This window comes from Pseudomonas duriflava (assembly GCF_007830155.1).
Taxonomy (GTDB): domain Bacteria; phylum Pseudomonadota; class Gammaproteobacteria; order Pseudomonadales; family Pseudomonadaceae; genus Chryseomonas; species Chryseomonas duriflava.
In genome coordinates this window covers 1-57,671 of the sequence record NZ_VLKY01000008.1, presented here as the reverse complement: position 1 = coordinate 57,671, position 57,671 = coordinate 1, and the positions used below count along the sequence as shown (strand labels likewise).

Here is a 57,671-nt window from a genome sequence, read left to right as displayed (position 1 = left end):
CAGCAACACCCTGCGTCAGCGTGTCCGCAATACTCCTGGGATCAAGAGGGCCATGGAGTTTTACGCTCGAGGCGAATTCGTTAACGCCCGACGCGAGTGGTTTCATGCCAGCCGCTTTTTCGACCGTGACGAGTTAGTAGCCCAGGCACGCATGGCGTATGACATGCAGTGGTATTTTCCAGCCATTCGAGCCATCAGCCTGGCTAAATACTGGGATGATTTGGATGTTCGCTTTCCCATGGCTTATCGCGACAGTTTTATTCGCGAGGCCCGTCAGCGCGGTCTGCATAGCAGCTGGGTATTTGCGATTACACGTCAAGAAAGCGGTTTTATGGCTGATGCACGCTCCGGCGTAGGTGCCATGGGTCTGATGCAACTTATGCCTGCGACAGCCAAGCACACAGCTAGCAAGTTCAATATTCCTCTGTCCTCTCTACAGCTGGCTTATCAGCCTGAAATGAACATCCAGTTGGGTACTGCATACCTGAGCATGGTTCACACACAGTTTAATGGTAATCGAGTTCTGGCTTCGGCAGCTTACAACGCAGGCCCTGGTCGTGTACGTAAATGGCTCAAGGATGCTAGACATCTGGCTTTTGATGTTTGGGTCGAAACCATTCCGTTTGACGAAACCCGTCAATATGTGCAGAACGTATTGGCCTATGCTGTTATTTACGGACAAAAGCTCAACACGCCCCAACCCCTCGTTGAATGGCACGAGCGCTTCTTTGACGAAACCTGATGCTGATGGCCTGTTGATTTAAAACAGCCTGTTACTAGACAGGCAAGCGCCAAAAGTATCTTGTCATGGTCATTTCCAGCCCTGTTTTCACTACAGTATGAAAACAGGGCTGTGCAGCGTGGTCTGTCGCCGTATACTTCCCCGCTCTATTTTTCCGCTATTGAACCGGAGAAACCCATGCTGAAGCGCTCCCTGGCCCTCGTGGCCGGTCTTACCTTGTGCCTGACAAACCTGGCGACCCATGCAGCCGACGCCGTCCTTCGCGTCTCGGCCATTCCCGACGAAGCTCCTACCGAGCTACTCCGCAAATTCAAACCACTGGGTGAATACCTAGAGCAGCGGATAGGCATCCCCGTCACGTTCGTTCCCGTATCCGATTATGCAGGAGTCGTCGAGGCGTTGGCTTCGGACCGACTGGACATGGCCTGGCTGGGCGGCTTTACGTTTGTGCAGGCGCAGCGAAAGGCACCGATGACGCCCCTTGTTCAGCGCGAGGAGGATCAAAAATTCACGAGCAAATTCATCACAGCCAATGCCAATGTGAATTCGCTTCAAGACCTCAAAGGCAAGACATTTACCTTCGGTTCAGTATCTTCAACCTCTGGCAGCTTGATGCCCCGCTACTTCATGCAGCAGGAAGGCATCGTGCCCGAACAGTTTTTTTCGCGAGTCGCTTACTCTGGTGCTCATGACGCCACAGCAGCCTGGGTACAAGCTGGCAAAGTTGAAGCTGGCGTGCTCAATGCCTCGGTTTGGCAGAAACTGGTCGATGCCGGCAAAATCGATACCAGCAAAATAAAGGTCTTCGCTACAACTCCACCCTATTATGACTATAACTGGACAGTCCGCGGTAACCTGGACCCTGAGCTCAAAGGTGCGTTAAAGGCGGCCTTTCTAGAACTGGATCCAGCTAACCCTGAACACAAGGCCATCCTGGATTTGCAGGCAGCCAGTCGGTTCGTTGAGACCTCTCCAGAAAACTATACAGGTATCGAAGCGTCTGCACGTTCGGCAGGCCTATTGAAGTGAATGTCCGTCTGACAGGTGTGGAGCTGCTCCACACCAATGGACAACGCGCGCTGATCATTCCCGAGATGCATGTTAATCGCGGCGAGCAGGTAGCCCTGATTGGCTCTTCCGGCGCAGGAAAAACCACACTGCTTCGCCTTCTGGCTTCCAGCCTGAGACCAAGCCAGGGCGTTGTCACACTATTTGATCAAGACCCCTGGATGCTGAGCGGCTCGATTCGGCAGCGTCTGCGCGCTCGAATTGGTCTCATTCATCAGGCGCCACCCTTGCCAGCACGGCAACGCGTCGTAACAGCCGTTCTCGCAGGGCGCCTGGGACAGTGGCCACTCTGGCGAAGTCTGATTAGCCTTGTCTATCCTCTGGACCGTGCCGGTGCCGCGCAGGCGTTGGCCCGACTCGATCTGGAAGACAAGCTGTTCGAGCGCTGCGATCAACTTTCAGGGGGGCAGCTTCAGCGGGTCGGGATTGCTCGAGTGTTATACCAGGCGCCTGAGTTAGTATTGGCCGATGAGCCGGTATCGGCCATGGACCCTTTACTGGCCAGTCATACGCTAAAGGTTCTGGTAAAGGACGCCCAGGCTCGTCAGGCTACCTTAATTACCAGTCTTCATTCGGTTGAGCTGGCTTTGAATCATTTTCCCCGGGTAATTGGCCTACGCCAGGGTGCGGTTATGTTCGACAAAGCCGCCAAAGACGTTCACCCCGACGACCTCGCCTTACTTTATGCCAATGAGCAATTGAGCCAGGCAGAGGTACACCCCCAACGGGCACAGGCCACTGTTTCACGATGCTAAACGCCCCTGCTCCACGCGATCCTGCTGCATGGCCACGGCTCTTGATAACAGGCGCAGCCCTTCTACTGCTCTGGCCGGGAGTCGCCCTATCGGAGTTCGACATTTTCGTACTCTTTAATGGTGCCAATGCATCCCTTATGGCCGACTTCCTGGCAGGTTTCTGGCCTCTCGCCCATGATCTGGCGTTTCTGGCGATTCTGGGCAAAGCCACGCTGGAAACACTGGCCATTGCCACTGCAGGCATAACCCTCGCCTGGTTAATTGCCTTCCCGGCCTCTCTTCTGGCTACGCGGGCACTTTCGATCTCTGCTCTCCACTGCCACGGATCGCCATCCTGGCAAGGTCGCCTACTACGTACAGTGGTCAGAGCGATTTTGGTAGTCCTGCGTAGCATTCCTGAAATCGTCTGGGCACTGCTCTTCGTACGCGCTGTAGGTCTTGGTCCGACCGCTGGCGTGCTGGCCATTGCCATTACCTACGGCGGCATGCTGGGCAAGGTATATGCAGAAATCTTTGAGTCTGTTCCCAATCAGCCGACCCGAGCTCTACTCCTTGCCGGCAGCTCGCGCCTGCAAGCCTTCGCCTACGGTCTCTTGCCCACTGCCAGTGATGAGATGATTTCCTATACGGTCTACCGCTGGGAATGTGCTATTCGGGCATCGGTCGTGATGGGGTTCGTGGGAGCCGGCGGGTTAGGCCAGCAGGTAGATCTCTCCCTACGCATGTTTGCGGGGGGTGAAGTGTCTAGCCTTTTATTGACATTCCTGGCACTCGTCATCGGTGCAGATCTAATCAGTCGATTATTACGGGAGACCCGTTTATGAACCTGAAAGGGTTGGTCGCTCTGATCGTACTGCTGGCATCAATAGCGTGTTCCTTTGCCTACTTGGGGACAAATTTTAAGGAACTGCTCTCATCAAAGGCGTTACATCAGATGAGCGTTTTTCTCGCCGATTTTCTGCATCCGGATTTTTCAGTCTCCTATTTAAGGAGCATTGCACAGGGAGCTTTGGAAACACTCGCAATGTCGGCTATCGGTACCCTGTTAGCCGCTGCTCTGGGAATCATACTGGCACTCCCAGCTGCTGGCCGCCTGGGCTTACCAGCCAAGTCGCTCGCCCGCTTCGCTCTCAATGCGCTTCGCGCCGTTCCCGAGCTAGTATGGGCTGCACTGATGGTATTAGCCGCGGGTCTTGGTCCCAATGCCGGTGCACTAGCGCTGGCCCTGCACACCGCAGGCGTATTGGGCCGCCTGTTTGCCGAAGCATTGGAAAATGCACCAGCAGCACCAAGCGAAGCCATACGCCTAGCCGGTGGTAATCGCTTTTCAGCGTTTACCTATGGAACGCTGCCCATCGTTTGGCCTCAGCTCTTGGCTTATATACTCTATCGTTGGGAAAACAATATCCGTATGGCAAGCATTCTGGGATTTGTAGGCGCAGGAGGCTTGGGCCAAATGCTCTATATCAAGTTGAGTTTGTTCCAACAGGCTCAGGCGGCTACTGTAATCCTTGCCATGTTATGCCTAGTCCTTGCTGTCGATGCCTTGAGTGCCTGGGCACGTCAGCGCTGGGTTAGTACCTGAGGCGATGTTTGCCTCAAAGAACAAAAGCCTACATAGGCCTATCGTTTAAAGACCTACACAGTTACCTGACCGTAAAAGCCTGCTGCCGCAACTACCTACCCCGCATAAACATATCGAAAAAATTTGATTGTAAAGGCATGGAAACGCTAGCTAGTCGCTAGGTAAGCCAAGAAAATCAACTTTTTGTAACGGCACGCTCACGCACCTGAATCAACACCCAAGGGGCTACCACTACCGCCCAAAAGACAGTGTTGGCTTCGAGAAATTGTTGAGCATCGTCTTCACTAACCTTGCCCAGCCGAGCGGATGAAAGCCACGCAGAAACCTTTGCGGCATCGTCTTCGACGATGGCTACCGCCGCCTCAATCAAGTCCAACTCCGTATCTACCTTAAGCAAGGTGCCCTTGGCGAAATGGGGCTGCAACTCTTGCCAAGAGATCTCAGCCGTCTGGCCAAGCAGTGTGGCATAGAGGGTACTAGGTTCCGACATCATTGATGATTCCACTAAAGACTGGACGACATAATACCGCGATTACCCATCCAGACAGAATTATCCACTCTGATCAGCGAGGCGACAACATCGATACATGATACGACAAATTGCAATGATCCCCTGCATATGCCGCTTTTCAATCCATTGAGCGGCGCTCTACACTCCGCACGATGCGACATCACGTCGTGGTCATAATAAAAAACCGCACCAACTGTTTGTGATCTGCCAAAACCAATAAGCATTCTGAGTGGAGCACTATGAATAAGGCATCCCAGCGTCTCTCCCGACTGTTCGCCGCCATGGCTGTAGCAGGCTTTGCCAGCTACAGCGTTGCTGCCGATAACATCAAAATTGCCTTGGCTGGCCCAGTTACCGGCCCTGTCGCGCAATATGGAGAAATGGAGTTCATTGGCGCCAAGATGGCCATTGAGCAGATCAACAAGGCCGGCGGTGTCGACGGCCAACAGTTGCAAGGGGTAGTTTACGACGATGCCTGCGACCCTAAACAGGCCGTCGCGGTTGCTAACAGGATAGTCAACGATAACGTGAAATTTGTTATCGGCCATCTGTGCTCCAGTTCGACTCAACCCGCCTCGGACATCTACGAGGACGAAGGCATTCTAATGATTACGCCAGCGTCCACCAGCCCTGATCTGACAGCACGTGGTTACAAGCTTATATTCCGAACCATTGGCATGGACAACATGCAGGGTCCGACTGCAGGCAAGTTCATTGCAGAAAAAGTAAAGCCTAAAAGTGTCGCGGTTATTCATGACAAGCAACAGTACGGTGAAGGCATTGCCACTGCTGTAAAGCAAACGCTTGAAGACGCCAACATTAAGGTGGGTGTCTTTGAAGGTATCAATGCTGGAGACAAAGACTTCTCCTCACTCATCGCCAAGCTCAAACAGGCCGGTGTCGATTTTGTCTACTACGGCGGCTACCATCCAGAGCTGGGCCTGCTGATGCGTCAGGCTCAGGAAAAAGGTCTTAAAGTTCGCTTCATGGGCCCCGAAGGAGTTGGTAACTCCGAAATTTCCGCCATTGCTGGAAAGGCTTCCGAGGGCATGTACGTGACCCTGCCGCGCTCCTTTGACCAAGACCCTAAGAACCAAGCCCTGGTAGAAGCCTTTAAGGCCAAGAAGCAGGATCCGAGCGGTCCATTTGTATTCCCTGCCTATGCCGCCGTTCAAGTTATCGCCGATAGCATTAAGAAAGCAGGCAGTACCGATACCGAAGCTGTAGCCGAAGCCCTGCGTAGCAACACCTTCAGCACGCCGACCGGCGAATTGGCTTTTGATGAAAAAGGCGACCTCAAGAACTTCGAGTTTGTTGTTTACGAGTGGCACGCCGACGGCACCAAGACCGAAGCCAAGTAATCGTCCAAACGGAACGGTATCGACAACCCGGTTCGATACCGTTCCAAAAGCCCACGGTCTTCAGCGTGGGCTTTGTTCATTTCCAGATGAATAGGCGGCCGTATCGCCAGAAGCACCGTGGCCGCTATTCAGGAGAAGGTAATGCCTGAGTTCTACCATTATTTACAGCAGCTGGTGAACGGTCTGACCGTCGGCAGCACCTATGCCTTAATCGCCATTGGTTACACAATGGTGTATGGCATTATTGGGATGATCAACTTCGCCCACGGCGAGGTTTACATGATCGGCTCGTATGTGGCCTTCATAGCCATTGCTGGTTTGGCCTTGCTAGGAATTCATAGCCTGCCGATCATCATGATCGCAGCGTTTGCGGCCAGTATTATCGTTGCCAGTGCCTATGGTTACAGCATCGAACGTATCGCCTATCGACCCCTGCGTGGAAGTAATCGTCTGATTCCGCTGATTTCAGCGATCGGCATGTCGATTTTTCTACAAAACGAAGTTCTGTTAGCCCAGGACTCTAAAGATAAGGCAATTCCCAACCTGCTTCCCGGTAACTTCGTGTTCGGTGCGGATACCATGAGCGGCGTGGTTATCTCATACATGCAAGTGCTGATCTTTATCGTCACGTTGCTGACCATGATCGGGCTGACTTGGTTCATCTCACGCTCTCGCCTGGGTCGTGCCTGTCGCGCCTGCGCAGAAGACATCAAGATGGCTAACCTGTTGGGTATCAACACCAATAGCATCATTGCCCTGACCTTTGTCATTGGCGCAGCTCTCGCTGCAGTCGCCGCCGTTCTGCTGGGCCTGCAGTACGGTGTGATCAATCCGAGCCTGGGCTTCCTTGCTGGTATCAAAGCCTTTACCGCAGCAGTTCTTGGCGGAATCGGCAGCATTCCTGGTGCAATGCTGGGCGGACTGGTATTGGGAGTCGCCGAAGCCTTTGGCGCCGATATCTTTGGTGATCAGTACAAGGACGTTGTGGCCTTCAGCTTACTTGTCCTCGTGTTGTTGTTCCGGCCGACCGGCATTCTGGGCCGTCCGGAGGTAGAGAAAGTATGAGCAGTACTCCTTTCAGCAAGCAGCTCAAGACAGCTGTATTCAGCGCCCTGCTGGTCGTGGCCGTGGCATATCCGGTCCTGGGACTCAAGCTTACAACCGTAGGCATTAACCTCGAAGTACATGGCGCCAGTGCCACAACGCTGTGGATCATTGCCGCCGCCGCCCTACTGATGTTCATTTGGCAACTGGTACGGGAGCGTATACCACTGCCCCGGCGCACGCGCTCTACCGGCGCTTTGCCTATCACTCGTGTAGGTGCCCGGCTGACCGAGCCGGCTACGCAACGGTGGCTTATTCTCGGCCTTGTCTGCGTCGCCCTGATTTGGCCGTTTTTCGGCTCTCGTGGAGCCGTGGACATCGCGACGCTGATTCTGATCTATGTAATGTTGGGCTTGGGCCTCAATATCGTGGTAGGTCTTGCAGGTCTGCTGGATCTGGGCTACGTCGGGTTCTACGCCGTCGGTGCCTATAGCTATGCCCTGCTCTCTCACTACTACGGCTTAGGGTTTTGGATATGCTTACCCATCGCCGGCATGATGGCTGCTTTGTTCGGCTTTCTACTCGGCTTCCCAGTGCTACGGCTGCGCGGTGACTATCTAGCCATCGTAACGTTAGGATTTGGAGAGATCATCCGTATCCTGTTGCGCAACCTGACCAGCATTACCGGTGGCCCTAATGGAATTAGCGGCATCGATAAGCCCACGTTGTTCGGCCTTTCCCTTGACCGCCGTGCCCCTGAAGGCATGCAGACCTTTCATGAGTTTTTCGGGATAGCCTACAACTCAAACCATAAGGTGATTTTCCTTTACCTGATCGCCCTCTTACTGGTTCTTCTTACACTCTTTGTGATTAACCGGTTGCTACGCATGCCGATTGGACGCGCCTGGGAAGCACTCCGTGAAGACGAAATCGCCTGCCGGGCACTCGGCCTTAACCCAACGTTAATCAAGTTGTCAGCCTTTACCTTGGGCGCCTGCTTTGCCGGTTTTGCTGGCAGCTTCTTCGCAGCCCGTCAAGGGTTGGTATCTCCAGAATCGTTCACCTTCATCGAGTCAGCCATTATTCTGGCTATTGTCGTGCTGGGCGGTATGGGGTCTCAGCTGGGCGTGATCCTCGCGGCTATCGTAATGATTCTGCTGCCTGAGCTAATGCGTGAATTTAGCGAATACCGCATGCTGATGTTTGGCGCCCTGATGGTCCTAATGATGATTTGGCGTCCGCAAGGCCTGCTTCCAATGCAGCGCCCTCACCTGGAGCTGCGTAAATGAGCCAACCCATTCTTCAAGCCAAGGGGCTGACCATGCGCTTTGGCGGGCTTTTGGCTGTCAACGGTGTAAATATCACCGTCAGTGAAAAGCAGGTGGTATCCCTGATCGGACCGAACGGTGCCGGCAAGACAACTGTTTTTAACTGCCTAACCGGATTCTACCAACCCAGCGGCGGTGAAATCCTGTTGCGCGGTGAGCCCATTCACGGGCTTCCAGGCCACAGAATCGCCCGCAAGGGTGTGGTACGTACCTTTCAGAATGTGCGCCTGTTTAAGGAAATGACTGCAGTCGAGAATCTGTTAGTAGCCCAACATCGGCATCTTAATACCAGTTTTCTGGCGGGCCTGCTAAAAACGCCCGCTTTTCGCCGGCGTGAAGCCGAAGCAATGGAGTTCGCCCTTCACTGGCTCGAACAGGTCAATCTGACAGAGTTTGCCAACCGATCTGCTGGAAACCTCGCCTATGGTCAGCAACGCCGTTTGGAAATTGCCCGCTGCATGATGACGCGTCCCCAGTTGCTTATGCTTGACGAGCCCGCCGCCGGTCTCAACCCACGAGAAACGGAAGATCTGAAGACTCTGATCGGGCTTTTGCGGGACAAACACGACGTTACGGTCTTACTGATTGAGCATGACATGCATCTGGTCATGAGCATTTCTGACCACATTGTAGTAATCAACCAGGGGACACCTTTGGCAGACGGAACGCCAGAGCAAATCCGCAACAATCCTGACGTAATCAAAGCCTATCTAGGAGAAGCGTGATGCTGCAGTTCGATAACGTTTCTACCTTTTATGGCAAGATTCAGGCTCTTCACGACGTTAGCGTTACCGTTAACAAGGGCGAAATCGTAACCTTGATCGGAGCTAATGGTGCCGGCAAGTCCACGCTACTTATGACTCTCTGCGGATCACCGCGTGCCGCCAGTGGCAGCATTCGCTATGAAGGCGAAGAACTAGTAGGCCAAGCGTCATCTGACATCATGCGTAAGGGGATTGCAGTAGTGCCTGAAGGACGGCGCGTCTTTGCGCGTCTAACTGTTGAAGAAAATCTGGCCATGGGGGGCTTCTTTACTGACAAGCTAGTCTATGAGCAGCAACTGGAAAAGGTTCTCACCCTCTTCCCTCGGCTTAAAGAACGCTATAACCAGCGAGGCGGTACTATGTCCGGCGGTGAGCAGCAAATGTTAGCCATTGGACGTGCCATGATGAGCCATCCACGGCTGTTACTGCTGGACGAACCATCCTTGGGATTAGCTCCTCTTATTATTAAGCAGATCTTTGAGATTATTGAGCAGTTACGTGAGGATGGCGTAACGGTATTTTTGGTCGAACAGAACGCCAACCAAGCCTTGAAACTGGCCGACCGTGGTTATGTGTTGGAAAATGGTCGCATCGTCATGCAAGACACTGGAGCAGCCTTGCTGGCCAATCCGGACGTGCGTAAAGCCTACCTCGGCGGTTGACACTGCACTTGTGCGCCTTTCACAAAAAGGCGCACAAACTCCTTAAGGTCTTGTCCTCCGGACCTTGTCTCAGTAACGTTGCTCTCTTGCCCTGATGGAGACCTCTTAATGTTAGTGTCCCGCTTGCTGCTGCCCCTTACCGCACTGGCTTTTTTATTGGCTGGCTGCCAGAGCACGTCGAGCAATGACTCCTCTTCCCGTTCCGATGAAGGTATACGCTTACAGGGCGACCTCCGTCAGTCTGGTGAGCAATTGCTGTTCAAACCCTGTCGGGAACAACGTTATTTCCAGGTCAGCGACGCTGATCATACCTTTGTAATCAGCGATGCCCATGAGTTAGCCGCCGATAGCGGTGCTAATAGCCTATTTGCCGATTTGCGTGGACAGTTCAAATCGGGCGGGCCGACCGGAAGTGATGGTGTTTTTGCCGTGTCGAAAGTCTATCGTATGCAATACACCGGTCCTGGCTGCTCAGACCCGCATTTCAAGCGGATTACATTACGCGCAGGAGGACATGAGCCCGAGTGGAATGTCTTGGTCAACAGCCAAGGCATGGTTCTGGCTACAGCCGATCAGGCTCAGCAGGCCTTTCCATATTTGCAGGAGCAGTTGCCGGACGGCAGTCGTAGTCTATCGAGCGAAGCCAATGGCAAGCGCATCGAACTTTGGGTAAGTCCCCAACGTTGCATCGATCGTAATACCGGTACGGTACAGTCACTCCAGGCCGAGCTACGTATCAATGGCAAGGCGATGCCAGGATGTGCTTATTATGGCGGAGCCGTTGACGCCCGTTAAATGTGGGCAAACTTTCTCATTTTAATGTTCATTCTTCGATAAATCGTTTGAAGGCCTATAAGGAGATGCGCCTCGACAACAGGCTTTTCCTTCCACTCTTTCGCTTTGTATTTTAATCCCGCTAGAGCCTATCTCCCAGCCCGCCAACGGCCTACCCTATTTCTCAGCGTTACAATCTCATTGAGATAACAGTGTCTTGAAATACGTATCGCCCCCTGTCGGATCAACAGGCTTTGTGATGGATGTACTGGCATCTTTGTCCACACTCTATAGGATGAAGCCCTTGTAAATAGCTTCTTGCTATCAAGATATTTATAGGCTCGACACAACTTTGCATCACTCTCTCAGCACTACATTTACACGTCGCACATTTCCAGCGATCACCCTGCTTCTGTTCATGATGTTTACCTTGGCTTGCGGAATACTGGTTTACGATGCACGTAAACAGGATAAGCAAGCCTCAGCTGATGCGCGTTATGCTGCTGAGAGACTTTTGGAAAATCTTAGGGCACGTATCGTTGCAGATATCTCTGACTATGCTAAATGGGGTGACGCTTATACTCACCTCCATGTCACTGTCGATCCTGTCTGGGCCTACACACAGGAGAATCTAGGCTCCTCAATTTATGAACTATATGGTTACCAAGGCATATTGGTCGTTAACCCAGCCGGCCAAACGCCTTATGCACTTTATGAGGGTGAGCTAGCCCCGCTCAATGCTCATGAATGGATTCAAGGCGATCTGCCAGGCCTGCTGGCCGAAGCGCAAAAGCTTGAAAATAAAGAGCACGTTATAAACCGGATGCTGGCCGTCAACGGCTATCCTGCTCTTGTTTCGGCAGCAGCCATTACCATAGGAAAAGACCCTACCACCAAAGAACTCCCAGGCCCTCCATCGGTGCTGTTGTTCGTTACCATCCTGACAGAAGCAAAACTCAAGGCGTTGAGCCTGCAATATGCCTTGAGTAATCTCAGGGTGAGTTATGAGCGTGGGTTAGATAGTTCTTCAACACTGGACTTAGGTGATGGCTCCAATGCTTTCCTGGTTTGGGAGCCGCCTCGTCATGGCCAGCATTTACTGAAGGCGACCCTCCCCTTCCTAGGCCTCGCTGCTGTGGTTCTCGTAACATTTACCTGGCTCGTCCTACGTCATGCCTTTTCAATGACTCGCGCCATGGAGCGGCAATATGCCGATCTTTTACAAAGTCGCGAAGCGCTGGCTCGCAGCGAGAAGCGCTTTCGGGACGTAGCTGAAGCATCATCGGATTGGATCTGGGAAACAGACGCAGGCGGCAGGCTTACCTATCTTTCAGGCCGGTTCGAGGAAATCACCGGGAAGTCTCCCCTTACCTGGCTTGGCAAGCCCCTCGACACCTTACTACAGGGCGCTAGAGAGCCTTTAAAGGTCTGGCTGGATAAATACAACCGACCTGACTTAATAGATCCACTGATTTGTCATTATCAAGACCAGAACGGCAGACAGCGGACCTGTCGTGTGTCCGCACGAGCAATCGGCCAGGGCGCGCATGGATTTCGAGGGACAGCTAGCGATATTACTGATGAAGTCGAAGCCCTGGCCCAAGTGAAGCACCTGTCGCTGCATGATCCACTGACCGGGCTGCCTAACCGTACGCACCTGCGGGAGTTTCTGGCCAAACACCTAAGCACATCCACTGTAAAGAGCGCTCCGGTCGCACTGCTCAGTATCGATCTGGATCGTTTCAAGCCTATCAATGACGCGCTGGGACATGCGGCAGGTGACCGCGTTCTCCGTGAAGTTGCCAGGCGCATGCGGCATTGTGTTCGTGAGTCCGATTTGATAGCCCGCTTGGGTGGTGATGAATTTGTTGTAGTCATGACACATATCCAAGGTCATGAGGATGTTTCCATACTCAGCTCGCGCCTTATCGAGCAATTGCATCAGCCCATTCGGATTGACGATCAGACGGTCTTTATTGGTGGAAGCATCGGTGTTGCGCTGGCCCCTAACGATGCAGTTCAGGCGGAAGAATTACTACGATTAGCCGATATTGCGCTTTATAAATCCAAAGCAGCCGGCCGTAATACGTGGCACTTTTATGCGCATGAAATGAATGAAGCGATCACAACGCGGCGACAACTAGAAGGTGATTTGCGCCAAGCGATTCAGCAGAATGAGCTGCGCCTTTATTTTCAACCACGCTATTCTATCGAGACTGATCAACTTACCGGCTTCGAAGCATTGGTACGCTGGGAGCATCCTACACAGGGATTATTGATGCCAGATCATTTTATTCCTCTGGCAGAAGACACAGGACTGATCGTTCCGTTAGGCAATTGGGTACTAGCCGAGGCATGCCGCATTGCCGCAACATGGCCAAAACCAGTCGGGGTATCGGTTAACCTGTCTCCTCGCCAATTCGGTCATCGTGAACTGATCAGCCAAGTCACCTCTATTCTGGAAAATACAAGCCTGTCTCCTGAACGGCTCGAATTAGAAATAACAGAGCGCGTCATGCTCGACGATGCAGGCGGTGCACTAAAAATCCTGAAAGCACTCAAGACGTTGGGGTTACGCATCAATATAGATGATTTTGGAATCGGCTTTTCATCCTTAAGCTATTTGCGTAGCTATCCCTTTGATGGCATCAAGATCGACCGCAGCTTTATTGCCGACCTGGGTTCAAGCAAGGACGACCGAGCCATTGTTCAGGCAATCATCACACTGGGGCAATCGCTGGGAATGGTCGTCACGGCAGAAGGAGTAGAAACCCAGGAGCAACTTGATTACTTGCGAAGCGATGACTGCGACGAGGCCCAAGGCTTTCATTTCAGTCGGGCCCGGCCCCCTCATGAACTTTCGACGTTCTTTTAAACCTGCTTAATTTAGCGCTCGGTAATAACGGCGACATCAGGCCCTGCTCCACGCCGTTGATTGCGATCATCCCGTGGCGTAACACCAAAGAAATTGCGATAGGCACTAGAGAAATGCGGCCCTGAAGAGAATCCGCACGACAAGCCTATCTGAATAATCGACTTACTGGTCTGCAATAGCATTTTTCGTGCGCGGTTCAGTCGCAGCTCCAGATAATACTGGCTAGGTACTCGAGACAAGTATTGCTTGAAGATACGTTCAAGCTGTCGACGCGACACACATACATGTTGTGCAATCTCATCTGTTGTCAACGGCTCTTCAATATTGGCCTCCATGAGCATGACCGCTTGCGTCAGCTTGGGATGGCTTGATCCCAGGCGATTCTTGAGAGGAATCCGCTGCCGCTCATTTCCCTCTCGAATACGCTCAACAACCAGCTCCTCGGAGACCAGTCCCGCCAGATCAGCCCCATGATCATGGCTGAGCATGGCAAGCATTAGGTCAAGAATAGCCAAGCCTCCACAGGCTGAGAGGCGGTCCCTATCCCATTCGAATAAATGGTTGGTAGCAATGACCCGAGGAAACTGCTCAGAAAACTCCTCTAGCCAGCGCCAATGCACCGAGACTCGGTATCCCTCAAGCAGTCCTGACTGAGCCAGAGGAAAAACACCTGCAGAAAGCGCCCCGATCCATATCCCTGCACGTGCACACTGCTTAAGTGCAGAGTTGAGCGAGGAGGATAGGCTGGAGGGTAGCTCATCGGCCAATAGGAACAAGCGCTGATAGCTCTGCAAATGCACTGCCCAAGATACATCTGACAGGCGCAGCTCGACTTGATCTACCCGAATCAGGCTTAACTCATAACCCGAGCCGCCTTGTTCACGCTGAGCCACCCGTAACGCTTCTTCGGCTAATGCCAAGGTTAGCGGCCGGGTTCCCGGCCAGATCAAAAAGCCGATACGTGTGGCCATAGCTCTACTTCAGACTGCCTGAGAGGAATTGCTTAAGACGCTCACTGCGGGGATTGGCCAGCACCTCACGAGGATTACCAACTTCTTCAATACGACCTTGATGAAGGAAGATCACCTGATTGGATACTTCCCGGGCAAATCCCATTTCATGCGTTACCACCACCATCGTTCGCCCCTCTTGAGCGAGGTCCTGCATAACCTTCAAGACTTCGCCTACAAGCTCAGGGTCCAAGGCAGAGGTTGGCTCATCAAACAACATTACCTCAGGCTCCATAGCCAAGGCACGGGCAATTGCTACGCGCTGCTGCTCGCCACCGGACATGTGCGCCGGATAAGCATGCTTGCGGTGGGAAACACCTACCTTATCGAGATAACGCTCGGCCCGAGCAATCGCTTCGTCCTTTGACACCCCTAGCACATGGACAGGCGCTTCAATGATGTTCTGCATCACTGTCATGTGTGACCAGAGATTAAAGTGCTGAAACACCATGGCCAGACGCGAGCGCATACGCTGTAATTGTCTGGCGTCGGCAGCTTTGAGAGCTCCGCCTTTAGTTGGTGACAACTTAAGCTCTTCACCGTTGAGCACTATCTTGCCGGCATGAGGCTGCTCAAGCAGATTAATGCAGCGCAGCAACGTAGACTTTCCCGAGCCGCTAGAGCCGATGATGCTGATAACATCGCCAGCCTTGGCTGCCAACGACACGCCTTTGATCACTTCGTGATCACCGTACCGCTTATGCAAATCCTGTACTTCAAGTTTGAACATGGTTTCAAAACCTTGTTTAAGACTAGGCCGAGGCGAGGCGCGCCGGCGGAGTATCTACCGATCCGTTAACCGTTACGAGGAGCCAGGTAAGCCAGCCAACGCCGCTCGGCCCTCTTGAACAGGCGCACCAGAATAAAGGTGAGCGCCAGATAGAACACACCCGCCGTAATATAGGCCTCGAACGGCAGATAAAACTGTGAGTTGACTGTTCGTGCAGCGCCCGTGATATCGACTAAGGTCACAATGGAAGCAAGGCTTGTGGTCTGCAACATCATGATGACTTCATTGCTGTATTGAGGCAGCGCACGCCGTACAGCCGAAGGCAGGACAATGCGTCGATACATAAGAAAGCGCGACATCCCCATGGCCTTGGCGGCCTCAATCTCGCCATGCGGAGTCGATCTGAGGCTACCGGCCAGGATCTCGGCTGTATACGCGCTGGTATTAACAGCAAAGGCCAAACATGCACAAAACGTAGCACTCGACAACCAAGGCCATAACCAACTGTCTCGTACAGCGTCGAATTGAGCCAGGCCGTAGTAGATCAGAAATAACTGCACGAGGCCTGGAGTGCCTCGTATGACGTAGGTATAGAGCCAGGCTGGCAGGTTTACGGCGGCCCGCTTTGAAACACGCATAAAAGCCAACGGAACAGCTATGATCAGCCCCAGTACCAAAGAGATGGCTAGTAGCTTCAGGGTAATCAGCAGCCCGCTCATATAGAGCGGAAGACTGTCCCAGACGACGGTATAGTCAAAAATCATAGTTCAGCCACCTTAACGCCAACCGAGTAGCGCCGCTCGGCCAGACGCAGTACCAGTAATGAGACACTGGTCAAAATCAAATACAAAGCCGCCACAGCCAGATAGAACGTAAATGGCTCCCGTGTGGCATCAGCGGCCTGCTTGGCCTTGAACATCATATCCTGCAGACCTACAACCGAAATCAGTGCGGTAGCCTTGGTCAATACCAACCAGTTATTGGTAAACCCTGGAATGGCCAGACGAATCATTTGCGGGACGAGAATACGAAAAAATACCTGGCGACTACTCATGCCATAGGCCATACCCGCCTCGGCTTGTCCTTTAGGAATACCGATGAAGGCACCACGGAAGGTTTCGGAAAGATAAGCGCCAAAAATAAAACCTAACGTGAAAATACCTGCAGCAAAGGGATTAACGTCGATGTAATCCTCATAGCCCACCATAGGGGCCAGACGGTTAAGCAGGTCCTGTCCACCGTAGAAAATCAGCAGAATCAGGACCAAGTCCGGGATACCGCGAATGACCGTAGAGTACAGATCTCCCAGCCATGCCAACCAGCGTACCGGCGACAGGCGAAAAGCGGCACCCGCTAGCCCCAACACACAGGCCAGAGCCATCGAAATCAAGGCAAGTTGCAAGGTGAGCCAGGCACCGTCGACGATATTCGCCCCGTAGCCATTCAACATCGTGGATACTCCTGAACGCACTCAAGCGCGCTTAGAAATGGAAACAGGCGTGTGGGCTGCGCCCGCCAACACGCCTAGAGAGACGGCCTCAGTTGCCGTAGATATCGAAGTTGAAATACTTGTCCTGAATCTGCTTGTAAGTACCGTTGGCTCGAATGGCATCGATGGCTGCATTTAGTTTGTCACGCAGCTCCGTGTCGTTCTTGCGTACCGCAATACCAATGCCTTCGCCAAAATATTTAGGATCGGTAAAGTCCGGACCGGCAAACGCAAAACCTTTGCCAGCATCTGTCTTCAGGAAGCCATCCTCAAGCAACGTGGCATCGGCCAGGGTAGCATCCAGGCGACCTGCTGAAAGATCCAAGTAAATTTCGTTTTGCGAAGCATAGCGGCTGACCTTGACGCCAGCCGGCTCGAGAACTTCGGTAGCGAAACGATCATGGATACTGCCGCGCTGAACGCCCAGGTTTTTACCCTTCAGCTCGGTCTTTACATCTTTCACATCAGTACCAGCCTTCATAACTAGCTTGGCTGGAGAGTTGTAGTACTTATGGGTGAACTCGACGGAGCGCTTGCGCTCTTCGGTAATAGACATGGAGGACAAGATCGCATCGATCTTGCGTACCTTCAGGGCAGGAATCAGCCCGTCAAACTCCTGTTCCACCCACTGACACTTAACCTTCATCTCGGCGCATAACGCATTGCCGATGTCATAGTCGAAACCGACAATACTGCCGTCAGGAGCCTTGGAGGCAAAAGGCGGATAAGCCGCCTCGATACCAATACGAACCGGTTTGCCTTCGGCGCCTACCACGGCGTGGGACAGAATGGATAGCGCCATAGCGCCAAGCAATGCCAGCTTTTTCATGCAAGCTCCTTCGATGAATGGGCTTCAGACAGTTTCAAACAGGCCAGGCCACCGGGACACATGATCACTCATGCGCACGTGCAATCCGCCAGCAATGCCTCTGCGTAGGGTAGCGGCATTCTAGCGGTAGCCTGATATGGGTTATTTCGTCTATGCGACAAGTAATTACAGAAGGGTTTTAAAACGACTCAATTGGTCTTGACAGAACGCAAATTACCATGCCTACAAAAAAAATTAAAATAAAATAATTAAGCAATTTGTAGGCCCACAAACACAAATTCCTTATAAGCCAACGAGTTATCGCTATTTTGCTCACAAGACACAAAACGAAACGCCCCAAATAAGGGCTACTCTGTTACGAGCGACCTCATTTGGGGCGTTTCCGTTACCGCAGCGAAGATACGTTAGGCTACAGCCTGATTCATACTTTGATGAGTCTCGACCAGTTGTTGAACCACACCGGGATCAGCCAGGGTGGAAATATCACCCAAGGTATCGTATTCCGCCACGGCAATCTTTCGCAAAATACGTCGCATGATTTTACCTGAGCGGGTCTTTGGCAACCCTGGGGCCCACTGAATGACATCCGGCGTAGCAATAGGGCCAATGTCTTTTCGAACCCACTGCTTGAGCTCCTGCCGTAAGGCCTCAGAAGGCTCTTCACCGGAATTCAGGGTGACATAGACATAAATGCCCTGCCCCTTCATATCATGAGGCATGCCCACTACAGCAGCTTCGGCAACTTTCGGGTGCGCTACCATCGAGCTTTCGATTTCAGCCGTTCCCATGCGATGGCCAGACACGTTAAGAACGTCATCCACCCGACCGGTAATCCAGTAGTAACCGTCCTCGTCACGACGGGCGCCGTCACCCGTAAAATACATACCCTTAAAAGTTTTGAAATAGGTATCGACAAAACGGTCATGATCACCATAAATGGTCCGCGCCTGGCCAGGCCAGGAATCCATAATGACCAGATTGCCTTCCGTCGCCCCCTCTAGAATGTTGCCCTCATTATCTACCAGTGCCGGCTGTACACCAAAGAACGGACGAGTTGCCGACCCCGGTTTAAGACCAGTAGCCCCTGGCAGCGGACTAATGAGGATGCCGCCTGTTTCGGTTTGCCACCACGTATCGACAATAGGGCAACGCTCTTGGCCAACCGTCTTATAGTACCAATGCCAAGCCTCAGGGTTGATGGGCTCACCTACTGATCCTAACAGGCGCAAGCTACCGCCATCGGCGCCTCGCATAGCGGCGTCACCCTGAGCCATCATGGCGCGGATAGCTGTAGGGGCCGTATATAGAATACTAACCTTATGCTTGTCGATTACCTGGGCGACACGGGTTACGTCTGGATAATTCGGAACGCCCTCAAACAAGACGGTAGTGGCACCATTAGCCAGAGGGCCATAAACGATATAACTATGTCCGGTAATCCAGCCTACATCCGCCGTACACCAGTACACTTCGCCCGGTCGATAGTCGAATACGCGCTCATGGGTCAGGGAGGCGTATACCATATAACCACCCGTGGTATGCATGACCCCTTTCGGTTTGCCTGTAGAACCTGAGGTATAAAGGATGAACAAAGGCGCTTCAGCCTCCATTTCCCTGGGATCACAATGAGATGAGGCCACTTGCATGGCTTCGTGGTACCACACGTCCCGATGACTGTGCCAAGCCACATTGGAGCCTGTGCGCTTGCATACGATGACCTTACGGACGCAGCAGGTATCGGGATTGGTCAGCGCCTCATCTACGTTAGCCTTGAGCGGTGTCTTTTTGCCGCCGCGAACCCCCTCGTCAGCTGTAATGATGACCTTCGAGCGGCAATCGCTGATACGCCCCGCCAGTGACTCGGGAGAGAATCCGCCAAAAACCACCGAGTGGACTGCACCTATACGAGCACAGGCCAGCATGGCTACAACAGCCTCAGGAATCATGGGCATATAGATCGTGACGACATCACCCCGGTGTACGTCCTGGCCACGTAAGGCATTGGCGAATCGGCATACGTCAGCATGCAGTTCGCGATAGGTAATGTGACGATGCTCGGAAGGATCGTCCCCTTCCCAGATAATAGCTACCTGGTCGCCACGCTCCTGGAGGTGACGATCCAGACAATTATAAGAAGCATTGAGCGTTCCATCAGCGAACCATTTGATATCGACGTGATGGTCATCAAAAGTGGTCTGCTTGACCCGGGTGAAAGGCTTAATCCAGCTGATACGCTGGGCTTGCTCACGCCAGAAACCATCCGGGTTGACCACGGACTTCTGATACAGCGCCTTGTAACTAGCCTCATTGGTCAAGGTTTGGGCGGCTACTTCAGGTCGTACGGGATAGAGGGATGCGGCACTCATGGCGGTTCCTCGGTGGAGATTGTTGTTTTTGTAGAATCCCGTTTTACTGGCCCACGCTTGTGCTAACCATTCGACAAAGGTAGTAAGACAGCCCCATATCAAAGGCATAGGCCTTACACCGGGCCTATCTTTCAACAAAGAAAGAGAACCGAACGGTGGGCATGCGGTTATTTACCTGCGAACCCAACCATTGATCGATACCTTAAACGGCCTAGATACCTGAAACGATCCCAGGATATCAAAAAGCAGATAGAGGCCCGGGCAAGACAATAGATCACCTGTCCAGGCCTGAACTTTACCTTATTGGGCAATATTGGCTTTCTGAGCGGCTTCGATGAGGTCTGCCCCGATCGCACCTTCGAACTTCTTCCACACAGGCTTCATGGCTTCACGCCATTCACTACGTTGCTTGGGCGTAAGCGTAATGATCTCTGTGGTTTTGGCCTTGATAATGTTTTGCTTGTCACGCTGATTAAGCTGTTCAGCCTGATTATTCACCTCAACCGTTACCTCATCCATGATGCTTTGCAACTGAGTCCGCACGTCGTTTGGCAGACCATCCCAGAATTCAGCATTAGTGATCACCATGTAATCGATAACACCGTGATCCGTCTCAGTGATGTACGTTTGAACCTCGTGCATCTTTTGGGAGTAAATGTTTGACCATGGATTTTCCTGGCCATTGACCACTCCAGTCTGCAAGCTCTGGTAGACCTCAGCGAAACTTAACTTGCGCGGCACCGCACGCAATTGCTTGAACTGCTCATCCAACACTTCGGACGCTTGCACCCTGAACTTGAGGCCACGTGCATCTGAAGGTTCGTACAAGGGTTTGTTAGATGACAATTGCTTCATGCCGTTATGCCAATATCCGAGGCCAACAATACCGCTGCCCTTCATGGACGTTAGCAATGCCCTTCCTTCTGGGCTTTGCTCGAAACGGCCTACAGCTTGAATATTATCGAACAGGAATGGCAGATCGAATATCTGCAATTTACGGGTGTACTTGTCGAACTTGGAAAGCGAGGGCGCCAGCATTTGAACATCACCCAGCAGCAAGGCCTCCATTTCCTTACCATCTCCAAATAAAGAAGAATTTGGGTAAACCTCAACCTTGACCCTCCCGCCCAGACGCTCGTCCACCAGCTTTTTGAACATCAAGGCACCCTGCCCCTTGGGTGTGTTTTCCGCCACGACATGGGAAAACTTGATAAGGATCGGATCAGCAGCCTGCGCCAGACTGACAATGGAAACCGCGGCAGCGCACAACAGCACTCTGGTCAACTTCAACATAAGGTGTCACCTCTGATTGTTATTGTGATTTAAGGTGATACATAAGCGCCAAGATGACGCCTACAACAGCATCATTTAGCGAACGCAATGGCGGGAGGGGAAACCGCTACAAAAGCAAACGTTAGAAACAAACGTGCCGAACAAGAGCGTGTTCATGTGGGCTCTCTCTTCGCTTGTAATTGTTTTGGAGAAGCTGAATACACAATGCTGCACGAGATGTGCTTAATGAACAGGGATTTTTATGAGGGAGCATTCGGCTCAGCTAAAGATGTCTCTCCTACGGCTTCCAATAACCGGCGAGCATGCGTGAGAACAGGTTCATCGATCATCTCTCCCTCCAGCTGAAATACCCCCCGCTCCTGTCCTGCGGCGGCCTCTACAACTTTGCGCGCCCAGGCAAGCTCGTGATCCAAAGGTGCAAGTGTTGCGTGGATAACAGGAACCTGCCGAGGGTGTATGCACAAGGCTCCGCCAAAGCCCATCTCCTGGGCACGCCGAATAAAGCGCTGCAGACCTGCCGTATCGTTGAAGTCGGGATATACGCTATCCAATGCTGGCGCTAACCCAGCAATGCGCGAAGCCATCAGGCAAGCATATCGCGCCTGATTCAAGATGAATTCTCCTCCTTCGCTATAGGGTATCAAGCCCAAATCCAGGGCAAGATCAACTACTCCTAGCACTAAGCGCTCTATACCCGCACTACCCGCTATTTCAGTGATTTGCTGAACACCACGCGCGCTTTCGATGATAGGCCAGACAGGCTTTCCACAGGTAGCGGCCTGGGTAATTTGGGCCACACGTTCGGTTTTGGGCAGAACGACTCCGATGACACCTGGCTGTCGGCGACAGAGCGCCAGATCTTGAACATGCGCTTCATGTTCGGTGGCGTTCACTCTTACCCAAATACGTGACTCAGGCTGCTCTACAAGAAAGCTTTCGAGTGATGCTCTAGCCTGCTCTTTAGCATCTGCGGCCACTGCATCCTCCAGATCCACGATCACCGCATCAGCGCCGCTGGCCAATGCCTTGGAAAATCGCTCGGGCCGATCACCTGGAACGAACAAGGCGGAGCGTATTAACGTACCAGTCATATCCTGTCCTACTTCGTACTGAGCTATCTCATATCATCCTGGTCGCGTGAAACGCCTCGATGTTTTCAGCGGAGTATCCCAACTCCTCCAAAATAGCCCGAGTATGTTGGCCCAGTGCGGGGATGGCCTCCATGCGCGGCTGGAATGCATTGTTTCGACCAGGCGGTAGCAGGGCCGGTAACCGTCCGACCGGGCTTTCTACTTCACCCCACCGGTTCCGGGCCGCTAATTGAGGATGCTGCCAGACGCCTTGCATATCATTTACATGCGCGTTGGCAATTTGAGCCTGCTCGAGCCGCTCAATAACCTGCTCGGCCGTCATCGTAGCGAATACATCAATAATAATGGTGCGCAAATCCTTTCGATGATCCGAGCGCTTGGCATTTGTATTGAAACGTTCATCAGGCGCCAGTTCTGGACGTCTCAAAACCTGATGGCAAAAGGCTTCCCATTCACGCTCGTTCTGCAATCCCAACATTACCGTTCCACCGTCCCCCGCCGGAAAAGGACCATAGGGGTAGATCGTCGAATGCGAGGCACCTGCCCGTGAAGGTGGCGGAGCACCATCGAAAGCATAGTACAAGGGGTATCCCATCCATTCAGTCAGGCTTTCCAACATAGAAACATCGATCCGACTCCCCTCTCCGGTCCGCTCTCGAAGAAGCAGCGCCCCCAGAATGCTGGAATAGGCATACATCCCGGCTGCGATGTCAGCAATCGAACAACCGGCCTTGGCCTGCTCATCCTCTCCTGGGCCTCCTGTCACAGATAGAAAGCCGCCCTCACTTTGTATCAGCAAGTCATACGCTTTCTTGTTCTCGTAAGGCCCTCCCTCGCCATAGCCCGAGATATCGCAAACGATCAGTTGAGGAAACCGTTCATGCAAGGCCTCGAAGCCCAGCCCTAGCCGCCTCGCAGCGCCTGGTGCCAGGTTTTGAACCAGTACATCGGCCTGTTCAAGTAACGCATGGAGAATCGGCACCGCTTCCGGCTGCTTCAGATCAAGGGCCAGGCTTTCCTTGGAGCGGTTCGTCCAGACAAAATGAGAGGATAACCCTCGAACCCGCTCGTCATATCCTCGCGCGAAATCGCCAACACCCGGCCGCTCGATCTTGATGACCCTAGCGCCCAGATCTGCCAGCTGACGCGTACAGAAAGGGGCTGCAATAGCATGCTCCAAACTGACAACCGTGAGCCCATCGAGAGGTCGAACTTGCTGACCCATACTCATGCTTTGCTCCTTGAAGCCGGGGGAACCAAGAATCCACATACGCTCGTGAGGTGACGCAGCTGCCATACGCGTGCAATGAGAGCTTTAGTCTCATCGGGCGTTAATGCTTTAGAAAAACTCACCAGACGTTGAAACTTGTCCTCCAGCTCATCCCGAGACAAGGTATTACCAGGGTCACCTTTAGGCTCATCGATACCATGAAACACTCGGCGCCCGTCCGTTGTAACTACCTCCACTCGCCCAAGCCAACGTCGTGGATAGGCAGCATCTACCTCGGCATCCAAGATCATGCTGACCTTTTCACGGAAACGGGCCACGCTCGGATCATGCAAGGCATGCTGCTGGAATTCAGCTAACCCTGCCTTGCCGTACACAGCAATCAACCCCAACACGGTCCCCATGGAAAACTTGGCTTGATGCACCGTCTGGGGCTTATCCACACGACCCAGCACGTCGATGGCTGCCTGATGAACATGCGTAATCACGTGCTGAATATCGTCAGGCCCTAGTTCTTCATTCCACAAAAGCTCCAGTAACGCATCGGCAGCCGGGTGCGTGTGGCGGCAGGACGCATGAAATTTGAACGAGGTTTCCAGCAGCGCCCAACGCTCACCAAACCGGTCAACCAGATACTCCGGGTTGGCATCCTGCGACATGCCGGCCGCCATGCCTTGATCCCCTTCAAGAACATGCCGAGCGCCGGTCAGGCCGTCTGCTGTCAAGTAGGCGGCAAGCAACCCATCGGCAGCAGCCTTGGCAGTGTGCAGTTGCTTGGAATCAGCCGCATCGCGTAAGAACTCCCAAAGACCAGCCGCTTGCGTACCTGCATTACCCAACGCATGAATAAACTGTTCATGATTTAGCCTTAACAACTTCCCGACACCAACCGCTGCGGCCAGAGTGCCGACCGTACCGGTCGTATGAAAGGTGCGGTAATGGGAGCGCCCCAGAAACTCGCCAATCCGGATGCCTGCTTCATAACCGGCGACCGCCGCGGTGATTAGTTCTTGACCCGATCGTCCCAGATCCTGCGCCGCAGCGAATACGGCGGGGAAAACTACCGTTGCTGGATGTAAAACCGAACTGTTGTGCAAGTCGTCCTGCTCAACCAGGTGTGAAGACGCCCCATTCACCAACGCCGCAAAATAGGGCGAGGTTCGAGTGCCACTGACCAGAACCTCGCAAGCGCCCTCTCGTGGTCCCATTTTTTCAGCGTAGCGCTCGAACAGGGGAATGGGATGCGTACCCTGACCGGCCAGAGCGGAGCCCAGCCAGTCCAGAAAGAGCTCTTCGGTACGCGCAATAACCGCTTCGGGTAACTGCTCATAGGTCAGCGATGCGAGAAAGGCGGCAAGACGGGAGGTATAGTCACTCATGGCTCACTCGCTGATCGGATTGGCAATTTCGATAAGGTTCTGATCGGGATCACGGATATACACCGAACGAATCGGCCCTAGTGCCCCGGTACGCCCAACAGGCCCCTCGACAATAGGAACATTCAGCTTCTCAAGCTGTTGTATTACGCGCTCAAGCGAAGCTGAGGAGAGAAAACACAGATCAGCCGAGCCGGGCGTAGGGCTTTCAGCCTTTGGCTCGAACTCGTTTCCAGCCTGATGAAGATTAATTTTCTGCTGACCAAACTTTAGAGCGATTCGGCCAGCACCAAAGATGATTTTTTGCATACCCAGCACTTGGGTATAAAAAGCCACCGTGGCATCTATATGGCGCACGGTTAAGACCAGATGATCCAGTCGCTCGATATTCATTAGAACGACCTCGGCAATTCGAGCAGATGCTCGGCTACATACGACAGGATCAGGTTCGTGGAAATAGGAGCGACCTGATAAAGGCGCGTTTCTCGGAATTTACGCTCCACGTCATATTCACAAGCGAAACCAAAACCGCCATGGGTTTGCAGACACGCATTGGCGGCTTCCCAAGACGCTTTGGCGGCCAGGTATTTCGCCATATTCGCACTGGCACCGGCATTGATTCCGGCGTCGTACTCCTGGCAGGCACGCCAGCGCATCAGATCTGCGGCCTCGACTTCGATGTATGCCTCAGCGATGGGAAATTGAACGCCTTGGTTCTGTCCGATAGGGCGACCGAACACTACCCGGTCTCGAGCATACTGGCTGGCCTTTTCAATGAACCAACGTCCATCGCCGATACATTCAGCAGCGATAAGTGTTCGTTCGGCGTTGAGTCCATCCAGAATATAGCGAAACCCTTTGCCTTCCTCTCCGATCAGGCTGTCCTCCGGCAACTCCAGGTTATCGAAAAACAACTCATTGGTTTCATGATTGACCATATTGGCAATAGGTCGAACTGTCATCCCATTGCTCATCGCTTGATGCAGATCGACCAGAAAGATCGACATTCCTTCGGATTTGCGCTGCACCTCACTCAGCGGCGTAGTGCGTGCCAAAAGAATCATCAAATCCGAATGCTGGATACGAGAGATCCATACCTTCTGGCCGTTGATTACATAACGATCACTCTTCTTGACCGCTGTAGTCTTAAGCTTGGTCGTGTCAGTGCCTGTTGTCGGCTCGGTTACCGCCATTGACTGCAAACGCAGCTCCCCAGCCGCTATCCTAGGCAGGAAGGCTCGCTTCTGTGCTTCGGAACCGTGGCGAAGCAACGTAAACATGTTATACATCTGACCATGCACAGTGCCGGAGTTACCTCCACAACGGTTGACCTCTTCTAAAATGACCGAAGCCTCAGTCAAACCCAGGCCAGAGCCGCCATATTTTGTGGGAATCATTGCTGCAAGCCAGCCGGCGGCCGTTAATGCCTCAACAAAAGCCTGCGGAAATCCTTTTTCTTCATCTACCTTCCGCCAGTAGGCCGCACCGAATTGAGCACACAGTGCTCGCACACCTTCACGAATGGCATCCAGCTCTTCAATGTTCTGGCTCACGACGAATCCTCTTGAGCTAACCTAGGGAACTTGCGGCTTACTCGAACTCCACTTCACCACACTGGGCTGGTCCGTCAGCAGTTCCCGCCCAAACGTCTGCATGGCCGGGCGCTTTAATGCAACCGCCTACTGTAAAAGGATGAGGAGCGATGAGAGGCCGAACCCCGCGGTATGCAAAGCGTCGTAGACGCGCTTCAGGATTAGCCCTCTGAAAAGCCACCAGTGACAGCGTAGCGATTAAAGGACCATGCACCACCAGCCCTGAATACCCTTCGTTTTCGGTTACATACGGCCAGTCGTAATGGATGCGATGACCATTGAAGGTCACAGCGGAATAGCGGAATAGCAACGTTGAGCTGGGTACAATCGTCTCGCTCCACGTGCCCGCCGGCAGAGAGTCGCCGCTCCCGGCTTTGGGAGGACTGGGCTCACGGTAGACGATGTCCTGTTCCTCGCTGAGAGCCAGAACATCATTTTGAAAATAACGGTGCTGAACCGTTACGAACAATAATGCCCCGCTACGACCAGTCTTTTCCTCGACATGCAGGATCGTGGATTCACGCCGAGCGGGCTGGCCTATCTCTAACAGCTGGTGGAACTCTAGTCGTCCACCCGCCCACATGCGGTTACGGTTATTGGCATGCGGCAAAAAGCTACCCCGAACCGGATGACCGTCCTCTCCTAGCTGCGCCTCTGGAAGAGGACTCTGAAAAAAAGCCCAGTGCCACAAGGGAGGCAACGGTTCACCAAGTGCAGGACAGTTATGGCTAAACGTTGCAGCAATACGCTGCACGAGATTGAGGCTAAGCACATCCTCGGCTACTTCCGAGCGGCCTAACCAAGCCGACAGATCAACGTCGTTCATTATTCTTGGCGCTCCGGCAGTTGACGCGTAGGGTCAGCTTGCCGTTAATGGAGCATTCCGAGAATTTGCATTTTCATAAGCCGGCGTTCGGCTCTGCTGAACACAGAGGGATGAAAAGCCCATGCATTTCGATCTTGCAGACCTGCGTCTTTTTATTCATATCGCCGAAGCACCCAGCCTGACACAAGGGGCTCGTCGTGCTTACCTTTCACCAGCAGCGGCCAGTGCGCGTATCAAGGCATTGGAAAGTCAATTCAACACCCGACTTCTCTACCGAGACAGCCGGGGAACAGAACTGACTTCGGCTGGCCAGCGTTTGTTAGAACATGCACGCCTCATCATGCGCCAAGTGGATTACCTGAAAAGCGAATTCACCGATTTTAGTGATGACAGCGCGGGACATATTCGTATTTTCGCCAACACTACGGCGGTTACAGAGTTTCTTCCTGAAATACTGGCAGGCTTTTTGGCTAAACGTCCCGGTGTAAGCGTTGACCTTAAGGAAAAACTCAGCCGCGACATCGTTCGAGGGGTTGTGGATGGCAGTACCGACATGGGTATTATCGCTGGCCCGGTTACGGCTCCTGGCCTGCAAATTTTGCATTTCAGTACTGATCGCCTAGTGCTGGCTGTAGCGTGCGCGCATCCTCTTGCAGAACGCACTCAGGTTACGCTGGAAGAAACACTTGCTTATCAGCACATCGGCCTGAACGAAGGTACTACCCTGTTCACCTTTCTACGCGAACGAGTCGAGCAAGTGGGTGCCACGCTCTCGGTACGCATTCAGCTTTCAAGTTTTGAAGCCATCTGCCGCATGGTAGAGGCCGGTGTAGGGATCGGCATCATTCCCGAATCGGCTGCCTTACGCCATCGCCAAACAATGGAACTTTCTATCGTCGAGCTGGACGAGCCTTGGGCTGTGCGTGAGCGCAGCATTCTCGTCCGTGATCTAGAAGCCCTGCCAGGTTGCGTGCGAGCTTTGATCACAACGCTCACGAAATAAAGTCTGTCTCAGAGGTCGATACGCCCACGCCCGGCCTTGATCGCGCTCCGCCGAACCTTGTTTTCCACCCGGCGACGCTTCGACCCTAGTGTAGGCTGAGTAGGACGACGCACCTTCTGAACATAAGTAGCGCTACGAATAAGCTCTACCAGCCGCTCTAACGCATCCTCCCTGTTCTGCTCCTGAGTACGAAACTGTTGGGCTTTGATCACAATGACACCCTCACGGGTAATGCGTGAATCCCGCAAGGTCAACAATTTTTCCTTATAGAAGTCAGGCAGAGAGGACGCTGGAATATCGAAGCGCAAATGAACTGCGCTAGAAACCTTATTAACGTTCTGCCCACCGGCGCCCTGAGCTCGAACAGCTGTCAGTTCAATTTCGGCATCAGGTAAGGTCACGGTATTGGATATAACAAGCATTGGGGTACTGCCAAGATAAGAATATGGTTTGGACCCCTCGTGCTGACAAAGGGTTTAATCAGAAGAGATTTGTACGCCCCGGACAAGCCAGTGGTTCAACAATTCGGACAACGTTTCCAGAGGCTGATAGCCATTGGTTACTAGCACAAGCTGTCCATCCCTCTCCGCTAATAGAGTAGGAAACCCTGCTATGCCTAAGTTCAAGGCCCATTCAAAGTCTGCCTGGGTAGCTAGACTCGCTTCGTTCGAATCAAAAACAGGGGCAAATTCGATCCGCGGTAAACCAACCGACTCGGCCAACTCCACTAAAACAGACGGCTGGGTTACATCCCGGCCTTCAACATAGAAAGCGTGCTGAATCAACAGGGCTAGTGGCCAAACGCTGGACTCGTCCAGCAGACGAGCCGTTACCAATGCCCGGCAAGCGGGCTCCGTGTTGTAGACGAATCCCTCAGGCAGAGCATTTTCAATATTAAACTGCTGGCCTGTCGTTTCCTCTACGGCCTGCCAATAAGACAAGGCACGAGAACGAGCTGCCGGCTCCAGGGCAGCTCGCTCATGTCGCAATCCACCTACCACCAGATGCAGGGAGACCCCATAGGCGCTCGCCTGGTTAGCCAACGCCTCGACAACCGGCGCGAAGCCCCAGCACCAGGAACACATTGGATCCATCACATAGAGCAAGCGCGCGTTCATCTTGGTTATGCCTCCTGCGAAGCTTTCTGGCTCTGTCGAAGATCTCTTCCTAAGGGATGAGGCTGGTTGCGCATTTTAGCCAGATCAATCTGCTTCTGCCGCTCACGTGCACTTGCCCGAGTCTTTTCCGGAAGCGAGTCCCAACAGTGCGGGCAGCTAATGCCCGGAACGAAATGAGGTGACGTTCGATCCTCTGTCGAAACCGGCGTCCGGCAGGCGTGACACTGATCATACTCGCCTTCGCTCAGATCATGACGCACTGTCACCCGGTTATCGAACACGAAACAGTCTCCTTGCCAGAGGCTTTCTTCCTGGGGCACTTCCTCTAGGTACTTGAGGATACCGCCCTTGAGATGAAAGACTTCCTCGAAGCCCTCGTTAAGCATAAAACTTGAAGCCTTTTCGCACCGGATACCGCCCGTGCAGAACATAGCCACCTTCTTATGCCGGGTCGGATCGAAGTGCTGGCGTACATACTCAGGAAACTCGCGGAACGACTTCGTTTTCGGATCGATAGCATGAGTGAAAGTACCGATACTGACCTCGTAGTCATTCCGGGTATCGATGACCAGCACCTCCGGATCAGAAATCAAGGCGTTCCAGTTCTTAGGCTCCACGTAGGTACCTACCTTCTCATTGGGATCAACCCCTGGTACACCAAGCGTGACAATTTCCTTCTTCAATTTTACCTTGGTGCGATAGAACGGTTGCTCATCGCAATAGGATTCCTTGTGATCAAGATCGACCAGCCGGGCATCGGATTTCAGATGGGCTAGCACCGCATCAATTCCCGCACGCGTGCCGGAAATCGTGCCGTTGATACCCTCTTTTGCCAGCAATAGCGTGCCCTTGATGTCGTTCTGTACTAGAACATCCAAAAGTGGGTCGCGCAGGGCAATGTAATCGTTGAGCGTGACGAATTTGTATAACGCCGCTACGACGATTTTTTGAGTCATGTCTCTTCTCCAGTAGTCGCCCTCGCAAAGGACGGACCGATTGATACGACAACGCCGGCAAGAGAGCCGGCGCTGGTCTTACAAGTTTAAGCAAGCGACAGGCGCTTGGGTAGCGCCTTTAAGCGAATGGTGGCATTTCGCGTTTAATCATGAACGCCGTCATGCTTGCTACCACCTCGGCAGGTAGGTGACTCAGGGGCCCCTCCTTGTCTGGCCCACTCATCAGGAGTGTACGTATGCAAGGCCAGCGCATGGAACTCTCCCATAAGCCCCCCCAACGCACCGTAGATTTTCTGGTGACGCTTGACCGCATTCAGCCCCTCGAACTGCTCGCTGACTACAACGGCCTTGTAGTGCGTTTCCTGGCCACGACTATGCATATGACTTTCGTCATGCACCTCAAGATGCTGAGGCTGCAGGAGATTCAAGGTTGATAGAATACGGTCACGCATACTCATGATAAAACTCCGAATTACTTCTTCGGACTGGTGCCCTGAGGTGCCGCCGGTGGCTTAACCCCGAGCTCCTTGTCCATATCAGCCAGCAATTTATTAACCTGCGGCACGGCCTGCTCAAGTTTAGCCTGGGCAATCTGAGACGACTGTACAGAAAGTTGAGGCAAAGTAGTCATCATCTTTTTACCGAGCGGCGACTGATAGAACTTGATGAGGTCTTCCAACTCGTCCTCGGTAAAGTTCTGCGTATAAAGCTTCACCATCTCAGGCTTGATCTGCTCCCAGCCGATGGATTTATCCAAGGCCGTATTGGCACGAGCCACATAGCTCTCTAATACGGCCTGCTTGCCAGGCGCCTTGGCCTGAGCAAAATGTTGACCAAACAACTCATGCACCTGAGCATAGACTGGCGTAGTAAGTTTATCGGCGTTGGCCAGCTTCAGAAAGCGCTCGGCCTCTGCCGCATGGCTGGCCGCATCGGCCATGGCGAGGCTACTAACCCCGGATAACACGGCTGCGGTACAAAGCGCTCGAAAAGTCTTCATCGCATGTCCTTTCAACATTCATTTTGGATAAAGGTCTGCATTCTGCCCGTGACGTTTTGCTTAGCTCAACCCAAATCCGGCTTTCGTTCAGACAAGCTTCAGGCTTAAAACTCCATATACGGCGCCGCTTCCTTGCGTTACAGGGTCAAAAAAGGCCTGGAACCCCGCCGACTGAAAGCAGACTAACCGCTGACAAGGTTCCTTTACCCGGCGTTTCTTCGAGACTGCCTTGCAGGCGTTTTCACGCCTTCACCGCTACTTTCAGCCGGGCCTATCCAATAAATTTGTGGAGAACGCCATGAGCCGCACCGAAACCGACAGCCTGGGCCCCGTCGAGGTAGACGAAAACGCCTACTGGGGCGCGCAAACCCAACGTTCCCTAGAAAATTTCGCTATTGGTGAACAGCGTATGCCGTTAGCCATTGTCCATGCGCTTGCTCTCATCAAAAAAGCGGCTGCCCGCGTCAATCTCCGCCTGGGTGAATTACCTGCCGAAGTGGCTGAACTAATAGAACAGTCCAGCACTGAAATTCTTGAGGGTCGCCACGACAATCAATTTCCATTAGTCGTTTGGCAGACCGGTAGCGGTACCCAAAGCAACATGAACGTCAATGAGGTTATTGCCGGGCGAGCCAATGAACTGGCCGGCCAAGGCAAAGGCGGCAAGAAGCCTGTTCATCCTAACGATCATGTAAATCGCGGGCAAAGCTCGAATGACTGCTTCCCAACCGCCATGCATATTGCTACGGCCCAAGCTGTCCATAGCGACCTACTGCCAGCTATCGCCGAACTACGAGGCGGACTGGCGCAACAGGCTGCACGGTATATGACCTTGGTAAAGACGGGCCGGACGCACATGATGGACGCCACCCCCATCACGTTTGGTCAAGAAATCTCAGCTTATGTCGCACAATTGGATATTGCTGAAAGCGCTATCCGGGCGACTGTTCCCGCCATCTATGAACTGGCCCAGGGAGGTACAGCAGTGGGGACTGGGCTGAATTCCCCGAAGGGATTCGATGAGGCAATTGCTCATGAACTGGCAGAGCTTACTGGCCTGCCCTTTGTAACGGCACCCAACAAGTTTGCTGCCCTGGCGGGACACGAACCGCTCACGGCTCTATCTGGCGCCCTGAAAACCTTGGCCGTAGCACTCATGAAGATCGGCAATGACTTACGACTCCTTGGCTCCGGCCCGAGGGCTGGTCTGGCTGAAGTCCGATTACCTGCCAATGAGCCCGGCAGCTCTATTATGCCCGGCAAGGTCAATCCAACCCAGGCCGAGGCGCTGACTATGCTGGCCTGTCAGGTCATGGGTAACGACACCACTATCACCTTTGCTGCCAGCCAAGGCCACCTCCAGCTCAATGTCTTTAAGCCCGTCATTGCTTATAACATTCTTGAATCGATTCGACTTCTGGCTGACGGTTGTCGCAACTTCAATAAGCATTGCGTGGCTGGTATGGAGCCGGATGCCAACAAAATGGCCGCTCACTTAGAGCAGGGCCTAATGCTCGTCACTGCTCTCAACCCCCATATTGGTTATGACAAGGCGGCAGAGATTGCTAAAAAAGCCTATGCGGAAAATAAGACTCTGCGAGCAGCCGCCCTGGAGCTAGGACACCTAACCGAAGAGCAATTCGATGAATGGGTAAGGCCAGAATCCATGCTGGAGGCCGGGAGTCATGGCTGAAGTAAGGTCTGGCGCCACACCACTAGAAGGTGACGGTAAACGCATTCTAGTGGTGTACGGCAATCCTAAAAACGATAGCTTCTGTCAGGCCTTGTGCGCAGCCTACATACAAGGTGCTCGTCAACAAAATCATATAGTAAGAGAGCTGAAGTTAGGCGAAATGACGTTTGACCCTGTACTACGTCAGGGATTTGATCAGAGCCAGCTTTTGGAAGACGACCTGCTGGACGCACAGCGACAAATTCATTGGGCTGAGCATTTAGTGTTTGTGTATCCCATCTGGTGGAGCGGATTGCCTGCCTTGCTGAGCGGCTTTATCGAACGTGTGTTTCTTCCAGGCTTTGCCTTTGCTTACCGCGATCAGACCTGGGGTGGCGAACAACTTCTGACGGGCCGCACGGCAGACCTGATCATGACGGCTGACAGTTTGCCGACCCCATGGAAACGCCTGCGAGGACTCTCACCCCATCGCCTGATGATGCGCGAAATTCTCGATGCCTGCGGTATTACAATCAATCACCAGCTCGAATTGGCTCCTGTTCGCGCTAGTGAAGAAGAACAACGCCTACGCTGGCTACAGGATATAGAGAAATTAGGTACTCAAGCCTAAGGGCTTTTCTTAACTGAGCAGGCTACGCTCAGCAATACCCAGAGTCATGCAGCCTACGTTCCGCATGTAGTAATTGGGCTGCAACCTCATTCAGAAATATTTTCATCCCTAAATAATCAGCATAAAAATCAAAAGCGAGATACACCCAAGCTCCTGTCATTCAAATCAAGTGAGCCTCATGTATAAAATTACATACTTAAACGGCGAAACATTTGTACATAACATGCAACAATAAGAGGTAGATTTCACTATATCCTTGAAAACTCGATTGTCTTTTACAAGCCAAACGGCCTTGTCAACGGCTAAACTTAGAACCTTCCTGAAACACAACTGCGACATATTGAAGCAGGTTATATAAATCAATAGGTTAGAAGAGTTTTCAAAGCGCTTTTAGGCTACTCAATGATGGACTCCGACCTAGGATAAACTTAAACTGCGCACGGCCATTAAGGCGTGCTTCGAAACAGTTCAATGTCGAGTTAATGCTTGCCCTTGCAATTAGTCATGCTTCTCTGTGAGTTGTGACTACGCTTCATCGGCACTCCGTCTCTTGATCAATGTTACAAGTCGCGCCAGGCAAGCAAAGTCGGTCCGGATACTGCCCCTTAGCGTATCTGCACTTTATCGCATTCATCGAAACGGCCTGGTATATGCCGCTTTTTCGTCCAAACTGTCGGGGTATGAGGTTTTACACCCCTCCCGGATGTTGAAGCTGCATCGTGTTCAAGACGTCTGATGAATCCGATTGTCTGAAAGAACCAAGTTTCTTCAGAGTAGATCGACCTCTAAATCAAGGCCCCACACAGCCATATCCTAACGTGTTGGCTAGGTAAGGAGGACTGGTGAAACGTGCTATCCAGACTTAGGCGCAAGGCGGATCCATGCTTGGCTCGAATGGATTTCAGTCGTAACATATCTTTACATGTAGCTCAATAACGCTTTTTGTCGTTATTGCCGCGCCTGTAAAGACCGCGACACCAAAGCTTCATCAGCCTGACCTACTTCTGCACCTGCGCCGCAAGGTGACGATACCAACGACTGGCTATTCCCCTGAAACGAAGAATGCCCCCTCTACCGAGGTCGTGAGATGAGAAAAAAGAAACATAGTATTTTTTCCAGCCTATTGGCTTTAGCTGCCACTGGTTTGCTCAGTGGTTGTGACATGACGCTTTTAGATCCTAAAGGTCCAGTAGGGCTAGAAGAGAAGCATCTAATATTAACTGCCTTTGGCTTGATGTTGATTGTGGTCATTCCCGTCATCGTCATGGCCATTCTTTTCTCCATCAAGTATCGCGCCTCGAATAAAGACGCCGAGTACGCGCCCAACTGGGCCCACTCGACGAAGATCGAAGTCGTGGTATGGGGCGTACCGCTCGTTATCGTGGCCTTTCTAGCTGTACTGATCTGGAAGACCAGCCATTCGCTGGATCCGTTCAGACCGCTTGATTCGGATGTGAAGCCAATCACGATCGAAGCTGTAGCGCTGGACTGGAAGTGGTTGTTCATCTATCCGGAGCAGGGCATTGCAACGATTAACGAAATTGCTTTCCCAGCCAATACGCCGGTGAACTTCCGAATTACTTCGGATACGGTCATGAACACCCTTTTCATTCCCGCTTTGGGCAGCATGGTTTATGCCATGGGCGGTATGCAAACCCAGCTTCATTTGCTTGCTCATGAAACCGGTGAATTTGGCGGCGGTTCGGCCAACTACAGCGGCGCGGGCTTCTCTGACATGAAGTTCATTGCTCACTCAATGACTGACGAAAACTTCAACGCTTGGGTAGAAAAGGTTAAAACCTCGCCAAAGACTCTTGAACACCAAGTCTATGCCGATGTTGCCAAACCCAGCGAGAAGCATCCTATTGAGTACTACTCGTCCGTTGCTCCTCACCTTTTCCAGGACATCATCGATAAGTACTTGAAGGGAGACTACAGCAAGCGTGTAGATCAGGTTATGGATCAGGCAATGCATAAAGGTGCGCACGACGGTGCCGCGGAGTAAAAAATGTTTGGAAAATTAAGTCTCGCAGACATTCCTTATCATGAGCCGATTATCGTAGGTGCAGTCGGCGCCATGATTCTGGGTGGTTTGGCTCTATTTATCGCCCTAACCTATTTCAAGAAATGGGGCTATCTATGGTCAGAATGGATTACATCCGTTGACCATAAGAAAATCGGTGTCATGTACATCATCGTTGCGATGATTATGCTGCTTCGCGGCTTCTCTGACGCCATCATGATGCGTGCCCAGCAGGCAATTGCTGGTACAGGGGCTGAAGGATATCTGCCCCCTCATCATTACGATCAGATCTTCACGGCTCACGGCGTGATCATGATCTTCTTCGTAGCAATGCCGCTTGTAGCGGGCTTGATGAACGTTGTAGTACCGCTGCAAATCGGTGCTCGCGACGTAGCATTCCCGTTCCTGAACTCGCTCAGCTTCTGGCTGTTCGTAGTGGGCGTCATACTCATGAACCTATCTTTGGCTGTAGGTGAGTTTGCCGCTACAGGTTGGGTTGCCTATCCGCCCTTGTCTGGAATTCAGTACAGTCCAGGTGTCGGTGTCGACTATTACATATGGGCGCTACAGATATCGGGGATGGGTACGCTTCTAACGGGTGTTAACTTCGTTGTTACCATTCTGAAGATGCGTACTACCGGCATGACTCTCATGCGTATGCCGATCTTTACCTGGAACGCATTGTGCACCAGCGTATTGATCGTTGCAGCGTTCCCGATCCTGACTGCTACTTTGGCACTGCTCACGCTTGATCGCTATTTGGGTATGCACTTCTTCACCAACGAGCTTGGTGGCAACCCAATGATGTACGTCAACCTGATCTGGGCTTGGGGCCATCCAGAAGTATACATCCTTATCCTGCCGGCCTTCGGTGTGTTCTCGGAAGTTGCTTCTACGTTTAGCGGCAAGCGTATGTTTGGCTATGTGTCCATGGTATGGGCAACTGTAGCTATTACCGTTCTGTCCTTCGTTGTATGGCTGCACCACTTCTTTACCATGGGCTCAGGCGGCAACGTCAACGCGTTCTTTGGTATTGCTACAACCATTATTGCCATTCCAACCGGTGTTAAGATCTTTACTTGGCTTTTCACCATGTACAAAGGCCGTATCCGCTTCACCACTCCGATGATGTGGACTATTGGCTTTATCATCACCTTTAGCATTGGTGGCATGACAGGCGTTCTGCTGGCTGTACCAGGTGCCGACTTTGTTCTGCACAACAGCCTGTTCCTGATCGCTCACTTCCATAATGTGATCATCGGTGGTGCGGTCTTCGGTTACTTTGCAGGCGTAGCCTACTGGTTCCCGAAAGCCTTCGGTTTCACACTGAATGAAAAGCTGGGCAAGTATGCATTCTGGTGCTGGCTGGTAGGTTTCTACGTTGCCTTTATGCCGTTGTATGTTCTGGGCTTTATGGGTATGACTCGCCGCCTGAACCACTATGACAACCCAGATTGGAACGCTTGGCTAATCGTAGCTGCAGTAGGTGCTCTTATCATTGGTCTAGGCATCGCATTCCAGCTTCTTCAGTTCTATGTGAGTATTCGTGATCGCAAGAAGAACCTGGATGTTACAGGTGACCCGTGGGGTGGCCGTACTCTGGAGTGGTCTACTTCTTCGCCGCCACCTTTCTACAACTTCGCTCATCAGCCAGTTGTTGATGATATCGATGCCTACTGGGGTGCGAAGGAAAAAGGAATCGCTGAGCGCAAAGCTGCTGATTACCAAGATATCCATATGCCGCGTAATACCGGTGTGGGCTTTATTATCAGCGCCTTTAGTTTAGCCCTCGGTTTCGCCTTGATCTGGCACATCTGGTGGCTCGCCATCGTGGGTACGCTAGGCATGATCATCACATTCATTGTCCGTAGCTATGACGATGACATCGACTACTACGTGCCAGCTGCCGAAGTAGCACGTATCGAAAACGAACGTCTTCAGAAACTAGCGAATCAGGCTTAATTTATGTCGAGCGAAGTACTTCATAACCACGTTGCCCATGCTGAGGAGCATGGGCACCACGACGCCGGATCCATGACGGTATTCGGCTTCTGGATCTACCTGATGACCGACTGCATTTTGTTTGCGACTATTTTCGCAACCTATGCAGTTCTGAGCGGTAGCTTTGCAGGCGGGCCGACTGGGCAGGAGATTTTTGAACTGCCCTACGTTCTGGTAGAAACTTTCCTCTTGCTGTTCAGCAGTATCACTTATGGCTTTGCCATGATTGCTGCACATAAAGGTGAAAAGAGCAAAGTTCTAAGTTGGCTGGGCCTAACGTTCCTGCTTGGCCTGGGCTTTATCGTGATGGAAATCAATGAGTTCTATCATCTTATTGCTGCTGGTCACACTCCGCAGCGTAGTGCATTTTTGTCAGCCTTCTTTACGCTGGTTGGTACTCACGGCTTGCACGTAACATCCGGCCTGATCTGGATGGCCGTTCTGATGTTGCAAGTGCAAAAGAAAGGCCTGACAGCAACTAACCAGACCCGCTTAATGTGCCTGAGCCTATTCTGGCACTTCCTAGACATCGTCTGGATTTGCGTGTTTACCGTTGTGTACTTGATGGGGGTTCTGTAATGGCCAATGAACACGGACATGTTGTCCACGCCGGCTCCAGCCACGGAAGCACAAAGTCTTACATCATTGGTTTCATTCTGTCCGTAATCCTGACGGTCATTCCGTTTGGGCTGGTGATGTACCCTACTTTGTCCGAGTCAGCCACTCTGATAGTAATTTGGGTCATGGCGATTGTTCAGATCTTTGTTCATCTGGGATTCTTCCTGCACATGAACACGTCCTCTGAACAGCGCTGGAACGTGGTCGCGTTTGCGTTCACGATTCTTATTACTGTTATTGTGGTCGCGGGCTCGCTGTGGATCATTCACGGCATGCATAGCAATATGCTGGCCCACTAAGAGTTGCTTCGATGATCAAGAGATACCTACTTATTACGAAGCCTGGAATTATCTTCGGCAACCTAGTTTCGGTTGCCGGAGGCTTCTTCCTTGCCTCGAAAGGAAGCATTGACTTAGCACTTTTCTTAGCTACCGCAGTAGGGGTGTCTCTGGTCATCGCTTCTGGTTGTGTATTCAATAATTATATTGATCGCGACATCGATAAAATCATGGAGAGGACGAAAAACCGCGTCCTCGTCCAAGGTCTTATCTCACCAAGCGTAACGCTTTCCTATGCTACCTTGCTGGGCATTGCCGGATTCGCGCTCCTTTATCTAAAGGTAAACGCACTAGCAGCAACCTTTGGGGTAATGGGCTTTGTTGTATACGTAGGGCTATACAGTCTGTGCCTGAAACGCAAGTCCGTTTATGGCACGCTGGTAGGTAGCCTTTCGGGCGCAGCGCCACCTGTAATCGGCTATTGTGCGGTCAGCAATGAGTTTGATATGGGTGCAGCTATCCTGTTATTAATCTTCTGTCTCTGGCAAATGCCGCATTCCTATGCAATTGCCATTTTCAGATTGAACGATTACCGGGCCGCGTCCATACCTGTCTTACCGGTTGAGAAAGGGATTCCTGTCACCAAGCGTCATATCACGTTCTATATCCTGGCCTTTCTAGCAGCAACCTTGGCACTGACCATTGGTGGATATGCAGGTTATAAGTATCTGATTGTCGCAGCGGTAATGGGTATCTACTGGCTACGCATGGCATTGATGGGTTACAAGACAAACGACGACAACGCCTGGGCTCGCAAGCTGTTCGTGTTTTCCATCGTCACTATTACTGCGCTGAGCATAATGATGTCGGTTGACTTCAACGTTCAAGCTCAGGAAGTACTCCTGGCGCTGGCACGGTAGTTTGCTCTTTGGCAAGGGCCCTCCAGGGTCCTTGCCCTCTCCTCCTCTTCTTTACACCGTTTCAACAGCATCGCTTGGCTTGGGTTTACTTACTCACACAAGCCTCTTTTCTTTTACATGCTCATAGTGCTCGATACGCCACCAGGCAGGCAGTAACCGCTGGATATCAGCACGTCCAAAACGATCATCAATCAAATAAACGACCCCATTATCAGTAGGCGTTCGAATGACTCGTCCGGCTGCCTGTATCACTTTCTGCAGCCCAGGGAACAGGTAGGTATAATCGTATCCCTGACCAAAGGTCATGGTCATACGCCGCTTGATTTGCTCATTAACCGGATTGAGCTGCGGCAATCCTAACGTAGCGATAAAAGCGCCAACCAAACGACTCCCAGGAAGATCGACACCTTCCCCAAAACTGCCTCCCAGCACAGCAAACCCAATACCGCAGCCATCTACAGTAAAGCGAGCAAGAAAATCCGCTCGCGCGGATTCATCCATACGCCTGGACTGGATCCAGCAAGGTATCGCGGGGTAATCCTTAACAAAAGCATCAGCAACCTGTTGTAAATAGTCGAAGCTGCTAAAAAAGGCGAGGTAATTTCCCGGTCTTGCTAGATAGTGCTGTCCGATCAACTGACTGATTGGCTGCACTGAATGTACCCGGTCCTGATACCGGGTAGAGATGTGATCTACCAGACGTACCGATAACTGTTCAGAAGTAAATGGTGCGGGAATGTCCACCCAAGGCGTATTACCTGGCAGCCCTAAGGTATCACGATAAAAATGAGGCGGATTAAGCGTGGCCGAGAACACAATAGCTGTCTTAGCCGACTGAAACCTCGTTTTAAGAAAAGGAGCAGGGATAACGTTTCGGATACACAGCGTAGAATTCATCCGCCCCGCTCTCTCATAGCGATGAAGCTCGAATAGGGAGTGAGGCCCAAATGTCTCGGCTAAACGAGTAAATTGCAAAGCATCGAAATAAAAGGCCTGCAGATCTGCATCGGGCTGCGTATCAGAAAGTGTCTCATTAAAATGATCATTAATCGCAGAAAGGCTTTGCTGCAACGCCATCAATAGCTTGCCTGGCAGCTCATCTCGTACTGTATAGATGTGCTCTTGCTCCTTGAGCAACCCGCTCCAACATCGGCTCACTCTATCAAGAGGCTTTTTCAATACGGACGGTACTGACTTACGTAAATTATCGAGCCGGGAGCGCTCTAACATCACGGTATACATGCTTCGGGCCCGCTCCAGCAGGTTATGGGCCTCGTCCACTAGCACACCGACACGCCATTCATAAACCGAGGTCATCCCAAGCAACATGGCATTTGAGTCAAAAAAATAGTTGTAATCGCCCACTATAACGTCAGCCCACCGAGCCAAATCGTGCCCTAGGTAATAAGGGCAAATTGAATGGGCTAACGCTACATCCCGAACGCTTTTTTGACTGAGCATAGCTTGCTGCAATGCGGCTTCTCTCGCTGCAGGCAAGCGATTATAAAAACCGTTAGCCAGCGGACAAGACTCACCATGACAGGCTTTATCAAGATGCTCACATGCCTTTTCTCGTGCAATAAGCTCGACAATGCGAAGCGGGGCTTTTGTCAATGACGCCCCAAGCGCCTCAAGCGCATGTAACGCTACGTGGCGACCAGAAGTCTTTGCAGTCAGAAAGAAAATCTTGTCCAGAGACCGGCAAGGCATTGCCTTGAGCAAGGGAAACAGCGTTCCCACAGTCTTGCCTATTCCTGTAGGGGCCTGAATTAGGATACTGCATTCAGTATAAGCAGCCTTATAGACGGCCTCGGCCAATGGCCGCTGCCCTAGACGAAAATCCGTATGAGGAAAGCTTAATGCATCAAGCGCCCGGTCCCGCTGGGCACGGTGACGCAATTCTTGATCAGCCCAATCAAGGAAAAGGGAGCACTGAATTTCAAAGTGCTCCTTGAGCGATGTAGCCGTCCACGTTTCGGTCAGTACAGTTTCTTTCTGGCTCGTAATCTCAAAATAGACCAAAGCCAAACGTATCTCTTTAAGCCCTAGCCGCTGGCACTGGAGCCAGCCATACATCTTCACCTGAGCCCAATGCAGAGCGCGATGATTAGTAGGCATACGCGCCAGATCACCTCGGTAGGTCTTGATCTCCTCTAACTGATTCAAGGATGGATCATATCCATCGGCTCGCCCACGTATCTTCAGGTGCTTGAATTCACCACTTAAAGAGACCTCGCTGTGATAATCCTCACCTCGCCGGGACGTCACGACCTGATGGCCTACAATCCCTTCCTGAGCAGTAGGCGAAGGTGTGAATCGCAGATCCAAGTCACCTCGCTTGGCCGTGAACTCACATAAGGCCCGTACAGCCACTACATAGTGCAAACGGTATCCTCCCATTGCAGGTAGCAGACCGCAACGGGCATTTTATGCTCCACACAGAAGTCAAGCCAGCGGACCTGGTTGTCTTGTAGTCGATCTCCTGGTCCCTTGACCTCAATCATGCGGTACCGCTGCTCAGCTGGCCAGAACTGGATCAAGTCAGGAAAGCCAGTACGATTCGACTTGATGTCCCAAAGGATACGCTCGAACCACTTCCGTAAATGAATTGCAGGCAGGCAATGCAGGGCCAGCTCAATTACCTCTTCGGGTAATCCCCAGTGCACAAAAGGTGCCTGCAGCCCCTGCTTTTGCCGGAGCGTGCGCCTGATCGTGTCTTTGTAGGAGCCTTTTTCAAGCTGTGCCAAGCATGCCTCAAAGCGCTCCGCTCTACGCGAAAAGAAATGAGGTGTGGCAAAGTCAGCGGGCGCTCGATGGAATGGATGAAAGAATGCGCCAGGTATATCACTAAATACCGCATCCCAGCATAACAACCCGAATAGTGTATTGATCAGGCTGTTTTCTACATAGAACACTGGCGCCTCTAACTGCATCATATAGGCTTGCACGCAGCGCTCAACCGAAAAGGGCTCTACCGGCCTCGGTAACAGGAGATCGATTCGTTCGACAGCCCGCGCAGCCGGCCTCGGCAATGTCGGCATACCCAACTTACGCCGAAGCCTAGGCAACATTCTTACCAGCACCTGGGCCTCAGCCTCACTTTCTGGCGCCTGGCTGGCTGCCATAGCAAGTTCAAAGGCGTGGGCGAAACACTCTGTACGCTCAAGGATCCGCAGCATACGAATTCGTGCGCCGGGATAAGCACATCCTTGATAAATATCCAGTGCTTGTAATAACTCGCCTGCCTGCTCACAGGCTTGGCCAATTTCAAAAAGTAGCTTGGTTCGTCGTCCTTCCAGCCACTCATTATTCAATCGGGCAGGTAGCATCTCGAGAATGGCTGAAACAGGCTCGCCAGCCTGAAAATACTCTCGGCAACGATAAAGATGTAAATAGTCATCTACATCGGCTCGCAAACGAAAACCGCGGGAAGCATCGGAAAGTGCTACTTTCTCATAACGATACACCCCCAAATCGGACAAAATGAATTCAGTCCAATCCTGATGGAGATTTCCAAAGAACATCAGACGCAAGCGATCACATAATGGAGTAAGAGTGATCTCGTAAAGACAATCATTCAGACATCCACACCATTCACCAAACAAGCGGGCGTTACTAAAATCTGGACGTAATAACTCTAGCAGCTCCCCCTTTTTAGGCTCGGGCCTGCGCTTTTCTAGATCAAAAGTCGTGAGTAACTCACTTTTTTTGAGCAAAGCAAACAGCTGATCAAGCGTAACCTTTGGCTGATCATCAACCCATCCAAGCTCAATTAACGGGCGCACGGCCTGTTCGATGCAACCAATTTCCGTATAAACCAGCTTGCTTCGACGAAATATTTGGCCTTTACGCATGACCATTCTGACAAGCAAGGCACGAGACGCTTGGGGAAGCGTTGGAAAGCTGTCAACAAAGGCTTGCTCAGATTGACTCAGCAGATCGCTGTAGCGCTTGCCGATCCATTCCAGCACATGATGGAAATTAGCTAAATAATAAAACGGGTCTTCCAATGTTCGGTTGATTTCCATGGCCGCAACAGCAGTAAGAAAAGGATGACAAACGGCTTTTTAGAAAATGCAGAAGAAGCCCTTCTGATTACTAGGCCAGAAATTTAAGGTGTATATTTATACAGATATAATGCCTAGGCAGCGCCTGCAATCAGATCAGGACCAATGGTTGAAGCCACACGGTTTACGTTTCAATAAGCCGATTAATGGAAGGGAAACCTTTGGCGAAGCGTCTACTCTAAAAATACCAATGCTTAACTTGGTTTTGGTTTTGATAATGGTTGCCTTTTTAGCAGGACAGTTATTTATCTCTGCACCAAGTTGAGTTCTCGTTTTTTTGGTCGGCAATAAGACCGCTGTTTTGTGGTCTGAGCGTTACTCATGTCGGAGAGTGATCATGTTTGGTAAACGCACCGAAGACAGCCAGTCAGCTACACATTTTCGTAGCGGGCGTATTAGCTGGGTTAACGGAAACTATTTTTTCACAACACGTGAAGGGACGCTCGAAGGGCCTTTCTTTACCCGTGAGGAAGCCGAGCAACAGATTGAGCGCTATGTCTCTCGTATGACCCAGGCGCAAAAGCGGGCCCTGTCGTAAGGGCCGTTCTACAGCCGAATAAGCTACACTTGCCCCACTTGTGTAACCGTAGCGTGCTGTAGCTCCAATGTCTGAATTGTTTCATGCCCAGCTGGATTGGGACTGCGAAGGCCAACCTCATTCCCGAGTATTTGATGACGTTTATTTCTCACGGGCTAACGGTCTTGAAGAGACGCGCTATGTCTTTCTTGAGCAAAATGCCTTGCCAGCTCGCTTTGCAGCTTTAACTGATGAAGCGGTCTTTACTATAGGGGAAACAGGATTCGGAACCGGGCTGAATTTTTTATGCGCCTGGCAGCTGTTTGAGCAAGTCGCTAACGCACGCAGTCGATTACATTTCGTTAGTGTAGAAAAGTATCCACTCGCTTTACCGGATTTGATTAAAGCCTTATCGCTTTGGCCCGAGCTAGCAGTCTATGTTCAAGCCCTGATCAAACAATACATAGGCATTCATGCTGGCTTTCAGCGCTTTGTCTTTGCCGAAGGCCGAATTACCCTGACCCTCTTAATTGGCGATGCGCTGGAACGTCTACCTGAACTAGATGCTCAGTGTAATGCTTGGTTTTTAGACGGCTTCGCACCTGCCAAGAACCCGGATATGTGGACTCCGACCTTATTCGAGCAACTGGCCAGACTTTCGGCTACTGACGCTACGCTAGCTACATTCACGTGTGCAGGCTTCGTGCGGAGAGGTTTGATTGAGGCCGGCTTTCGCATGGAAAAAACCGTAGGCTTTGGCCACAAGCGGGAGATGCTGAAGGGGCATTTTACAGGGATGCCTTCAGTTTTTTCAAAACCTTGGTTCCAGCGACTGCCCGCTCACAGCCGAGAAAAGACAGCTTTAGTCATTGGTGCCGGGCTTGCTGGTGCCGCTACGGCGGCTAGCCTAGCCCGACGTGGCTGGCACGTCACGGTAATTGAGCGGCACCCGCAGCCAGCGGCAGAGGCGTCAGGCAACCTCCAGGGCATTCTTTATCTCAAACTTTCTGCTCACTTGACTTCTCTGTCGCGTCTGGCTTTGTGCGGCTTCGGCTATACCCGCCGCTTGTTGGAAGCTTTTCCTAAGGGTGCAGATTGGGACGACTGCGGAACGCTGCAGTTAGCCTATGATATGGCAGACGATATGCGTCAACAGGCACTGGCCGAACTCTTACCGTCTGGTCTGTTACAACGCGTAGATGCAGAGGAAGCCTCTCGGCTCGCAGGTATTTCGCTGGAGCGAGGCGGCCTATACTTTCCTACCTCCGGCTGGGTACATCCACCTGCCCTGTGCCGTCATCTTCTGAACCATCCATTCATTCATTTAAAAAAGAGTCAGGAAACACTAACGCTTGAGCGACAAGACGACTATTGGACCGCCCACGGTACTGATGGAGTAATCGCTAAGGCTGCTGTTGCCATAATCGCCGGCGCAACTGATACGAAACAACTGGCGGAGCATGTCCTGTTACCGGTCAAGCCTATTCGCGGGCAGCTTACTCATCTACCGGCGACGCCCAATAGTTCGGCGCTACAGTGCGTACTCTGTGCAGAGGGCTATGTCGCCCCGCCACGCAAGGGATGGCATACCGTAGGAGCTAGTTTCACATTCGACAGAACAGACTCGACGCCAAGTCAAGAAGAACACGACAGTAATCTTGCCTTGCTTGAACAAATATCGCCCGAGCTAACTGCACGACTCAACCTGCCGGTAAGTGATACATCATCGCTTGAGGGCCGGGTAGCTTTTCGCTGTACCACACCGGACTATTTACCGGCTGTCGGCCCGGTCGTTGCTGCCAAACGCTTTGCGCAATGCTACGCCGCTCTGGCTAAAGATGCCCGTCAGATACCAGACAGTAAAGCTCCCTGGATTGAAGGGCTTTTTATCAATACTGCCCATGGCTCCCGCGGTTTGATCAGCGCACCTTTATCGGGCGAACTGATTGCAGCATGGCTGGAAAACGAACCGCTGCCTTTGCCTCGAGACGTAGCGGAAGCCTGTCATCCTAATCGCTTCCCCCTCAAGGCTGTCATTCGCGGTCATTTGAAATCTAACTCCTGAACCATACATTTGACCAAGAACAGGCTACTAACTTAGTCCTTCAAGCTAGCTTAACGAGACCCTACCTTTTTATGGTCTCGCTATATCATCAGTCAGATGACTGCTAAAGGACATTTGCTTTGGGGTGGCGGAAAGGCAGCGTCTAGTAGTGCCTGTTCCGCTTCGCCCAATACGATATCCAACGCACCTGCATTTTGTTGCACATGTTCCGGCTTGACTGCCTTGGGAATAGCTATCACGCCAGGCTGTCGCAACACCCAGGCCAACGCCACTTGTGCTGGGGTTACTTCAAGTCGCTCCGCCACAGTCAGCAGCGCCGGATGACGAAGCATTTGATTTCCCTGGCTAAGCGGGCAATAAGCCATAACAGGCATTGGCTGACGTATTGACCAAGGTAACAAATCGAATTCGATACCCCGGAACGCTAGGTTATAAAGGACCTGATTAGCGGCACAACGGTCATCAGCTAGCTCCAGCATGTCATCAAGATCAAAATTAGAAACGCCCCAATGACGAATCTTGCCCTGCTGGCGAAGCTGCTCGAAAGCCTCTACCGTCTCGGGCAAAGGAACCTGACCACGCCAATGGAGTAGATAGAGATCGATATAGTCGGTTCCCAAGCGGCGCAAGCTACGCTCACATGCCTGAACCGTACCAGTCCGGGTAGCATTATGAGGATAGACCTTGCTCACCAGAAATACCTTGTCACGCTGCCCCTTGATGGCCTCTGCTACGACGGCTTCAGCCCCGCCTTCAGCATACATTTCGGCCGTGTCGATTAAGGTCATGCCCCGCTCAATTCCTAGCCTCAGCGCCTTGATTTCCAAGGCACGCTCCGAGATACGTTCCCCCATGTGCCAAGTGCCCTGCCCTAGTACCGGAACAGCCACACCCTCAGGAAGACGAGTCGTTCTCATGAGGCATATCCCTCTGTTGAATGTCCGTTACCTTTCGTATTGGCAGGGAAAGGTTGTCGTAAATCGTGAGTGCTAAAATGCCATAAATGTCCTTCCCGATCCCGACAGGTAAACGTCCGTCCCTCAGAGAGTGAATCCTGAATATCGATAACAATATCGGCCCCGGATGTACGCGCCCGCTGACAAAGGGTATCGGGGTCAGAAGTCACTAGATATAAGGCCTGAGTAACACCTCCAGCCTGCCCTGGTTGAATCATATGGGCATCGATATCCTTATCAAGGACTGATGCAATAATTACTAGACCCTGTCCGTATCCCAGCCTGGCATAAGCAATACTGCCATCGTCATTAGTGATTACCTCCTGTACCTCAAAGCCAAACACTACACGCAGCCAATCAATCGCAGCAGGCGCGTCGTGATATCGCACGTAAGGAATGATGAAGCCCTGCGTATTACTCGGTAACGCGATCATGGGTAAGCCTCCTGATTGCCACTGTCTGAACTTAGACGTGTGACACCCTATACGTTCAAAACGCGACCATACGTCGGCTGCTTATTGGTACTCGTTTGCTCTTATCGGGCACTGCTAAAGTTCGCACCGCCAAATCTGGATATGGCGGCTACAACAACATAAGCAAGGACCCTTCAATGACCCGCTTCATTTGCTGTTTTTTCATACTGACCTTTACGCTATGGATTCCCATGGCAGGTCAAGCAGCGGACCCGATTGTTATCCGTTTCTCTCATGTCGCATCCCCCGAAACCCCTAAAGGACAAGGCGCCCTGCTCTTCCAGAAACTGGTTGCCGAACGCCTTCAAGGCACTGTGAAGGTCGAGGTTTATCCGAACTCCAGCCTGTACGGTGACGAAAACGAATTGCAGGCTTTGCAAGAAGGCAAAGTTGAAATGCTAGCGGTGGCATTGTCCAAACTCAGCTCCTACAGCCCGCAACTCAAAGTTTTCGACTTGCCTTTTCTGTTTGATAACCAGGCGGCTGTTGATCGCTTTCAGACCAAACCTTCTGGCCAGCAGCTGTTGCTATCGATGCAGGAGAAAAATATAACGGGCTTGGCTTATTGGCATAACGGGATGAAGCAGCTTTCAGCCAAGAGGCCCTTGCGGGAACCAGAAGACGCACGCGGCTTAAAGTTTCGCATCCAATCATCGCCCGTGTTAGAAGCACAATTCGAAGCACTAGGTGCTACGCCAATACAACTGCCCTTCAGGCAAGTCAATCAAGCACTGGCCAGCGGAACCGTTGATGCCGCTGAAAACCCCTGGTCAAACATTTATAGCCAGAAGCTTAACGAGCAACAGCGCTATATAAGCGAAAGCAATCATGGCTCCTTAGATTATATGCTGCTTACCAGTGCATCTTTCTGGCGCAGCATTCCTTTTTCTACCCGAGTACAACTTGAATCGATCATCAACGAAGTTACCTATGAAGTAGATCGTCAGGCCGAGGACATAAATCAAAAGGATAAACTTCGCATCGCCAATGCAGGTACTAGTGAGATTATTACCCTGACGAATGAGCAGCGCCAGCATTGGCGTACCGCCATGCAACCCGTATGGCAGCGCTTCGAAGCAGAAATTGGTAAGGATCTGTTGAAAGCAGCTCGTCTTGCCAACGAGGCGCATTGAGTATCCTTAAGCGTGTCGCCTGGTTATCAGCGGCACGCTTAAGAACGTGAAGGTGCAGGAATTCTGTCCCAACGTTGCATGGGCTGACTACCAAGTTCATGGCATTGCAGATCACGGAAAGGCCCAGCTATACGCTCCCAGGCTGAGCCAGGAGAGACTTGTCGACAGACTACTTGTCCGTCCAATGTGCTTCGCCATTTGAAGAAGGGAGCAGGAGCAGCCGTGACCAATAGGCTATTACTGATTAACAGGGCACCTACCAGCGCCGCTAATCGCAGACATCGCCGTTTTATTGGCTTCATGAACATCCTCCTAAGCAAGAGTATCGCGATCTATATAGGGTCACACCACCTTAGATCGGCGAAAAACAGCTAGGCTTTAATGCCAGTCATCTCTTGCCCAAGCCAATCCGGCAGGCTTCCCATTCCACCATCTTTACTTGAAGGTATCTTCTAAAAGGCCTAGATAATAAGAGAGATCTTTAGCGAGAGTACTGATCAGCCGTTACATAGAAGCGCGAACACACTGGAACATCTTTATGAACGTCAGTAGTGTGTTCCGCCAAAGACCGAGCCGCTTATTATGAGATAGGAGAATCAGGAGCAGTACCTGCTCCTGATTCTTTTACTGAATCGACATTAGGCGTCGCGGTATTCACGTTCAGCTGTATCAAAACGCTCGATCATTGCACGACTTGGGGCTTGACCAAAACGGCTGAACAGTACAATCGCAATACTGGCAAATAGGAAGCCCGGAATAATCTCGTACAGGCCCAACCAGCCCATTTGTTTCCAGAACACTACAGTAACCGCGCCTATTACCATACCTGCCAGCGCACCGTTACGTGTGGTTCCTTTCCAAAGGAGAGAGAACAGGACGACTGGGCCAAATGCCGCACCAAAACCAGCCCAAGCGTAGGAAACCAGCCCCAACACACGGTTTTCTGGATTGGATGCAATCAAAATGGCAATTACGGCAATCAGCAAAACCATAGCTCGCCCCACCCAGACTAATTCTTTCTGCGAAGCGTTCTTACGCAGAAATGCTTTATAAAAGTCCTCTGTCAAGGCACTGGAGCAAACTATTAACTGACAACTCAACGTACTCATTACAGCCGCTAGGATAGCTGACAGCAAAACACCAGCTATCCACGGATTGAATAGATATTTGGTCAGCTCAATAAAGATCCGCTCAGGATTTTCACTTACAGCGCTAGCCTGCTCCGGATGCGCAGCGAAGTAAGCAATGCCGAAGAAACCAACACCTACAGCACCAGCCAGGCAAAGGACCATCCAAGTCATACCAATGCGACGAGCCGCACGCATGGACTTGACCGAATCTGCAGCCATAAAACGCGCCAGGATATGGGGTTGTCCGAAATATCCTAGCCCCCAAGCCATTAAAGAGATAACGCCTACAAAAGTAGCGCCCTTAAACATGTCGAAGTGTGTTGGGTCAATATTTTCGATTGCAGCAAATGTCGGCTCAAACCCACCTGTAGAGAGAAGGACCATGATCGGCGCCAAAATAAGGGCAAAGATCATCAGGGTAGCCTGAACTGTATCCGTCCAGCTAACCGCTAGGAATCCACCGATAAACGTATACGCGATTGTTGCAGCAGCACCGGCCCATAATGCCGTCTCGTAGGACAGGCCAAAAGTGCTCTCAAATAGGCGAGCCCCAGCAACCACGCCAGATGCACAATAGATTGTGAAGAACACTAGGATAATCAGCGCTGAGAATACCCGCAGGACACGGCTGTGGTCTTCGAATCGATGAGTGAAATAATCGGGTAAGGTTAGAGCATTATTATTGTGTTCGGTATGGACACGCAGGCGTCCAGCCACAAACAGCCAATTCAGCCAAGCACCAATGACTAGCCCAATCGCGATCCAACTTTCCGAAATACCCGCAATAAAAATAGCTCCGGGCAAGCCCATAAGCAACCAGCCGCTCATGTCCGAGGCACCGGCCGATAACGCTGTTACGAAACTACCAAGGCTTCGTCCGCCAAGAATATAGTCATCAAAATTCTTGGTCGATCGCCATGCTAGGAATCCGATTAGGACCATAGCGGCGATGTAGATCAGAAATGTGATCAGGGTTGGTGTATTGACGCTCATGTTTTCCCTCATTAGTTGTTGTTGTGGGCTTATTGAACTAACCCACGCTGGCAGAGGGCGACGCGTATTGCCGTCACCTTTGGGCAGGCCCAATCCAGGCCCGCACCAGACAGAATCTCCGTTCTATCTTTAATCGCCAGTAATCTGGCTTATAAGCAGATCACTCTGCTCGTCATGGTGTATCGAAATACTCGATACACGTGTTTATCACCTTCCGGCTTCCGCTCTCAAAGCGGGGCGCATTCTACGCAATGGTCAGAAGTAGGGAAACGTTTCAAACGGCATAAAAAAGCCGAAAAACCAAAGAGTTATCCGGCCTCTAATGAAAAGATACGTGGCGACTTAACTAAAGAGGCAAACCCAAAAAGCGCGTTAAACAGAAGGTAAAACGGCTTTCCCAGCAATCGAGCACAGCGGACGAGGACAGTACGCAAAGTGCTGCTACAGATCTTTTGAAAATCTCTGAATTTGTTATTGAAATGTCTGCTGCTGCCAGAATGTAGAGCTTAAATTTTTGCCAATGTGCCTAACAGTATGGCCTAGCATGCTCTTGCAAGGTTGGAAGATATTTAGATGGCTTCCTACTTATCCACGACCTTGATTCGCAGGGGCTATCCAGCCAAAGGCGCATTAGCATTACATTAGCTAAACGCTACTAACGATAAAGATAGCCACTTGTACCGAGAGGAAAGAGCGCCTTTTATAGGGTTATTGCCTTACCTGCTTTCTTGGCACACAGAGCCAATAATGGGTATCTGTACCAGAAGGGCTCAACGAAAAGCAGCGTACAGAAGGCGGGGCTTTACTCTTGCCGAAAACGTTTAGGTGTCAAACCTAGATAACGTCGCATTGCTGTTGTTAATGCGCTCTGGCTGGAAAATCCGCATTCTCCTGCAATGCGTACTAACGGTAGACGCGTTTCACGTAGAAGACGTGCAGCACAATCGAGGCGTGTCTTTAAAAGATACTGATGTGGCGTTAGCCCTGTTGTGTCCTTGAACTGCGCATGGAAATGGCTAGGACTCAAAAAAACAACCTGCGATAGCTCGGCTACTGTAATACGTCGCTCTAGATTGCTGATGATATAACTATCAAGGGCCTCCATATTCAACGCACCGTTTATGGAGTGCTTTTGCTCACCAAACATGCGCACGTGAAGCGCGCGCAAAAGAACTCCACCTAACGCTCGAGTGAGTAAGGGATCGCTACCATAACGTTCTAGCTCTGCACCTGCGTAAAGGAGTAAATGCTGGAAATCGGCGTCCAATGTTGGATAGCGAGGCGTATCGAACAAGCGGGTCAGGAAGTCCAAATCCTCTTTTGGCATGTCTTCTTCATCGAGATCGATGATGAGCATTCTATTAGTACCAATCCCCGCAAAGGCATGATTAAGATCGCCTGGGACAATACAGGCTCGCATACGGCATACCTCGCCGCCTTTGCCGTCTATATCAAAATCGGCACGTCCTTCTAGAGATAACACCAGCTGGTGGTGATCGTGAGCATGACTATGGGATTGGTCCGAAAGCGTAAGCAGGCGAGCAGAAAACATAAGGTGCAGAAGCCAATAGGTTTACTTACGGCCATTACAGCAGCCGATTACACATCCAGCACCCATGCAGCCAAGAGAGAACAATCACTACCTTAGCGATATTGAAAAGCTTCATCTCCTTCCCCATGTTGCTCGCATATTCCCATCCTAAGGTAAGTCAATGAGCGATCAGGAAAGCACTCCCGAAATTATCAGCGGAAGCGGCCAGGAAACTGGTCTTGCACTGCCTGGACAAAGTTTGCCCGACAAACTTTACATCATTCCCATTCATAATCGGCCTTTCTTTCCGGCCCAAGTATTACCGGTCATCGTCAATGAAGAACCATGGGCTGAAACGTTAGAATTAGTAGCCAAGACGGACCACCATTGTCTTGCTCTTTTCTATGTCGATACTCCGCCGGATGATGCCAATACATTCGATCCGGACAGCCTGCCCGAGCATGGCACATTGGTCCGCATTCATCATGCCAGCCGGGAAAATGGTAAGCTGCAATTCGTAGCGCAAGGCCTGTCACGGGTGCGAATCAGCGGCTGGCTACGACGCAAACATCCTTATCTTGTTGAAGTAGAGCATGCTCGGACGCCATCCGACAGCAGTGACGAGGTCAAGGCTTATGGCATGGCCCTTATCAATGCCATAAAAGAATTGCTCCCGCTCAATCCGCTCTATAGTGAAGAGCTGAAAAATTATCTTAATCGTTTCAGCCCGAATGATCCCTCGCCTCTGACTGACTTTGCCGCCGCCCTGACAACCGCACCAGGTCAAGAGTTGCAGCAAGTACTCGATACGGTTCCAATTCTCAAGCGGATGGAAAAAGTCCTGCCTCTGTTGCGTAAGGAGGTTGAAGTTGGCCGTTTGCAGAAGGAACTATCTGCCGAGGTTAACCGCAAGATTAGCGAGAGGCAGCGTGAGTTTTTCCTACGCGAACAGCTCAAGCTTATTCAGCAGGAGCTTGGCATTACTAAAGATGACCGCAGCAGCGATGTAGAGACATTTCGCCAGCGATTAGAAGGAAAGACGCTTCCAGAGGCAGCACGAAAACGCCTCGATGACGAGCTCAACAAGTTGTCAATCTTAGAAACCGGATCACCTGAATACGGCGTGACCCGTAACTATCTCGACTGGGCTACGGATTTGCCCTGGGGTATACAGGGCCAGGATAATCTTAATCTCAAACATGCCCGGAAGGTGCTTGACCGGCACCATGCTGGGCTTGATGACATTAAGAACCGCATCCTTGAGTTTCTTGCCGTCGGCGCGTTCAAAGGCGAGATATCAGGCTCCATTGTTCTGTTGGTAGGTCCGCCCGGGGTCGGTAAAACCAGCATAGGCAAGTCGATTGCTGAGTCTCTGGGTCGTCCTTTTTATCGCTTCAGTGTGGGTGGCATGCGCGATGAAGCCGAAATCAAAGGGCATCGTCGTACCTATATCGGCGCAATGCCAGGCAAACTGGTCCAGGCTCTTCGAGACGTAAAAGTGATGAACCCTGTGATCATGCTCGATGAGATCGACAAAATGGGGACAAGTTATCAAGGTGATCCTGCCTCTGCCTTACTGGAAACCCTTGATCCGGAACAGAACGTCGACTTCTTAGATCACTATCTTGACCTGAGGCTGGACCTGTCCAAAGTCCTATTTGTCTGCACGGCAAATACCCTAGACTCTATTCCAGCACCTTTATTAGATCGTATGGAGGTGATCCGGCTGTCTGGCTATATTGCAGAAGAAAAACAGGCCATCGCCAAGCGTCATCTCTGGCCTAAACAATTGGAGCGAGCAGGAGTTCCCAAAGACCGCCTAGCAATCAGCGATAGCGCTCTTAAGGCGCTTGTAAATGGCTATGCCCGCGAAGCCGGAGTTAGACAGCTTGAAAAACAATTAGGCAAATTAGTACGCAAGGCGGTCATCAAGCTTGTCGACAATCCACAGTTACGTCTAAAGATCGGTGCAAGCGATCTTGAAAGCTATCTGGGCAAACCTGTATTCCGCAAAGAACAAGTGCTTAATGGCATAGGCATTATTACTGGTTTAGCCTGGACTAGTATGGGCGGCGCCACTTTGCCTGTTGAAGCAACCCGTATTCATACACTCAATCGGGGCTTCAAGCTGACCGGCCAACTAGGCGATGTAATGAAGGAGTCTGCCGAGATTGCGTACAGCTATATCACCTCGCATCTCAAGGAGTACAAGGGGGATCCAACATTCTTCGACCAAGCCTTTGTTCATTTGCACGTTCCTGAAGGCGCTACTCCCAAGGACGGGCCGAGTGCAGGGATCACTATGGCTAGCGCCTTGCTTTCTCTTGCTCGAAGTCAGGCACCAAAGAAAAATGTCGCTATGACTGGTGAGCTAACACTCACCGGCCAAGTGCTGCCCATCGGAGGAGTACGCGAAAAAGTCATCGCAGCCAGGCGGCAGAAAATCTTCGAACTAATCCTGCCTGAGGCCAACCGAGGCGACTTCGAAGAGCTTCCAGACTATCTTCAAGAAGGCCTAACAGTACACTTCGCTAAACGCTTCACTGACGTTGCTAAGGTACTGTTTTAAGTTGTCCTTAAAGGCAGCCTCTTAACGGGGCTGCCTTTTCAATCCCCAATTTCGTTATGCTGGCGTCTCGCTTTGAACATGACAGGACCTCCGTATGCTACGTGCCTGCACAATATTCGTTGTTCTACTTTCTACAGTATTCGCAGGATGCGTTACTAAACCACAAACCATGGTGACAGTAACACCCAGAACAGCGTGCTCTCCCCTAACGCTCAAACAGGGGCAGGAATTATTGCTTACGTTACCTAGCGACCCAAGCAGTGGGTACCGATGGTTAATAGATGACTCGGCTACAAGCATACTAAAAAGCTTAGGGCCTGAAGTGTTCTCCTCTGCCGATAAAGACGAGGATATTGTAGGAGCCGCTGGACAATCCTCCTGGCGATTCAAGAGCATTCACTCAGGCAATGCTGCGCTGGCACTGAGCTATAAACAACCCTGGGACAGTAATGCACAGCCAGAGAAAACGTTTACGTGTCAAATTCGCGTTCAGTGACTCTCTACAGCTCAGTTACAATAGCGGCTTTCGTTTTATGGTAGCCCTACATGAGCGAGCCTGATCGTCTGTTTGCCCAACCTCACGCCCGCGTGACAGATTTCGCTTTTAATGAAGACGTGGTCCGCGTTTTTCCAGACATGATCAAACGGTCTGTCCCAGGTTACGCCACCATTGTCGAAAACCTAGGCGTTATTGCAGCACAATTTGCTCAGCCCAAGACGGCGTTATATGACCTCGGCTGTTCATTAGGCGCAGTATCGCAATCGCTACGCCGTCACGTACAGCAAGACGCAGTAAAAATAGTTGCCGTTGACAACTCCCCTGCCATGATCGAGCGATGCCGTGAATACATGGCTGCACAAAGCGCTATGTATGAACAACTGCAGCCTATCGAAATCATTGAGGCAGATATACTTAACCTCCAGCTTGAACCGTCCTCTGTGATAGCGCTGAATTTCACATTGCAATTTATTGTGCCCGAAAAACGACTTGGCATACTTCAGCGTATTCACCACGCACTTCATCCTAAAGGCGCTTTGCTTATTTCAGAAAAGGTTCGCTTCGAGGAATCTACCGAGCAGATGCTTATTGGAGACCTACATATTGCCTTCAAACGTGCAAATGGTTATAGCGAGTTGGAAATTGCACAGAAGCGCAGCGCATTAGAGAACGTTATGTTGATTGACTCCATTAATGTTCATCGTGAGCGCTTGTTAGAAGCGGGATTCTCTTCAGTAACGCCTTGGTTCCAATGCTTTAATTTCATTTCGTTGATAGCACGCCCATGATTGACCTTATAGATCTACCAGGTTTGGCTCAATATCTTACTGGTAGCCGCCTTGAAGAATGGGCCGAAACGCTTCCCAACGTGGTTGCGGCCAAGTTAGATAAGGGGCATGGGGATCTTGAGCGCTGGAGCGCTGCTTTAAGTACCTTGCCCTCCCTTCAGCCAGACGATATCCATCTGAAAGATACATTCAGACTTACGGCTCCGATAACAGCAGATCAAAAGGAGCAACTTGAAATATCTTTGCGTCAGTTATCTCCTTGGAGAAAAGGCCCCTTCGATATATTCGGTGTCTATATCGATACTGAATGGCGATCAGATTGGAAGTGGAGCCGTGTATCCCAACACATTGACTTGTGTGGAAAACTAATTCTGGACGTAGGGTGTGGCAATGGCTATTACCAGTGGTGCATGCTTGGTGCAGGAGCACGAGCCGTACTAGGTATAGACCCTAACTGGCTTTTTTTCTGTCAGTTTCTTGCAATCAAACGGTACATGTCTAGTTTTCCGGCTTGGAGCCTTCCAATGACGCTGGAAGAATTACCCGCCAATCTTTCTAGCTTTGACACGGTCTTCTCAATGGGGGTGCTTTACCATCGGCGATCCCCCATAGACCATTTGTTAGCCTTAAAGGAGTGCCTACGTTCAGGCGGAGAATTGGTGCTGGAAACACTAGTTGTGGAAGGTACCGTACAAACCGTGCTGGTTCCTGAAGATCGCTATGCTCAGATGAGAAATGTATGGTTTCTTCCCTCCCCTGCCGCTTTAGAACTCTGGCTACGCCGAGCAGGTTTCCAGGATATTCGGCTAGCTGACCTGAGCCATACGACAACCGAAGAGCAACGCTCAACTTCCTGGATGCGTTTTCAGTCTTTACCTGACTTTCTTGATCCTAAAGACCCAACCCGAACAATAGAAGGCCTACCTGCTCCGCTACGTGCAACCTTCATTGCAAGACGCCCTTAATCGGGCGCCTTTGAAATTACCATACAATTCTCTCTAAAAGCCGAAGCAAGCCTGCTCTAGGTTGGCCGCCCTTGCCGCGCTGCTCTGAGCCCTGAAAAAGACAAAACCCCCGGGCCGCTAGGCCTGGGGGTTTTGAGTATAGGTGCTTGACGATGACCTACTCTCACATGGGGAGGCCCCACACTACCATCGGCGATGCTTTGTTTCACTTCTGAGTTCGGAATGGGATCAGGTGGTTCCAGAGCTCTATAGTCGTCAAGCAATTCGGGTGAGGAATCGCTGTTAGTTGCTTCCTCGAATGGGTATGTGATCAGGTAATTGCGGGTTCGCAAGCTTTCGGCTTTAGGCGTCTTCCCGTAGGCAATCTTTACAGATTGTTTGGGTGTTATATGGTCAAGCCTCACGGGCAATTAGTATCGGTTAGCTCAACGCCTCACAGCGCTTACACACCCGACCTATCAACGTT

At 51.6% G+C, this 57,671-nt stretch carries 53 protein-coding genes and 2 rRNA genes (1 of these 55 running past the window's edge); 27 read left to right on the top strand and 28 right to left on the bottom strand.

All coding sequences use genetic code 11. The annotated features are described in order from the left end of the window. From IQ22_RS12695 to phnE, 5 genes are all read left to right on the top strand, one after another. Positions 1 to 742, top strand: partial view of a transglycosylase SLT domain-containing protein gene (locus IQ22_RS12695; protein ID WP_145142357.1) — the 3' portion only. Its footprint begins 1,187 nt before the window's first position; 742 of the gene's 1,929 nt are visible here — the last part of the coding sequence; its start codon lies off the left edge, out of view; it ends in the stop codon at positions 740 to 742. Between the two features lie 177 nt (positions 743 to 919). Further along, entirely contained in the window at positions 920 to 1,771 is an 852-nt protein-coding gene (locus IQ22_RS12690; protein WP_145142355.1) for a putative selenate ABC transporter substrate-binding protein, read from the top strand. Continuing rightward, the gene (locus tag IQ22_RS12685) at positions 1,768 to 2,565 is read left to right on the top strand and encodes a phosphonate ABC transporter ATP-binding protein (protein ID WP_145142353.1); all 798 of its coding nucleotides are present in this window, start codon (positions 1,768 to 1,770) and stop codon (positions 2,563 to 2,565) included. Before IQ22_RS12690 ends, IQ22_RS12685 begins: the two co-directional genes overlap by 4 nt. Then, the gene (locus tag IQ22_RS12680) at positions 2,559 to 3,389 is read left to right on the top strand and encodes a PhnE/PtxC family ABC transporter permease (protein ID WP_145142351.1); all 831 of its coding nucleotides are present in this window, start codon (positions 2,559 to 2,561) and stop codon (positions 3,387 to 3,389) included. The genes IQ22_RS12685 and IQ22_RS12680 overlap by 7 nt, the downstream gene beginning before the upstream one ends. Next, positions 3,386 to 4,150 carry a phosphonate ABC transporter, permease protein PhnE gene (gene phnE / locus IQ22_RS12675; RefSeq protein ID WP_145142349.1) on the top strand — a complete coding sequence of 255 codons (765 nt, stop codon included), beginning with the start codon at positions 3,386 to 3,388 and terminating at the stop codon, positions 4,148 to 4,150. The genes IQ22_RS12680 and phnE overlap by 4 nt, the downstream gene beginning before the upstream one ends. A gap of 175 nt (positions 4,151 to 4,325) precedes the next feature. Here phnE and IQ22_RS12670 read toward each other — a convergent pair whose 3' ends face one another. After that, the gene (locus tag IQ22_RS12670; protein ID WP_145142346.1) at positions 4,326 to 4,643 is read right to left on the bottom strand and encodes a DUF2288 domain-containing protein; all 318 of its coding nucleotides are present in this window, start codon (positions 4,641 to 4,643) and stop codon (positions 4,326 to 4,328) included. Between the two features lie 257 nt (positions 4,644 to 4,900). Here IQ22_RS12670 and IQ22_RS12665 point away from each other — a divergent pair, with 257 nt between their 5' ends. From IQ22_RS12665 to IQ22_RS12635, 7 genes are all read left to right on the top strand, one after another. Further along, entirely contained in the window at positions 4,901 to 6,022 is a 1,122-nt protein-coding gene (locus IQ22_RS12665; protein WP_145142344.1) for a branched-chain amino acid ABC transporter substrate-binding protein, read from the top strand. 141 nt (positions 6,023 to 6,163) lie between these two features. Then, positions 6,164 to 7,087, top strand: a complete 924-nt coding sequence (gene livH / locus IQ22_RS12660) for a high-affinity branched-chain amino acid ABC transporter permease LivH (protein WP_145142342.1) — start codon at positions 6,164 to 6,166, stop codon at positions 7,085 to 7,087. Further along, positions 7,084 to 8,355 carry a high-affinity branched-chain amino acid ABC transporter permease LivM gene (locus tag IQ22_RS12655; RefSeq protein ID WP_145142340.1) on the top strand — a complete coding sequence of 424 codons (1,272 nt, stop codon included), beginning with the start codon at positions 7,084 to 7,086 and terminating at the stop codon, positions 8,353 to 8,355. The genes livH and IQ22_RS12655 overlap by 4 nt, the downstream gene beginning before the upstream one ends. Beyond that, positions 8,352 to 9,119: a high-affinity branched-chain amino acid ABC transporter ATP-binding protein LivG gene (gene livG, locus IQ22_RS12650; RefSeq protein WP_145142338.1), complete on the top strand. Its 768-nt coding sequence runs from the start codon at positions 8,352 to 8,354 to the stop codon at positions 9,117 to 9,119. Before IQ22_RS12655 ends, livG begins: the two co-directional genes overlap by 4 nt. Next, positions 9,119 to 9,820, top strand: coding sequence for an ABC transporter ATP-binding protein (locus tag IQ22_RS12645; RefSeq protein WP_145142336.1), 702 nt, complete (start codon positions 9,119 to 9,121; stop codon positions 9,818 to 9,820). The genes livG and IQ22_RS12645 overlap by 1 nt, the downstream gene beginning before the upstream one ends. 108 nt (positions 9,821 to 9,928) lie before the next feature. After that, positions 9,929 to 10,615, top strand: coding sequence for a COG3650 family protein (locus tag IQ22_RS12640; protein WP_145142334.1), 687 nt, complete (start codon positions 9,929 to 9,931; stop codon positions 10,613 to 10,615). A gap of 331 nt (positions 10,616 to 10,946) precedes the next feature. Beyond that, positions 10,947 to 13,469, top strand: coding sequence for a bifunctional diguanylate cyclase/phosphodiesterase (locus IQ22_RS12635; protein ID WP_145142332.1), 2,523 nt, complete (start codon positions 10,947 to 10,949; stop codon positions 13,467 to 13,469). A gap of 11 nt (positions 13,470 to 13,480) precedes the next feature. On the opposite strand, the gene IQ22_RS12630 is transcribed toward IQ22_RS12635, so the two are convergent. The 13 genes from IQ22_RS12630 to IQ22_RS12570 all read right to left on the bottom strand — a co-directional run bounded on the left by IQ22_RS12630 (position 13,481) and on the right by IQ22_RS12570 (position 27,299). Next, positions 13,481 to 14,440 carry a GlxA family transcriptional regulator gene (locus IQ22_RS12630; RefSeq protein WP_145142330.1) on the bottom strand — a complete coding sequence of 320 codons (960 nt, stop codon included), beginning with the start codon at positions 14,438 to 14,440 and terminating at the stop codon, positions 13,481 to 13,483. A 4-nt stretch (positions 14,441 to 14,444) separates the two neighbouring features. After that, on the bottom strand, positions 14,445 to 15,209 hold the full coding sequence (locus tag IQ22_RS12625; protein ID WP_145142328.1) for an ABC transporter ATP-binding protein: 765 nt from the start codon (positions 15,207 to 15,209) through the stop codon (positions 14,445 to 14,447). 65 nt (positions 15,210 to 15,274) lie between these two features. Beyond that, entirely contained in the window at positions 15,275 to 15,973 is a 699-nt protein-coding gene (locus IQ22_RS12620; protein WP_145142326.1) for an ABC transporter permease, read from the bottom strand. After that, complete coding sequence (locus tag IQ22_RS12615) at positions 15,970 to 16,659, bottom strand: ABC transporter permease (protein WP_145142324.1); 690 nt, start codon at positions 16,657 to 16,659, stop codon at positions 15,970 to 15,972. The genes IQ22_RS12620 and IQ22_RS12615 overlap by 4 nt, the downstream gene beginning before the upstream one ends. Positions 16,660 to 16,747: 88 nt before the next feature. Continuing rightward, entirely contained in the window at positions 16,748 to 17,527 is a 780-nt protein-coding gene (locus tag IQ22_RS12610) for an ABC transporter substrate-binding protein (RefSeq protein WP_145142321.1), read from the bottom strand. Positions 17,528 to 17,931: 404 nt separating this feature from the next. Continuing rightward, positions 17,932 to 19,893, bottom strand: coding sequence for an acetate--CoA ligase (acs, locus tag IQ22_RS12605; protein WP_145142319.1), 1,962 nt, complete (start codon positions 19,891 to 19,893; stop codon positions 17,932 to 17,934). A gap of 300 nt (positions 19,894 to 20,193) precedes the next feature. Then, positions 20,194 to 21,186: a TRAP transporter substrate-binding protein gene (locus IQ22_RS12600; protein ID WP_145142317.1), complete on the bottom strand. Its 993-nt coding sequence runs from the start codon at positions 21,184 to 21,186 to the stop codon at positions 20,194 to 20,196. A gap of 239 nt (positions 21,187 to 21,425) precedes the next feature. Then, a complete protein-coding gene (locus IQ22_RS12595) occupies positions 21,426 to 22,277 on the bottom strand; it encodes an HpcH/HpaI aldolase/citrate lyase family protein (RefSeq protein WP_145142315.1) in 852 nt (283 codons plus the stop codon). A 28-nt stretch (positions 22,278 to 22,305) separates the two neighbouring features. Next, positions 22,306 to 23,508 (bottom strand): CaiB/BaiF CoA transferase family protein, encoded by a 1,203-nt coding sequence (locus tag IQ22_RS12590; protein ID WP_145142313.1) that lies wholly within the window; start codon positions 23,506 to 23,508, stop codon positions 22,306 to 22,308. Then, positions 23,505 to 24,884 (bottom strand): MmgE/PrpD family protein, encoded by a 1,380-nt coding sequence (locus IQ22_RS12585; protein ID WP_145142311.1) that lies wholly within the window; start codon positions 24,882 to 24,884, stop codon positions 23,505 to 23,507. Before IQ22_RS12585 ends, IQ22_RS12590 begins: the two co-directional genes overlap by 4 nt. Before the next feature lie 3 nt (positions 24,885 to 24,887). After that, a complete protein-coding gene (locus IQ22_RS12580) occupies positions 24,888 to 25,274 on the bottom strand; it encodes a VOC family protein (protein WP_145142309.1) in 387 nt (128 codons plus the stop codon). Then, positions 25,274 to 26,434, bottom strand: coding sequence for an acyl-CoA dehydrogenase family protein (locus IQ22_RS12575; protein ID WP_145142307.1), 1,161 nt, complete (start codon positions 26,432 to 26,434; stop codon positions 25,274 to 25,276). Before IQ22_RS12575 ends, IQ22_RS12580 begins: the two co-directional genes overlap by 1 nt. Positions 26,435 to 26,471: 37 nt before the next feature. After that, entirely contained in the window at positions 26,472 to 27,299 is an 828-nt protein-coding gene (locus IQ22_RS12570) for an HTD2 family dehydratase (protein ID WP_145142305.1), read from the bottom strand. A gap of 121 nt (positions 27,300 to 27,420) precedes the next feature. On the opposite strand from IQ22_RS12570, the gene IQ22_RS12565 reads away from it, so the two are divergent. After that, positions 27,421 to 28,302: a LysR family transcriptional regulator gene (locus tag IQ22_RS12565; RefSeq protein WP_145142303.1), complete on the top strand. Its 882-nt coding sequence runs from the start codon at positions 27,421 to 27,423 to the stop codon at positions 28,300 to 28,302. Between the two features lie 8 nt (positions 28,303 to 28,310). Here the strand turns inward: IQ22_RS12565 and arfB are convergent, their stop codons facing one another. The 5 genes from arfB to IQ22_RS12540 all read right to left on the bottom strand — a co-directional run bounded on the left by arfB (position 28,311) and on the right by IQ22_RS12540 (position 31,376). Then, positions 28,311 to 28,724 (bottom strand): alternative ribosome rescue aminoacyl-tRNA hydrolase ArfB, encoded by a 414-nt coding sequence (gene arfB / locus IQ22_RS12560; protein ID WP_145142301.1) that lies wholly within the window; start codon positions 28,722 to 28,724, stop codon positions 28,311 to 28,313. A gap of 54 nt (positions 28,725 to 28,778) precedes the next feature. Further along, the gene (locus tag IQ22_RS12555; protein WP_145142298.1) at positions 28,779 to 29,420 is read right to left on the bottom strand and encodes a DsbA family protein; all 642 of its coding nucleotides are present in this window, start codon (positions 29,418 to 29,420) and stop codon (positions 28,779 to 28,781) included. Between the two features lie 5 nt (positions 29,421 to 29,425). Beyond that, entirely contained in the window at positions 29,426 to 30,376 is a 951-nt protein-coding gene (trhO, locus tag IQ22_RS12550) for an oxygen-dependent tRNA uridine(34) hydroxylase TrhO (protein WP_145142296.1), read from the bottom strand. Positions 30,377 to 30,519: 143 nt separating this feature from the next. After that, positions 30,520 to 30,834: a BolA family protein gene (locus IQ22_RS12545; RefSeq protein ID WP_145142294.1), complete on the bottom strand. Its 315-nt coding sequence runs from the start codon at positions 30,832 to 30,834 to the stop codon at positions 30,520 to 30,522. A 14-nt stretch (positions 30,835 to 30,848) separates the two neighbouring features. Continuing rightward, entirely contained in the window at positions 30,849 to 31,376 is a 528-nt protein-coding gene (locus tag IQ22_RS12540; RefSeq protein WP_145142292.1) for a DUF2059 domain-containing protein, read from the bottom strand. 298 nt (positions 31,377 to 31,674) lie between these two features. Here IQ22_RS12540 and IQ22_RS12535 point away from each other — a divergent pair, with 298 nt between their 5' ends. From IQ22_RS12535 to cyoE, 7 genes are all read left to right on the top strand, one after another. Then, positions 31,675 to 33,069: a class II fumarate hydratase gene (locus IQ22_RS12535; RefSeq protein ID WP_145142290.1), complete on the top strand. Its 1,395-nt coding sequence runs from the start codon at positions 31,675 to 31,677 to the stop codon at positions 33,067 to 33,069. Continuing rightward, positions 33,062 to 33,679 carry an NAD(P)H-dependent oxidoreductase gene (locus tag IQ22_RS12530; RefSeq protein ID WP_145142288.1) on the top strand — a complete coding sequence of 206 codons (618 nt, stop codon included), beginning with the start codon at positions 33,062 to 33,064 and terminating at the stop codon, positions 33,677 to 33,679. Before IQ22_RS12535 ends, IQ22_RS12530 begins: the two co-directional genes overlap by 8 nt. A 1,087-nt stretch (positions 33,680 to 34,766) precedes the next feature. After that, on the top strand, positions 34,767 to 35,684 hold the full coding sequence (cyoA, locus tag IQ22_RS12525) for a ubiquinol oxidase subunit II (RefSeq protein ID WP_145142285.1): 918 nt from the start codon (positions 34,767 to 34,769) through the stop codon (positions 35,682 to 35,684). A 3-nt stretch (positions 35,685 to 35,687) separates the two neighbouring features. Continuing rightward, the gene (cyoB, locus tag IQ22_RS12520; RefSeq protein ID WP_145142283.1) at positions 35,688 to 37,664 is read left to right on the top strand and encodes a cytochrome o ubiquinol oxidase subunit I; all 1,977 of its coding nucleotides are present in this window, start codon (positions 35,688 to 35,690) and stop codon (positions 37,662 to 37,664) included. Positions 37,665 to 37,667: 3 nt separating this feature from the next. After that, positions 37,668 to 38,282 (top strand): cytochrome o ubiquinol oxidase subunit III, encoded by a 615-nt coding sequence (locus IQ22_RS12515; RefSeq protein WP_145142281.1) that lies wholly within the window; start codon positions 37,668 to 37,670, stop codon positions 38,280 to 38,282. Continuing rightward, positions 38,282 to 38,620, top strand: a complete 339-nt coding sequence (gene cyoD, locus IQ22_RS12510; protein ID WP_145142279.1) for a cytochrome o ubiquinol oxidase subunit IV — start codon at positions 38,282 to 38,284, stop codon at positions 38,618 to 38,620. The genes IQ22_RS12515 and cyoD overlap by 1 nt, the downstream gene beginning before the upstream one ends. Before the next feature lie 11 nt (positions 38,621 to 38,631). Beyond that, positions 38,632 to 39,519 (top strand): heme o synthase, encoded by an 888-nt coding sequence (gene cyoE / locus IQ22_RS12505; RefSeq protein WP_145142277.1) that lies wholly within the window; start codon positions 38,632 to 38,634, stop codon positions 39,517 to 39,519. Between the two features lie 93 nt (positions 39,520 to 39,612). On the opposite strand, the gene IQ22_RS12500 is transcribed toward cyoE, so the two are convergent. Together IQ22_RS12500 and IQ22_RS12495 are read right to left on the bottom strand one after the other, a co-directional pair. After that, on the bottom strand, positions 39,613 to 41,919 hold the full coding sequence (locus IQ22_RS12500) for an ATP-dependent DNA helicase (RefSeq protein ID WP_145142275.1): 2,307 nt from the start codon (positions 41,917 to 41,919) through the stop codon (positions 39,613 to 39,615). Next, complete coding sequence (locus tag IQ22_RS12495) at positions 41,892 to 43,547, bottom strand: VRR-NUC domain-containing protein (protein ID WP_244309125.1); 1,656 nt, start codon at positions 43,545 to 43,547, stop codon at positions 41,892 to 41,894. The genes IQ22_RS12500 and IQ22_RS12495 overlap by 28 nt, the downstream gene beginning before the upstream one ends. Positions 43,548 to 43,923: 376 nt before the next feature. On the opposite strand from IQ22_RS12495, the gene IQ22_RS12490 reads away from it, so the two are divergent. Beyond that, the gene (locus IQ22_RS12490; RefSeq protein ID WP_145142273.1) at positions 43,924 to 44,124 is read left to right on the top strand and encodes a DUF6316 family protein; all 201 of its coding nucleotides are present in this window, start codon (positions 43,924 to 43,926) and stop codon (positions 44,122 to 44,124) included. A 67-nt stretch (positions 44,125 to 44,191) separates the two neighbouring features. After that, positions 44,192 to 46,168 (top strand): bifunctional tRNA (5-methylaminomethyl-2-thiouridine)(34)-methyltransferase MnmC2/FAD-dependent 5-carboxymethylaminomethyl-2-thiouridine(34) oxidoreductase MnmC1, encoded by a 1,977-nt coding sequence (gene mnmC / locus IQ22_RS12485; protein WP_145142271.1) that lies wholly within the window; start codon positions 44,192 to 44,194, stop codon positions 46,166 to 46,168. A 92-nt stretch (positions 46,169 to 46,260) separates the two neighbouring features. Here mnmC and IQ22_RS12480 read toward each other — a convergent pair whose 3' ends face one another. Both IQ22_RS12480 and IQ22_RS12475 read right to left on the bottom strand, forming a co-directional pair. Continuing rightward, a complete protein-coding gene (locus tag IQ22_RS12480; RefSeq protein ID WP_145142269.1) occupies positions 46,261 to 47,085 on the bottom strand; it encodes an aldo/keto reductase in 825 nt (274 codons plus the stop codon). After that, positions 47,082 to 47,558: a VOC family protein gene (locus IQ22_RS12475; RefSeq protein WP_145142267.1), complete on the bottom strand. Its 477-nt coding sequence runs from the start codon at positions 47,556 to 47,558 to the stop codon at positions 47,082 to 47,084. The genes IQ22_RS12480 and IQ22_RS12475 overlap by 4 nt, the downstream gene beginning before the upstream one ends. A gap of 176 nt (positions 47,559 to 47,734) precedes the next feature. Here IQ22_RS12475 and IQ22_RS12470 point away from each other — a divergent pair, with 176 nt between their 5' ends. Then, the gene (locus tag IQ22_RS12470) at positions 47,735 to 48,730 is read left to right on the top strand and encodes a TRAP transporter substrate-binding protein (RefSeq protein ID WP_145142264.1); all 996 of its coding nucleotides are present in this window, start codon (positions 47,735 to 47,737) and stop codon (positions 48,728 to 48,730) included. Positions 48,731 to 48,768: 38 nt separating this feature from the next. Here the strand turns inward: IQ22_RS12470 and IQ22_RS12465 are convergent, their stop codons facing one another. The 3 genes from IQ22_RS12465 to IQ22_RS12455 form a co-directional block, all read right to left on the bottom strand. Beyond that, positions 48,769 to 49,032 carry a hypothetical protein gene (locus tag IQ22_RS12465; protein WP_244309123.1) on the bottom strand — a complete coding sequence of 88 codons (264 nt, stop codon included), beginning with the start codon at positions 49,030 to 49,032 and terminating at the stop codon, positions 48,769 to 48,771. Between the two features lie 336 nt (positions 49,033 to 49,368). Beyond that, positions 49,369 to 50,853, bottom strand: coding sequence for a sodium/proline symporter PutP (gene putP / locus IQ22_RS12460; protein ID WP_145142262.1), 1,485 nt, complete (start codon positions 50,851 to 50,853; stop codon positions 49,369 to 49,371). 802 nt (positions 50,854 to 51,655) lie between these two features. Continuing rightward, positions 51,656 to 52,405, bottom strand: a complete 750-nt coding sequence (locus IQ22_RS12455) for a helix-turn-helix transcriptional regulator (RefSeq protein WP_145142260.1) — start codon at positions 52,403 to 52,405, stop codon at positions 51,656 to 51,658. A gap of 160 nt (positions 52,406 to 52,565) precedes the next feature. Here IQ22_RS12455 and lon point away from each other — a divergent pair, with 160 nt between their 5' ends. From lon to cmoB, 4 genes are all read left to right on the top strand, one after another. Continuing rightward, on the top strand, positions 52,566 to 54,953 hold the full coding sequence (lon, locus tag IQ22_RS12450) for an endopeptidase La (RefSeq protein ID WP_145142258.1): 2,388 nt from the start codon (positions 52,566 to 52,568) through the stop codon (positions 54,951 to 54,953). Positions 54,954 to 55,047: 94 nt separating this feature from the next. Next, the gene (locus tag IQ22_RS12445; protein ID WP_145142256.1) at positions 55,048 to 55,449 is read left to right on the top strand and encodes a protease inhibitor I42 family protein; all 402 of its coding nucleotides are present in this window, start codon (positions 55,048 to 55,050) and stop codon (positions 55,447 to 55,449) included. Between the two features lie 50 nt (positions 55,450 to 55,499). Then, positions 55,500 to 56,240, top strand: a complete 741-nt coding sequence (gene cmoA, locus IQ22_RS12440) for a carboxy-S-adenosyl-L-methionine synthase CmoA (protein WP_145142254.1) — start codon at positions 55,500 to 55,502, stop codon at positions 56,238 to 56,240. Then, complete coding sequence (gene cmoB, locus IQ22_RS12435) at positions 56,237 to 57,205, top strand: tRNA 5-methoxyuridine(34)/uridine 5-oxyacetic acid(34) synthase CmoB (RefSeq protein ID WP_145142252.1); 969 nt, start codon at positions 56,237 to 56,239, stop codon at positions 57,203 to 57,205. Before cmoA ends, cmoB begins: the two co-directional genes overlap by 4 nt. Before the next feature lie 144 nt (positions 57,206 to 57,349). Here cmoB and rrf read toward each other — a convergent pair. Then, positions 57,350 to 57,465, bottom strand: a 5S ribosomal RNA gene (rrf, locus tag IQ22_RS12430). Between the two features lie 129 nt (positions 57,466 to 57,594). Further along, positions 57,595 to 57,671 (bottom strand): 23S ribosomal RNA (locus tag IQ22_RS12425); the annotation flags it as partial.

Coding starts and splice junctions, on each gene's coding strand:
- IQ22_RS12690 (WP_145142355.1), top strand. CDS start 920: ATGCTGAAGCGCTCCCTGGCCCTCGTGGCCGGTCTTACCTTGTGCCTG.
- IQ22_RS12680 (WP_145142351.1), top strand. CDS start 2,559: ATGCTAAACGCCCCTGCTCCACGCGATCCTGCTGCATGGCCACGGCTC.
- phnE (WP_145142349.1), top strand. CDS start 3,386: ATGAACCTGAAAGGGTTGGTCGCTCTGATCGTACTGCTGGCATCAATA.
- IQ22_RS12670 (WP_145142346.1), bottom strand. CDS start 4,643: ATGATGTCGGAACCTAGTACCCTCTATGCCACACTGCTTGGCCAGACG.
- IQ22_RS12665 (WP_145142344.1), top strand. CDS start 4,901: ATGAATAAGGCATCCCAGCGTCTCTCCCGACTGTTCGCCGCCATGGCT.
- livH (WP_145142342.1), top strand. CDS start 6,164: ATGCCTGAGTTCTACCATTATTTACAGCAGCTGGTGAACGGTCTGACC.
- IQ22_RS12655 (WP_145142340.1), top strand. CDS start 7,084: ATGAGCAGTACTCCTTTCAGCAAGCAGCTCAAGACAGCTGTATTCAGC.
- livG (WP_145142338.1), top strand. CDS start 8,352: ATGAGCCAACCCATTCTTCAAGCCAAGGGGCTGACCATGCGCTTTGGC.
- IQ22_RS12645 (WP_145142336.1), top strand. CDS start 9,119: ATGCTGCAGTTCGATAACGTTTCTACCTTTTATGGCAAGATTCAGGCT.
- IQ22_RS12640 (WP_145142334.1), top strand. CDS start 9,929: ATGTTAGTGTCCCGCTTGCTGCTGCCCCTTACCGCACTGGCTTTTTTA.
- IQ22_RS12630 (WP_145142330.1), bottom strand. CDS start 14,440: ATGGCCACACGTATCGGCTTTTTGATCTGGCCGGGAACCCGGCCGCTA.
- IQ22_RS12625 (WP_145142328.1), bottom strand. CDS start 15,209: ATGTTCAAACTTGAAGTACAGGATTTGCATAAGCGGTACGGTGATCAC.
- IQ22_RS12620 (WP_145142326.1), bottom strand. CDS start 15,973: ATGATTTTTGACTATACCGTCGTCTGGGACAGTCTTCCGCTCTATATG.
- IQ22_RS12615 (WP_145142324.1), bottom strand. CDS start 16,659: ATGTTGAATGGCTACGGGGCGAATATCGTCGACGGTGCCTGGCTCACC.
- IQ22_RS12610 (WP_145142321.1), bottom strand. CDS start 17,527: ATGAAAAAGCTGGCATTGCTTGGCGCTATGGCGCTATCCATTCTGTCC.
- acs (WP_145142319.1), bottom strand. CDS start 19,893: ATGAGTGCCGCATCCCTCTATCCCGTACGACCTGAAGTAGCCGCCCAA.
- IQ22_RS12600 (WP_145142317.1), bottom strand. CDS start 21,186: ATGTTGAAGTTGACCAGAGTGCTGTTGTGCGCTGCCGCGGTTTCCATT.
- IQ22_RS12595 (WP_145142315.1), bottom strand. CDS start 22,277: ATGACTGGTACGTTAATACGCTCCGCCTTGTTCGTTCCAGGTGATCGG.
- IQ22_RS12590 (WP_145142313.1), bottom strand. CDS start 23,508: ATGAGTATGGGTCAGCAAGTTCGACCTCTCGATGGGCTCACGGTTGTC.
- IQ22_RS12585 (WP_145142311.1), bottom strand. CDS start 24,884: ATGAGTGACTATACCTCCCGTCTTGCCGCCTTTCTCGCATCGCTGACC.
- IQ22_RS12580 (WP_145142309.1), bottom strand. CDS start 25,274: ATGAATATCGAGCGACTGGATCATCTGGTCTTAACCGTGCGCCATATA.
- IQ22_RS12570 (WP_145142305.1), bottom strand. CDS start 27,299: ATGAACGACGTTGATCTGTCGGCTTGGTTAGGCCGCTCGGAAGTAGCC.
- IQ22_RS12565 (WP_145142303.1), top strand. CDS start 27,421: ATGCATTTCGATCTTGCAGACCTGCGTCTTTTTATTCATATCGCCGAA.
- arfB (WP_145142301.1), bottom strand. CDS start 28,724: ATGCTTGTTATATCCAATACCGTGACCTTACCTGATGCCGAAATTGAA.
- IQ22_RS12555 (WP_145142298.1), bottom strand. CDS start 29,420: ATGAACGCGCGCTTGCTCTATGTGATGGATCCAATGTGTTCCTGGTGC.
- trhO (WP_145142296.1), bottom strand. CDS start 30,376: ATGACTCAAAAAATCGTCGTAGCGGCGTTATACAAATTCGTCACGCTC.
- IQ22_RS12545 (WP_145142294.1), bottom strand. CDS start 30,834: ATGAGTATGCGTGACCGTATTCTATCAACCTTGAATCTCCTGCAGCCT.
- IQ22_RS12540 (WP_145142292.1), bottom strand. CDS start 31,376: ATGAAGACTTTTCGAGCGCTTTGTACCGCAGCCGTGTTATCCGGGGTT.
- IQ22_RS12535 (WP_145142290.1), top strand. CDS start 31,675: ATGAGCCGCACCGAAACCGACAGCCTGGGCCCCGTCGAGGTAGACGAA.
- IQ22_RS12530 (WP_145142288.1), top strand. CDS start 33,062: ATGGCTGAAGTAAGGTCTGGCGCCACACCACTAGAAGGTGACGGTAAA.
- cyoA (WP_145142285.1), top strand. CDS start 34,767: ATGAGAAAAAAGAAACATAGTATTTTTTCCAGCCTATTGGCTTTAGCT.
- cyoB (WP_145142283.1), top strand. CDS start 35,688: ATGTTTGGAAAATTAAGTCTCGCAGACATTCCTTATCATGAGCCGATT.
- IQ22_RS12515 (WP_145142281.1), top strand. CDS start 37,668: ATGTCGAGCGAAGTACTTCATAACCACGTTGCCCATGCTGAGGAGCAT.
- cyoD (WP_145142279.1), top strand. CDS start 38,282: ATGGCCAATGAACACGGACATGTTGTCCACGCCGGCTCCAGCCACGGA.
- cyoE (WP_145142277.1), top strand. CDS start 38,632: ATGATCAAGAGATACCTACTTATTACGAAGCCTGGAATTATCTTCGGC.
- IQ22_RS12500 (WP_145142275.1), bottom strand. CDS start 41,919: ATGGGAGGATACCGTTTGCACTATGTAGTGGCTGTACGGGCCTTATGT.
- IQ22_RS12495 (WP_244309125.1), bottom strand. CDS start 43,547: ATGGAAATCAACCGAACATTGGAAGACCCGTTTTATTATTTAGCTAAT.
- IQ22_RS12490 (WP_145142273.1), top strand. CDS start 43,924: ATGTTTGGTAAACGCACCGAAGACAGCCAGTCAGCTACACATTTTCGT.
- mnmC (WP_145142271.1), top strand. CDS start 44,192: ATGTCTGAATTGTTTCATGCCCAGCTGGATTGGGACTGCGAAGGCCAA.
- IQ22_RS12480 (WP_145142269.1), bottom strand. CDS start 47,085: ATGAGAACGACTCGTCTTCCTGAGGGTGTGGCTGTTCCGGTACTAGGG.
- IQ22_RS12475 (WP_145142267.1), bottom strand. CDS start 47,558: ATGATCGCGTTACCGAGTAATACGCAGGGCTTCATCATTCCTTACGTG.
- IQ22_RS12470 (WP_145142264.1), top strand. CDS start 47,735: ATGACCCGCTTCATTTGCTGTTTTTTCATACTGACCTTTACGCTATGG.
- IQ22_RS12465 (WP_244309123.1), bottom strand. CDS start 49,032: ATGAAGCCAATAAAACGGCGATGTCTGCGATTAGCGGCGCTGGTAGGT.
- putP (WP_145142262.1), bottom strand. CDS start 50,853: ATGAGCGTCAATACACCAACCCTGATCACATTTCTGATCTACATCGCC.
- IQ22_RS12455 (WP_145142260.1), bottom strand. CDS start 52,405: ATGTTTTCTGCTCGCCTGCTTACGCTTTCGGACCAATCCCATAGTCAT.
- lon (WP_145142258.1), top strand. CDS start 52,566: ATGAGCGATCAGGAAAGCACTCCCGAAATTATCAGCGGAAGCGGCCAG.
- IQ22_RS12445 (WP_145142256.1), top strand. CDS start 55,048: ATGCTACGTGCCTGCACAATATTCGTTGTTCTACTTTCTACAGTATTC.
- cmoA (WP_145142254.1), top strand. CDS start 55,500: ATGAGCGAGCCTGATCGTCTGTTTGCCCAACCTCACGCCCGCGTGACA.
- cmoB (WP_145142252.1), top strand. CDS start 56,237: ATGATTGACCTTATAGATCTACCAGGTTTGGCTCAATATCTTACTGGT.